The sequence below is a fragment of the Pseudomonas sp. SWRI111 genome, assembly GCF_014268555.1.
Lineage (GTDB): Bacteria > Pseudomonadota > Gammaproteobacteria > Pseudomonadales > Pseudomonadaceae > Aquipseudomonas > Aquipseudomonas hamedanensis.
Genome location: NZ_JABWQQ010000003.1, coordinates 230687 through 288357, shown reverse-complemented (window position 1 = coordinate 288357; position 57671 = coordinate 230687). Strand labels below are relative to the sequence as shown.

General features: G+C 57.7%; 47 protein-coding genes, 3 tRNA genes and 1 other RNA gene (2 of these 51 running past the window's edge). 33 read left to right on the top strand and 18 right to left on the bottom strand.

All coding sequences use genetic code 11. From position 1 onward, the window contains the following. The 12 genes from HU755_RS06805 to HU755_RS06750 all read right to left on the bottom strand — a co-directional run. A protein-coding gene (locus tag HU755_RS06805; protein WP_186547372.1) for a hypothetical protein crosses the window boundary here: on the bottom strand, window positions 1-42 show its start. 807 nt of this gene lie to the left of the window's left edge; 42 of the gene's 849 nt are visible here — the first part of the coding sequence; it begins with the start codon at window positions 40-42; its stop codon lies beyond the left edge, outside the window. Between the two features lie 465 nt (window positions 43-507). After that, the gene (locus HU755_RS06800) at window positions 508-3555 is read right to left on the bottom strand and encodes a type III restriction-modification system endonuclease (RefSeq protein ID WP_186631004.1); all 3048 of its coding nucleotides are present in this window, start codon (window positions 3553-3555) and stop codon (window positions 508-510) included. Between the two features lie 10 nt (window positions 3556-3565). Next, window positions 3566-5509, bottom strand: coding sequence for a site-specific DNA-methyltransferase (locus HU755_RS06795; protein ID WP_186631003.1), 1944 nt, complete (start codon window positions 5507-5509; stop codon window positions 3566-3568). A 38-nt stretch (window positions 5510-5547) separates the two neighbouring features. Next, window positions 5548-6237, bottom strand: a complete 690-nt coding sequence (locus HU755_RS06790) for a DUF4391 domain-containing protein (RefSeq protein ID WP_186631002.1) — start codon at window positions 6235-6237, stop codon at window positions 5548-5550. Further along, window positions 6234-9533, bottom strand: a complete 3300-nt coding sequence (locus tag HU755_RS06785; RefSeq protein ID WP_186631001.1) for a helicase-related protein — start codon at window positions 9531-9533, stop codon at window positions 6234-6236. The genes HU755_RS06790 and HU755_RS06785 overlap by 4 nt, the downstream gene beginning before the upstream one ends. Before the next feature lie 490 nt (window positions 9534-10023). Beyond that, window positions 10024-10416: a transfer-messenger RNA gene (gene ssrA, locus HU755_RS06780) on the bottom strand. Window positions 10417-10511: 95 nt separating this feature from the next. Beyond that, entirely contained in the window at window positions 10512-10790 is a 279-nt protein-coding gene (locus HU755_RS06775) for a hypothetical protein (protein ID WP_093104826.1), read from the bottom strand. Between the two features lie 129 nt (window positions 10791-10919). Continuing rightward, on the bottom strand, window positions 10920-13730 hold the full coding sequence (locus HU755_RS06770) for an FAD-binding and (Fe-S)-binding domain-containing protein (protein ID WP_186631000.1): 2811 nt from the start codon (window positions 13728-13730) through the stop codon (window positions 10920-10922). Next, entirely contained in the window at window positions 13727-14398 is a 672-nt protein-coding gene (locus tag HU755_RS06765) for a lactate utilization protein (protein ID WP_186630999.1), read from the bottom strand. The genes HU755_RS06770 and HU755_RS06765 overlap by 4 nt, the downstream gene beginning before the upstream one ends. Next, a complete protein-coding gene (locus tag HU755_RS06760; RefSeq protein WP_186630998.1) occupies window positions 14398-15852 on the bottom strand; it encodes a LutB/LldF family L-lactate oxidation iron-sulfur protein in 1455 nt (484 codons plus the stop codon). Before HU755_RS06760 ends, HU755_RS06765 begins: the two co-directional genes overlap by 1 nt. Continuing rightward, window positions 15849-16673, bottom strand: a complete 825-nt coding sequence (locus HU755_RS06755) for a (Fe-S)-binding protein (protein WP_186630997.1) — start codon at window positions 16671-16673, stop codon at window positions 15849-15851. Before HU755_RS06755 ends, HU755_RS06760 begins: the two co-directional genes overlap by 4 nt. Before the next feature lie 149 nt (window positions 16674-16822). Then, window positions 16823-18517: a lactate permease LctP family transporter gene (locus tag HU755_RS06750; RefSeq protein WP_186630996.1), complete on the bottom strand. Its 1695-nt coding sequence runs from the start codon at window positions 18515-18517 to the stop codon at window positions 16823-16825. A gap of 263 nt (window positions 18518-18780) precedes the next feature. Between HU755_RS06750 and HU755_RS06745 the strand changes: the two genes are divergently transcribed. Next, entirely contained in the window at window positions 18781-19548 is a 768-nt protein-coding gene (locus HU755_RS06745) for an FCD domain-containing protein (protein ID WP_186630995.1), read from the top strand. A gap of 139 nt (window positions 19549-19687) precedes the next feature. Here HU755_RS06745 and smpB read toward each other — a convergent pair whose 3' ends face one another. Next, window positions 19688-20170 (bottom strand): SsrA-binding protein SmpB, encoded by a 483-nt coding sequence (gene smpB / locus HU755_RS06740; RefSeq protein ID WP_007915208.1) that lies wholly within the window; start codon window positions 20168-20170, stop codon window positions 19688-19690. A gap of 119 nt (window positions 20171-20289) precedes the next feature. Between smpB and HU755_RS06735 the strand changes: the two genes are divergently transcribed. Genes HU755_RS06735 through HU755_RS06725 form a run of 3 tightly spaced genes read left to right on the top strand, consistent with a single transcriptional unit; the run spans window position 20290 to window position 22442 of the window. After that, window positions 20290-21693 carry a sodium-dependent transporter gene (locus HU755_RS06735; protein ID WP_186547356.1) on the top strand — a complete coding sequence of 468 codons (1404 nt, stop codon included), beginning with the start codon at window positions 20290-20292 and terminating at the stop codon, window positions 21691-21693. A gap of 7 nt (window positions 21694-21700) precedes the next feature. Next, window positions 21701-22135 (top strand): type II toxin-antitoxin system RatA family toxin, encoded by a 435-nt coding sequence (locus HU755_RS06730; protein WP_186547355.1) that lies wholly within the window; start codon window positions 21701-21703, stop codon window positions 22133-22135. 4 nt (window positions 22136-22139) lie between these two features. After that, complete coding sequence (locus HU755_RS06725) at window positions 22140-22442, top strand: RnfH family protein (protein WP_186618634.1); 303 nt, start codon at window positions 22140-22142, stop codon at window positions 22440-22442. Window positions 22443-22503: 61 nt separating this feature from the next. Here HU755_RS06725 and HU755_RS06720 read toward each other — a convergent pair whose 3' ends face one another. After that, entirely contained in the window at window positions 22504-23031 is a 528-nt protein-coding gene (locus HU755_RS06720; protein ID WP_186547353.1) for an outer membrane protein assembly factor BamE, read from the bottom strand. Between the two features lie 97 nt (window positions 23032-23128). On the opposite strand from HU755_RS06720, the gene fur reads away from it, so the two are divergent. Beyond that, window positions 23129-23533 carry a ferric iron uptake transcriptional regulator gene (fur, locus tag HU755_RS06715; protein ID WP_016771770.1) on the top strand — a complete coding sequence of 135 codons (405 nt, stop codon included), beginning with the start codon at window positions 23129-23131 and terminating at the stop codon, window positions 23531-23533. 76 nt (window positions 23534-23609) lie between these two features. Here the strand turns inward: fur and recN are convergent, their stop codons facing one another. Then, a complete protein-coding gene (gene recN / locus HU755_RS06710) occupies window positions 23610-25283 on the bottom strand; it encodes a DNA repair protein RecN (RefSeq protein WP_186630994.1) in 1674 nt (557 codons plus the stop codon). A gap of 240 nt (window positions 25284-25523) precedes the next feature. Between recN and grpE the strand changes: the two genes are divergently transcribed. The 8 genes from grpE (at window position 25524) to HU755_RS06670 (ending at window position 35997) form a co-directional block, all read left to right on the top strand. Then, window positions 25524-26090, top strand: a complete 567-nt coding sequence (gene grpE / locus HU755_RS06705) for a nucleotide exchange factor GrpE (RefSeq protein WP_186547351.1) — start codon at window positions 25524-25526, stop codon at window positions 26088-26090. A 102-nt stretch (window positions 26091-26192) separates the two neighbouring features. Further along, window positions 26193-28109, top strand: coding sequence for a molecular chaperone DnaK (gene dnaK / locus HU755_RS06700; protein ID WP_039759567.1), 1917 nt, complete (start codon window positions 26193-26195; stop codon window positions 28107-28109). Window positions 28110-28407: 298 nt separating this feature from the next. Next, complete coding sequence (dnaJ, locus tag HU755_RS06695) at window positions 28408-29532, top strand: molecular chaperone DnaJ (protein WP_186547350.1); 1125 nt, start codon at window positions 28408-28410, stop codon at window positions 29530-29532. Between the two features lie 9 nt (window positions 29533-29541). Further along, window positions 29542-30345 (top strand): 4-hydroxy-tetrahydrodipicolinate reductase, encoded by an 804-nt coding sequence (dapB, locus tag HU755_RS06690; RefSeq protein ID WP_016771766.1) that lies wholly within the window; start codon window positions 29542-29544, stop codon window positions 30343-30345. A 257-nt stretch (window positions 30346-30602) separates the two neighbouring features. Next, window positions 30603-31739: a glutamine-hydrolyzing carbamoyl-phosphate synthase small subunit gene (gene carA, locus HU755_RS06685; protein WP_016771765.1), complete on the top strand. Its 1137-nt coding sequence runs from the start codon at window positions 30603-30605 to the stop codon at window positions 31737-31739. A gap of 124 nt (window positions 31740-31863) precedes the next feature. After that, on the top strand, window positions 31864-35085 hold the full coding sequence (carB, locus tag HU755_RS06680; protein ID WP_186630993.1) for a carbamoyl-phosphate synthase large subunit: 3222 nt from the start codon (window positions 31864-31866) through the stop codon (window positions 35083-35085). A 2-nt stretch (window positions 35086-35087) separates the two neighbouring features. After that, entirely contained in the window at window positions 35088-35564 is a 477-nt protein-coding gene (greA, locus tag HU755_RS06675) for a transcription elongation factor GreA (RefSeq protein ID WP_186547382.1), read from the top strand. Window positions 35565-35592: 28 nt separating this feature from the next. Further along, complete coding sequence (locus HU755_RS06670; protein WP_186630992.1) at window positions 35593-35997, top strand: MFS transporter; 405 nt, start codon at window positions 35593-35595, stop codon at window positions 35995-35997. 9 nt (window positions 35998-36006) lie between these two features. On the opposite strand, the gene HU755_RS06665 is transcribed toward HU755_RS06670, so the two are convergent. Further along, window positions 36007-36315: a YhbY family RNA-binding protein gene (locus HU755_RS06665; RefSeq protein WP_186547348.1), complete on the bottom strand. Its 309-nt coding sequence runs from the start codon at window positions 36313-36315 to the stop codon at window positions 36007-36009. A 101-nt stretch (window positions 36316-36416) separates the two neighbouring features. Between HU755_RS06665 and rlmE the strand changes: the two genes are divergently transcribed. The 16 genes from rlmE to HU755_RS06585 all read left to right on the top strand — a co-directional run bounded on the left by rlmE (window position 36417) and on the right by HU755_RS06585 (window position 52069). Further along, window positions 36417-37046 carry a 23S rRNA (uridine(2552)-2'-O)-methyltransferase RlmE gene (gene rlmE, locus HU755_RS06660; RefSeq protein ID WP_186547347.1) on the top strand — a complete coding sequence of 210 codons (630 nt, stop codon included), beginning with the start codon at window positions 36417-36419 and terminating at the stop codon, window positions 37044-37046. A gap of 202 nt (window positions 37047-37248) precedes the next feature. Then, entirely contained in the window at window positions 37249-39156 is a 1908-nt protein-coding gene (gene ftsH, locus HU755_RS06655) for an ATP-dependent zinc metalloprotease FtsH (protein WP_101158080.1), read from the top strand. 8 nt (window positions 39157-39164) lie between these two features. After that, a complete protein-coding gene (gene folP / locus HU755_RS06650; RefSeq protein WP_186630991.1) occupies window positions 39165-40016 on the top strand; it encodes a dihydropteroate synthase in 852 nt (283 codons plus the stop codon). Between the two features lie 16 nt (window positions 40017-40032). Continuing rightward, entirely contained in the window at window positions 40033-41370 is a 1338-nt protein-coding gene (gene glmM / locus HU755_RS06645; RefSeq protein WP_186547345.1) for a phosphoglucosamine mutase, read from the top strand. 65 nt (window positions 41371-41435) lie between these two features. Then, window positions 41436-42191, top strand: a complete 756-nt coding sequence (tpiA, locus tag HU755_RS06640; protein ID WP_186547344.1) for a triose-phosphate isomerase — start codon at window positions 41436-41438, stop codon at window positions 42189-42191. A 4-nt stretch (window positions 42192-42195) separates the two neighbouring features. Beyond that, a complete protein-coding gene (gene secG / locus HU755_RS06635; RefSeq protein ID WP_016771756.1) occupies window positions 42196-42579 on the top strand; it encodes a preprotein translocase subunit SecG in 384 nt (127 codons plus the stop codon). A 22-nt stretch (window positions 42580-42601) separates the two neighbouring features. Further along, window positions 42602-42687: transfer RNA gene (locus HU755_RS06630), tRNA-Leu, on the top strand. Between the two features lie 97 nt (window positions 42688-42784). Then, window positions 42785-42861, top strand: a tRNA-Met gene (locus HU755_RS06625). 138 nt (window positions 42862-42999) lie between these two features. Continuing rightward, window positions 43000-43458 (top strand): ribosome maturation factor RimP, encoded by a 459-nt coding sequence (gene rimP / locus HU755_RS06620; RefSeq protein ID WP_186630990.1) that lies wholly within the window; start codon window positions 43000-43002, stop codon window positions 43456-43458. Window positions 43459-43505: 47 nt separating this feature from the next. Then, complete coding sequence (gene nusA / locus HU755_RS06615) at window positions 43506-44987, top strand: transcription termination factor NusA (RefSeq protein ID WP_024011569.1); 1482 nt, start codon at window positions 43506-43508, stop codon at window positions 44985-44987. 27 nt (window positions 44988-45014) lie between these two features. Beyond that, window positions 45015-47546 (top strand): translation initiation factor IF-2, encoded by a 2532-nt coding sequence (gene infB / locus HU755_RS06610; protein ID WP_186618637.1) that lies wholly within the window; start codon window positions 45015-45017, stop codon window positions 47544-47546. Between the two features lie 159 nt (window positions 47547-47705). Then, the gene (gene rbfA, locus HU755_RS06605; RefSeq protein WP_016771753.1) at window positions 47706-48107 is read left to right on the top strand and encodes a 30S ribosome-binding factor RbfA; all 402 of its coding nucleotides are present in this window, start codon (window positions 47706-47708) and stop codon (window positions 48105-48107) included. Window positions 48108-48111: 4 nt separating this feature from the next. Then, entirely contained in the window at window positions 48112-49029 is a 918-nt protein-coding gene (truB, locus tag HU755_RS06600; RefSeq protein ID WP_024011571.1) for a tRNA pseudouridine(55) synthase TruB, read from the top strand. Window positions 49030-49171: 142 nt separating this feature from the next. Next, complete coding sequence (gene rpsO, locus HU755_RS06595) at window positions 49172-49441, top strand: 30S ribosomal protein S15 (RefSeq protein ID WP_016771751.1); 270 nt, start codon at window positions 49172-49174, stop codon at window positions 49439-49441. A gap of 204 nt (window positions 49442-49645) precedes the next feature. Next, a complete protein-coding gene (gene pnp / locus HU755_RS06590; protein ID WP_186618638.1) occupies window positions 49646-51751 on the top strand; it encodes a polyribonucleotide nucleotidyltransferase in 2106 nt (701 codons plus the stop codon). Window positions 51752-51993: 242 nt separating this feature from the next. Continuing rightward, window positions 51994-52069: transfer RNA gene (locus HU755_RS06585), tRNA-Thr, on the top strand. 6 nt (window positions 52070-52075) lie between these two features. Here HU755_RS06585 and HU755_RS06580 read toward each other — a convergent pair. Next, window positions 52076-52570: a hypothetical protein gene (locus HU755_RS06580; RefSeq protein WP_186630989.1), complete on the bottom strand. Its 495-nt coding sequence runs from the start codon at window positions 52568-52570 to the stop codon at window positions 52076-52078. A gap of 275 nt (window positions 52571-52845) precedes the next feature. On the opposite strand from HU755_RS06580, the gene HU755_RS06575 reads away from it, so the two are divergent. After that, window positions 52846-53145, top strand: coding sequence for a DUF6388 family protein (locus HU755_RS06575; protein WP_186630988.1), 300 nt, complete (start codon window positions 52846-52848; stop codon window positions 53143-53145). A gap of 81 nt (window positions 53146-53226) precedes the next feature. On the opposite strand, the gene nadC is transcribed toward HU755_RS06575, so the two are convergent. After that, entirely contained in the window at window positions 53227-54075 is an 849-nt protein-coding gene (nadC, locus tag HU755_RS06570) for a carboxylating nicotinate-nucleotide diphosphorylase (RefSeq protein ID WP_186547320.1), read from the bottom strand. A gap of 285 nt (window positions 54076-54360) precedes the next feature. Between nadC and HU755_RS06565 the strand changes: the two genes are divergently transcribed. The 3 genes from HU755_RS06565 to ampE form a co-directional block, all read left to right on the top strand. Then, window positions 54361-56544: a DUF1631 domain-containing protein gene (locus tag HU755_RS06565; protein WP_186630987.1), complete on the top strand. Its 2184-nt coding sequence runs from the start codon at window positions 54361-54363 to the stop codon at window positions 56542-56544. A gap of 64 nt (window positions 56545-56608) precedes the next feature. Continuing rightward, window positions 56609-57169 (top strand): 1,6-anhydro-N-acetylmuramyl-L-alanine amidase AmpD, encoded by a 561-nt coding sequence (ampD, locus tag HU755_RS06560; protein WP_186618643.1) that lies wholly within the window; start codon window positions 56609-56611, stop codon window positions 57167-57169. Then, window positions 57166-57671 carry the 5' portion of a regulatory signaling modulator protein AmpE gene (ampE, locus tag HU755_RS06555; protein WP_186630986.1) on the top strand. 334 nt of this gene lie beyond the right edge of the window, so 506 of the gene's 840 nt are visible here — the first part of the coding sequence; it begins with the start codon at window positions 57166-57168; its stop codon lies off the right edge, out of view. Before ampD ends, ampE begins: the two co-directional genes overlap by 4 nt.

Here is a 57671-nt window from a genome sequence, read left to right as displayed (position 1 = left end):
GATATCGACTTCTTTGGATTGAATTGTTTCGATGAAGCTCATGTTTTGTCGCCTTCCTTGTGCAGGTTGAGTGTTCCACGTGCCAACCGGTTTTCTCTGCGAGGCATCCAGCCAGCCGCGGGATGGTAAAGGGATGGCTTTGGTTTGGCTATCTTCGGGGTTTTTTTCGGGGTTGTGTTGGCTGACCCTTGGGGGCGCGACGGTTGTGGATGGGTATGACCGCTCCAAGGAGTCAGGTGCTGCGGTTTTCCAAAAGGTTGATGCGACGAAGCCCGCACTTCGTGGCCCTTATGGGGCTGCTCTGATGTTCATAATGATGCGCTTACTACTACTGATGGTAGTGCTCGTGGTCTGTTAGGTTCTCAGCGTCCGAAAACGCATTGGATAAAAAAAGTCCTGTCTGAGCAAAGCTTTAGCGGCTCAATACAGGACTCTCTCTTTTGCCATGAATATTCAATAAGCAACAGATCGTTTTTTGAGCTAGATCTGTTTTGACGCTGATCCTGCTTACTTCACCAGCTCCATCAGCTTCCCGAAGCTGTTCACCACATCGTACTTGACGTTCTCGGGGGCATACTTCCTATTGATCTCGTCGAAGAATTTCCGTGCGCATTCAATTTTTGTAGCCTCAATCGGGCGCAAATCCATTGATGACATTGAGCCCTTGGTTTCAGCCACAAAGTACACATGCTTGATTGTTCCTTCCTTGAACGAAATCGCCCAGTCAGGGTTGTAATCGCCAACCGGCGTGGGGATCAGGAAGCCTCGCGGTAATTTGGCGTACACGACCACGTCGGTACAGGTGTCCAGCTCTTTGACAAAATCGCGTTCAGTGCCGGAGTCGGTGATTACGTAGTCGTAGATGTGACGGTTGAGCTTGTCACCGGCCTTACTGAAGTCCTGTTTGGTCTGGCCAGAGGTGAAGATGTCCAAATCAAACTTGTCTTCAACGGGGTCGTAGGCCAAGTGCTGAATGATCATCGTCGCCTTCTGCTCATTGATCAGTCGAATTGCTTCGGCGATGAAGCTTTCAGGATTGGTACGAAACTGCGCAAATATCGCAACACTTATGCCTTTAAGGATGTCCGCCGTCGTGCGTCGCGTCAGTTGCGTACCCTCGGCAACCTTACCAATGAGGTCGTACTTCACCGTTGAATGAATTGACTGCTTGTCGTACTCAACAGTCGTTTCAGAAACCTTAAAACCATCACCGCTCTTCAGCGCATCGGATGTCACCTGATCGATCTGCTCACCTTTCTGAATCGTGTACTGCAAGGGCGTCACTCGTAGGCTCTTGTCCAGCTCCTCGACCGCTTTCTTGACCAATTCCACCGAATCAAAGTCAACACTGTAAGCTGCCTTGCGATTGATCCGATTCCACAGCTCCTTGAACTCCTGTTTCTCGAAGTTGCTGTTGAGCGGATTTTTCTTCGGCCGACGGTCGTCGCTGATGTCGAACATCTGGCTGTCGCTGAAGACGCTGTCGATCAGCTGGTACACCTGCTCGGCATGAGGCTGCAGTTCCGGGGGCAGCGGAGCAAGGGTGCCTTCCTTCTTGGCGTCGTGGTACGAGCCTGTAATGCGGTCTGCATCGTCGCTGTAGTCGTTCTTGAGCAGGTATTTGTAGATCTGCTTGGCCAATTGCGGCGTGACTTCAATATCGCCAGTTGGGGTCTTGAGTACCTTACCAGTGAAATAGGCTTCGTCAGCGACCTTAGGACGCGCTGACAAAGACTCGCTGATGTCTTTCTGCAGCGCAGATACGAAGTCCTTATAGCTCTCGCTTGCCACCACGGTTAGCACGTTTACGTCATGGACGATGGCGGGGTGATCCATTCGGTCTCCGCTCTGGTTAACGGACAAGCGTAATCCACGACCTACCTCCTGCCGTCGCGAGATGGTGTTGTCGCTGTGCTTGAGCGCACAAATAACGAACACGTTAGGGTTATCCCACCCTTCACGCAAAGCTGAGTGCGAAAAGATAAAACGCACCGGCTCGTCGAGTGACAGCAAGCGCTCCTTGTCCTTTAGGATCAGGTCGTAGGCGTCCACATCATTGGACAGCCCTGCGTTTTCTCCGCGTTTCTCCACATTTGGATCGGCCAGCCGCTTGGTCTTTCTGTCGATGGAGAAGTAGCCGCTGTGCGTCCTGCCTGCATCAATACCCTTCAGGTACTTGATATACGGCGTTTCATCCAGATCCAGCACCTCATTCAGGTACTGGCGGTACTCCTCTTCAAAGATACGTGCGTAGTTGCCTTTCTCGTCCGCTGTCGAGTAATCGCGGTACTTGGCCACCTCATCGATGAAGAATAAGGTCAACACCTTGATACCTTGTTGGAATAGGGCCAGCTCTTTATCGAAGTGTGCCTTGATGGCTTCCCGAATCTGGATGCGGCGCAGCGCTTCTTCGTTGACATCCCCAATGGCCTCGCCAACAAAGAGCTCAACGCCGTTCGTAAAACTCAGGGTATCCGTGTTGGCATTGATGTCCGCGACCACATAGCCACGGTACTGATCCAGCTCGTTTGAAAAACCTTCAGAGAATAGGTTGTCGCCCTTGGAGAGCTTGCGCACTAAACGCTTGATCTCGCCGCTTTTCAGCTTCTGCTCGAACTCAACACGGGCCACAGGTGCCTTGCTCGAAATATCGATGGATTGCAGGTACAGATAGGCATTGGAGCCCGCCAGCCCCTTCACTGAGATGCCGCGTACTGAGATTTTCTTCACCAGCTTCTGATTGTAGGCATCCAACGCGTCCAGCCGATGGATCCTGTTGTTTGTGGTCTTGTGAGTGGCCGAATAGCGCAGCACCATCAGCGCCTTGAATTCCTCCAAGGACTTCAGGGTTGCCGCACCCTCCATTTTTTGTGGCTCGTCCAGAATCAAAATCGGTCGATTGGCGCTGATCACATCAATCGGGCGGCGCGACTGGAAATCATCGAGCTCGTCATAGATGCGCCGATTGTCAGCGCCACGGGCAGCAAACGCCTGCACGTTAATCACCATCACGTTGATCCCCGCATCCGACGAAAAGCTCTCCAGATGGTGTAACTGCTTGGAGTTATAGATGAAGAAACGCGCCTTCTTGTGGTACGTCTCCAAGAAATGCTCTGCGGTGATCTCGAGTGACTTGGCCACGCCTTCACGGATCGCAATGCTGGGCACCACGATGATGAATTTGCTCCAGCCAAACTGTTTATTAAGCTCGAATATGGTCTTGATGTAGCAGTAGGTCTTGCCGGTGCCGGTTTCCATCTCGATGTCGAGGTTGATCTTGCTGACCCTGGTCTTCACCAACTCGGTGGACTGCGGCAGGTTTTGCTGATGCTGCACCCGGGTGATGTTTTCCAGCACGGCAAGGTCAGTCAGCTTCAGATCGGCGTTCTTGAATCCGCCCTCTGCAAACAGGTCCTCAATTCCTTTCTTGGCCTTGCCCGGGTCGATGCGATAGCTGATAGCCTCCGCTGATACAAGTGGTTGCCCCTTGAAGCAGTCAACCACAGCTTGCACCGCTGCCGTCTGATAGGCCTGTGTCTTGAATTTGAGTTTCATTGCTCGTCCCTCAAATGCATTTGACTTCAGTGGCGGGCGACAAGAGCTTAAAAATCTGCTCGACGTTGATCTTGACCGAGCTGTCCCTATAGCCTGCATCGCGGAACACCACACGAAGGGGCTGCTGCTTGGCCAGTTCCTTTACAAAGGCTTCGTCGATGCTGCCGCTAGCGTCGAAGCAGGCGGCAAGCACATTGCCATCGACAAAAAACACGTCTTTACCTTGAATGGACTGATTAGTAATGGGTAGGGCCAGATCGACGCCCCAGTCCAGCATAACTTGAAACAGCAGATCTTCTGGAGTGCGGTCGGGCTTAATGTTGTCAACAAACAAGTCGAAATTGGCTTTGTCCAGTAAATCGGGCACGTAGTAGATGTCGGCCATGTTGGACGTGTCGATCTTGAGAGTTCTGAACCCGATGTCTTGGTCCCATGCGTCATTTACTTCGCGTTCAAGGATCTTCTTCCCAGCACGGCGTATGCGCTCTTTTCCTATATCTGCTATCGAAAGCAAACCCGCGTTTGAAGCAGAAGAATCAGCGCTTACTTGCTCCGGTAGCTGAATCATGATGAATCTTCTATTTCCTCCATCGTCGGCATTGACCGCCATAACCGCTTCAGCGGTAGATGCCGATCCAGAGAAGAAGTCCATGACTATTGAGTTTGAATGACTTCCAATGCGAACAAGCTTCGCCATGAGTTCGGGGGATTTCGGGAAATCCATGACAGATGCGCCGAAAAGATCCTTAATTGCTTTTCTGCCGTAGTCGTTTGTTATTTCCTTGTCTGTCCAGAGCGACTTCACCAGGGTCTTTGCGACATCGCCGCCCTCGCTGTGCAAGTAGTCTTTTCGGTAAATGCGCCATTCGTCACCAGTCCGTTCTGCGCAAAGAAGAGCCCCCTCTTTTTTGACCTTATCTTTACCCCATGTCCAGCATGTCTTTACTCCGTTAGGCGCGTCAGGCCAGACTTCAGCTTGATGGGCGTCATTCCTAACGAGGGAAACTGCGCCTGTTGTGTTATCGACGTACAGCGGATAATAGAGTTTTGGACGCGTTGTTGGGTTGAACGCTTGATTTCGGTTTCGCAACCCAAGTAGTCGATAAGGGCCTTTGTCATCTTTCTTGTTGTATTCCTCAACCATTCGCCCTTCTTTTTCGAGGCCTTGAATCGATGCGACGTTCAGACCATCTTTGACAAATACGAGAATTGCTTCATGCGTTTTTGCAACGAAGCGATCAAGATGCCTTCCTCTTGGATTCAACTGCACAGCGAGTTGCGCCACAAAATTTTCAGACCCAAAGATTTCTGAGCAGATCGAAATAAGGTTGTGAGTTTCGTTGTCGTCAATACTCACAAAAAGGACACCATCGTCAGTAAGCAACCGGTTCGCAAGTCGAATTCGGGAGTACATCATGGTTAACCAATCGGAATGGAATCGGCCATTGGCTGCCGTGTTGGCTACCAGCCTATTGCCTTCTTCATCCTTTTGATTTGAACGGCGCAAGTAATCGTAAGCGTCTTCAGAAAAGTCATCCTCGTAGATGAAATCGTTCCCTGTGTTGTACGGCGGGTCGATGTAGATCATCTTGACCTTGCCGAGGTAGTTCTCCTGCAACAGCCTCAAGGCATCAAGGTTGTCACCTTCAATAAAGATGTTCTTGGTGGCATCGAACTCCACGCTTTCCTCGCGGCAAGGCCGCAGCGTTTTGGCAATCGGCGCATTTGCGGCCAACAGCGCCTCACGCTTTCCTGGCCAGTTCAAGTGATAACGTTCTTGAGGTCCCTCGACAATCGTCTCAGTAAGCTCCTGGCGGAGTTGGTCAAAGTCCACCGCCAGTCTCACATTGCCGTCCTCACCCTTGGCTTCGGTAACACAATTCGGGAACAACTCGCGGATACGGGCGACGTTTTCCTGCGTAAGATTGGGTGAGTGCATTTTCAATTTTTCCATGATTTTTCCTCTAGCTGCCGTGCTTCCGTGAAAGAAGCTCAGTGGCTCAATTGTTCAAGTTCGTTTTTAAGCTGCCGCAAGAGCGCGTTGATCTCCACCTTGCGGTTGAATTGTTTTTCTTTGGCAAGCTTGCTGGCGACCTTCTCGATCTCACGCTGCTTCGCCGAAACCAGTTCGACACGAGCGACCAAGTCACCAAGGCCTTCTTTCTGGCGTGCAGGTGTTGGAATCAAGCGGTGAAGTAACTGTTCATACAAGCCACCCAAATCGAGCGCCAATGGCATGACGGTGCGGTCCACATCGCTCGGCACCCAAGCCGTCGCAAAGTAATCGCTCAACACCCAACGGCTCGCGTCTGATTCGTTCGGGCGCTTGAATGCGGCGACTACCTGCGTTCGTCCGTCAAAGCTCAGCTCGAAGATGATGGGGAACTGCACCGCATCATCTATGCAGCGCAACACATCCAAATTTAGCTCCGACGTCTTGAGCAGGATGGCGAAGATCTGAAGCTCCGGCACATTGGGTCTAGCGGGCAGGTTGATCGTTTCCGGTGCCAGCTTGTATTGCCAGACGATTTGTTCCACTTGCTCGACGAACAAGTCTTTCAGCCGTGTGTTGGCTCCGCTGTGTTCGTAGATCTTGTTCTTTGGTAGGTTGCGGCCAAAAGCGGCCTGCTTCGGGTAGCTGATGAACGCGGAGTTCGACTCCATTGGCGACATATGACTCATCCGGCTTCCTGAATTACCAAGAAGGTGATGAGTTCGAAGTCGTCCAGACCGGCAATGGTGTTGACCAGCGCAGTGGTTTTGCCGCCGCTGAACAGGCTGTCCAGATCCTTTTCCTCCTTCACCTCGATCATCGAGCGAATGGTCTTGCCAAGCAGGTCGGAATACACCTGCATCTGCCGCCCGTCAGCAGTTTCCTTGTTAAACAGACTGCAAGCCTCCGGAATGGGCTGCGCTTGGCCCTTGCAGCAACTGCGCACCAGATCGAGCAGGCGTTTGACCTCGGTGTGATCATGAATGACCTCACCCTCACGGCTGATGTAGACGAGGTAATACGGATGCAGACGGTTATGTTGGCTAACGCTGACGCTCGAGTTGCGGTTCCGCAGTGTAAAGATCACGCCTGGACGCAGGCCAAGCTCAGGTTTGGCTGATACAGCGGCGTGCATGCCGCTCGGTACGTTGCTCAAGTCGCCATTGGCTTTGACATAGTTGAGCAAGTCCATTCGGAAGTCATTGAGCCCGAGATCTGTGATCGAAACGCCCGTTTTTAGGTCTTCCAGTTCGATGACTTCGTCTTGTAAGCGGCGCAACTGCTCCTTGCGGTAGGACACGTCGTTGGCTTGGGCGCTGAGCACATTGTCGTCACCCGTGGCAGTGACGTCGGCAATCATCATCCGGCTCTCGACACGCTCCTTGAGGTTGATGTACTCGTCGAGCGAGATGTCGGGCCAGTAATTGACCAGTTGGATGCTGCTGTTAGGCGATCCAATCCGATCCACCCGGCCAAAGCGCTGGATGATGCGCACGGGGTTCCAGTGGATGTCGTAGTTGATGAGGTAATCGCAGTCCTGCAGGTTCTGGCCCTCTGAGATGCAGTCGGTGCCGATCAGCAAGTCAATCTCTGCCAGTTCGTTGGGCAGCACGATGGCTTTTTCTTTGGATCGTGGCGAGAAGAGGGTAAGCAGCTCTTGGAAGTCGTAGCTTTTCTTTTGAGCTGTGTTTTTTAGCGTCGACTGAGGCGCGCTACTACCAGTGACCTTCGCTGTATGCAGGTTCTGATTGGCGAGCAGCTCAGTAGCCAGATTGTCATAGAGGTAATTGGCCGTATCAGCGAAAGCCGTGAAAATCAGTACTTTTTTATTGCCCGGATTAATGGGATTGGCAATCTTGTCGAGCACTAGCGATTTCAGGTGCTGTAACTTGGCGTCTTCGGCTGGCGTGATTTTGCTCATCGAGGCCAGTAAAGCGGCGATGATTTCCAAGTCAACCTGGAGCTCATGCTCCCAAGAAGGCAGATCCATATCTGCCAGCTTTATCCGAATAGTGTTGCCGATTTCCAAGTCATGAAACGAAGGGATGCCGTCTTCTTCAGCGTCAATTGAGTCCATGGCTTCCGTAAGGCTGGCGACTTCTGTAACTCCGCCCCGACTCTCGAACTCCTTAATCAGGCCGAGAACGCGCTGGTGGTTTTCTTTCAAAGCGTTAAGTGTGCTGCGGAATGCATAAACAGAGCTTTCAAGGCGCTTCAGCAAATTCGTTGTCATCAGTGCAACCAGGCTTTTTTCCCGGTCTACCTGACGCAGCTTGCCTCGACCGCCTTCAACCTGCGTGTCGTACATCTCTTCATACTTCGCCAATCGGCTAGGCAAGATGTAGCTGATAGGGGCATATACGGCGAGCTTGAGCAGAGACAGCTGCTCGAAAATCTCGTTGAAGCTCATTACATCCGCTCGTTGCTCAGCATCTACAACCAGTGGGCTACGAAACGACAAAGGCTTGCGTCGCTCAGGGAATTGCCCGATATCCGTGGTGTCGTAGAAGGTCTGAATGTGTTTGCGCGAGCGTGCGATCGTGACGCTATCGAGCAACTCGAAGAAATCGAAGTCGAGCGAGTCCAAGATGGCACGCGCGGTGCGTTCCTCGGGCGGAAGTTTTGACCAAGCGTTAAAACTGGCCTGCGCACCACGGAAAATTTCCTCGACAGTTTTGCCAGTACGCAGTTTCTTGCTTAGGTTTTCGGAGTCGCCTTCGTAGGCTAGGGCGAGCTGGTTGCGCAAGTCATTGAAACGGTTGTTCACTGGGGTAGCTGAAAGCATCAGCACCTTGGTTTTCACTCCCTCCTTGATGACTTTGTTCATCAGCTTTTGGTACCGGGTCTCCTTATCCTTGAAGGCATCGTTGTTGCGGAAGTTGTGCGATTCATCGATGACGACAAGGTCGTAGTTACCCCAGTTGATGCGGTTGAGCGGAGTGCCAAACGACTCGCCACTGGTGCGAGTGAGATCGGTATGACACAACACGTCGTAGCTGAATCGGTCACGCGCAAAGATGTTGGTCTTGAGGTTACGGTTGTAGTTGAGCCAGTTGTCCGCCAGCTTTTTGGGGCAGAGCACTAGCACCGACTTGTTGCGCAGTTCGTAATACTTGACGACGGCTAGCGCTGTGAAGGTTTTCCCCAAGCCAACGCTGTCCGCCAGGATGCAGCCGCTATAGGTTTCTAGCTTGTTGATGATCCCGGTGGCCGCATCCTTCTGGTAGTTGAAAAGCTTCTTCCAGATGAGCGTGTCCTGGTAGCCTGTACGGTCGTTGGGTAAAACGTCCTCATCGATGTCGTCCAGAAACTCGTTGAAGATGTTGTAAAGCATCAGAAAATAGACGCTCTCGGGCGAGTTCTCCTGGTAGACAGCCGCAATGTGCCCGCAGATCTGCATGGTGACGTCTTCCAGTTTTTCCGGGTCGCTCCAGATCTGATTGAACAGGCTTAGGTAAGTTGCCGTGAAGGTTGGCTCATCCATTTTGTTGACGAGGTTGGAAACAGCATTGCCTTGCTGGTAACCGAGATCGACGGCCGTAAAGCCATATAATGGCATGTAAGAGATGTCCGCTTCAGCAGATTGCACGCAGGCGAACTGCTGCATCGGGGCCTTGCTGCGGTTGGACTTGAAGGTCGCCTTGCGCCGCATCCATTCTGCGCACTCTTTGGCCACCGCTCGCTGGGTTAGCTTGTTTCGCAACTGAATTTCGAATTCGCTACCGTAAAGGCTGCGCTCACGATCCAGCTTAGGAATGTGGAATTCCTTTCGCTCTTTGCGGACCTTGTCGGCAACCTCGCTGGCAACGAAGGTCGGTGAGGTGAAGATGAAGTTCAGCTCGTCGATCTTTTCCAACTCAGCTTTCAGCGCTTCGAATGCATACATCGAAAAACAAGACGCTGCGATACTCAGGCGGGAACCGGGTTTTAGCGTCGCTTTGAGATCGTCACCCAACAGCCTTGTGATATTGTCAATGAGCTCCATCGTTTCCCTTACCTTTTGTTCGTCTCTTCCACTGACAGCGCTTCTGTCTGCAGACCCTGCTCCTGAGCATATTTCAGGATTAATGCCTCTATCATCGAGGCAATCGAACGCCGCTCTCTTTCCGCTGCAATTCGCAGCAGCTGCTTGATGTCTCTAGAGGTACGGACAGGCTTTCGTCCTTGGGGCGCTTCAGACTCAGGCCTGCAGTTTTGGTGCTGCAAATGTACTGCGTGGTGCCATCAATAGCGACTCAAAAAATCCCAGCGTTAGCCTTAACACGAGTGGATGGCTTGACGTCTCAACTTTTAAAACACCTTATCAAAGTGGATGTCTGTCCAGCGCTTGGGTGAGGTCTGCGCTCGCCGGGTCATAAAATGAGCTTATTCGATGAACGCTATGGAGCTAGTGGTGCTAATTTGCTCGGAAATACCAATGTTCACCGAATCCCAGCCAAAAAAAAGACGCCCTAAGGCGTCTTCTTTCATCGAGTTGGTGGAGCCGGGGGGATTTGAACCCCCGTCCGCCAGTACTCCGCTGTCGGTACTACATGCGTAGCCGTGTCTATTAAGTTAACCCTCAGCGACCCGACGGGCAGGGTGCTTTGGGCGAGTTGTGTAAGTTTTAGCCGCTTCGTCCACAACGTACTGCACGGCGATTCTGTTCTATATGACAATCATTTTGGGTTTACAGACATCCCCTGATGATTGCTGGACCCGAAGGTACCAGAAGGGAAGGCTAAGGCTGCTTACGCAGCGAGAGCGTATTCCCCGTAGGTTTCGTCATTGGCAACTATAAGAAGTTGCAACAGTGGATTTACGAGTTCTGTTACCAACTCGGCATGCACCTAAAGTTTCGCAACCGGCGTCGAATCCTAAACGGCCCCGAACTCATTGCTCAGTACAGCTGTTTGAGCAACAAGCCTGCACAGTGTACGCCAATCAGCCCGCAAGGCCAACCCGCAGGTTGGCCCCGCGTTGATCAATTGTTGGTACCGGTGGCTTTGCGCATTTCCACGATGAGTTGCGAGGTTTCCGCAACGCAGTCGTCGATTTTGCCTTCGGCTTTGAGCGACTGGGCTCTGGCCACGCTGGTTTCAGCGCGCTGAACCAGCTCTGGTTTAGACGCCAACTGCGCCTTGGAATTGTTGATCGTCTGAATGTTGGCATCACACAAGTCAGCAGGCTTGTCAGCGGCGAACGAAGTGGAGGCCATCATCGAGGCAGTAACGAACAGACCTAACAGTACAGAACGCTTCATATGTATCTCCTTGAACTGAGGGATCCAGGCTTCGCTGACCGCAGGGCGAGCCACCGAATGGAGGAAAAGCCCCGATTTGTCGGGGCTTACTCTGTGGACTACCGCCTCGCTCAAGGGTTCTATTTTTCTTCAGGCGGTTCTCGCCTGTGTCACCCGATCCACCAGATAAACCAGCCCGTGATAGTCAATCCCGCCGTGTTGCGTCAGGCCGATTTCGCACGTGCGGCTGGTGGAAATGCCTTCGCTGCAATGCTGCACCGCGCCCTTGAGTGTACGCAACGAATGACCGTTGAGTTCCGGTGTGGTGAAGCCCTTGTCGCCGGCAAATCCGCAGCAGTGAATGCCCTCGGGAATCACCACGGTTTTGCTGCATTTGCGCGCCAGATCGATCAGCGCCTGGCTTTCGCCAAGATGCTGCGTGCTGCACGTTACGTGCACGGCAATCGGCGCGTCCTGCGGTGTGAAATCGAGGCGATGCATCAGATGCGTACGAATGAAACGCACCGGATCGTACAGATCCAGTCGCGTTTCGCCGATGTCCTGAACCAGCCGTAACGTACACGGGCTGGTGTCGCAATAGATCGGATCCAGGCCGCCGCGACTGGCGTGGAGCAGGGCGCTGATCAGTTCCTGGCGCTTGTGCTCGGCTTGTTCGGCGTAGCCTTTCGAGGCGAAGGGCTGACCGCAGCAGAGATTGTCTTGATTGTCGGGAAAGACTACTTGGTAGCCGCCCTTTTCCAGCAGGCCACGGGTTTTGTCGTACAGCGACATTTGCTCTTTGTCGCCCGCCGCCGGGCCCATGACGCGCGACACACAAGCGGCCAGATAAACTACTCGCGGACGCTCGTCCGCCACGCTCGGGCTGAAGCGAATGGCTTTTTCCGGTTGCGGCGTGGCGTTGGTCCACAACGGCACCTGGCCTTTGGACAAGCGCGTAAGCGTTGCCGACAGCTTTGCCAGACGCGGCGCACCGAGCATCATTCGTGCGCCGTTGGCGACGTGCAGAGTGAAGCGCGCGCCTTGCAGGGTTTTGGCGAAATTTCCTTCAATCCAGTCAGCGGTTTTCTGATGCGTGGCGTGTCGGCCACGGAGCTTTTTCACCAGTTCGCCGGTGTTGATGCCTACAGGGCAGCGTTGCGCACAGAGACCGGTCGCGGCGCAGGTGTCGATGCCTTGGTAGTCGTAGGCTTTTTCCAGGTCGGTGGTGTCGACGCCTGCGCGTTTTTTCGCCTGGATATCGCGCCAGATCACGATGCGCTGGCGCGGGCTCAGGGTCAGGCCTTTCGACGGGCAGACCGGCTCGCAGAAACCGCACTCGATGCACTTATCCACAATCTCGTCGGCCGCCGGCAGCGGTTTCAGGTGCTTGAGGTGGATCTGCGGATCTTCACTGAGTACCACGTCCGGATTGAGGATGCCGTTCGGGTCGAGCAGGCGTTTGAGCTGCCACATCAACTGATAGGCATCGCTGCCCCATTCCAGTTCGACGAACGGCGCCATGTTGCGTCCGGTGCCGTGTTCGGCTTTCAGCGAACCGCCGAATTCAACTGCGACGAGTTGTGCGACGTCGTCCATGAACGCTTGATAGCGTGCGACTTCTTCCGGGTTGTTGAAGCCTTGGGTGAAGACGAAGTGCAGATTGCCTTCCAGTGCGTGACCGAAAAGGATCGCTTCGTCGTAGGCGTGTTTTTCGAACAGCTCTATCAGGCGGTTGACGCCGATGGCCAGTTGCTCGACCGGGAAGGTCACGTCTTCGATGATGACTGTTGTGCCGGTTTTGCGCACGGCGCCGACGGCAGGGAAGGTGTCTTTGCGGATGGCCCAGAGGCGGGCGTTTTCCACCGGATCTTCGGTGAAATCGACTTGTTTCTCTACGGGGAAATTGCGCAGGGACGCCATGATCTGCGCCAATTGTTCCTGCAGCAAAGTAGACGAAGCCGCGCGGGATTCAATCAGCAGTGCGCAGGCATTTTCCGACAGCAGTTGTACGAAAGCGGGCATGCCTTTTTTGTGCTGTACCGAACGCAGGCTGCGTCGGTCCAGCAACTCGACCGCGGACACCGGTTGGCTTTTCAGCACGGTAACCGCGTTGCAGCACGTTTCCACATCCGGAAACACGATCAGCGCCGAGGCCTTGTTCGGGTGGTCGATCACGGTGTCGTAGGTCACCGCGCTTATAAAACCGAGCGTGCCTTCGGAGCCGACCAGCAGGTGGCTCAAGATATCCACAGGCTCGTCGAAATCCACCAGGGCATTGAGCGACAGGCCGGTGGTATTTTTCAGACGGTATTTGTGGCGGATTCGCGCGGCCAGTTCGGCATTGGCGCGGGTCTCGCGGCCCAATGTCGCCAGGCGTTCGAGCAGATCGCCGTGGCTCGAACGAAACGCCGCAACGCTGGCAGCGTCTTCGGTATCCAGACGCGTGCCGTCAGCCAGCACCAGACGAATCCCGGCCAGCGTGTGATAGGTATTCTGTGCGGTGCCGCAGCACATGCCGCTGGCGTTGTTGGCGACAATGCCGCCGATCTTGCAGGCATTGATCGACGCCGGATCGGGACCGATCTTGCGCCCGAACGGCGCGAGCCAGGCGTTGGCTTGCGCGCCGATCACTCCGGGTTGCAGGCGGATCTGCGTGCCCTGGCCGCGAATCTCCCGCGCGTTCCAGTTATCCCCAAGCACAATCAACACAGAATCGCTGATCGCCTGCCCGGACAGGCTGGTGCCGGCGGCGCGGAAGGTCACCGGCACGTTGTCGCGCTGGGCCAGTTGCAGCAGCGCCACCACTTCGTCTTCGGATTCGACGCGGATCACCAGTTTCGGGATCAGCCGATAGAAACTCGCATCGGTGCCAAAGGCCAGAGTCGACAGCGGATCGTCAAAGCGGCGGTCCGCCGGAATCAGTTGCTCGGCGTCACGCAGGAAAGCGGCAGGAAGACTCATTGATCCTCCAGAATCAGCACCACAAGGTCTTTCGGGCCATGCGCGCCGTACGCGAGGACCTGCTCAATATCGGCGGTTTTCGACGGGCCGGAGACCAGCAGCGCGTTGGTCGGCATGCCTTGCGCCCATTCGAACTCTTGCTGCACCTGATAGAAGTTGTCGCGGATCTCGCTGGCCTTGAGCAGGGCGAAATGGATGGGTGGCACCAGGCTCATCAAGCGCGGTTCTTCGCGGGTGGGCCAGATGATGAGGCTGCCGGTGGCGGCGATCGCACCGAGGGTGCCGGTGAGGCTGGCCGGGGTGTCGTTGAACAGCTCGGCTTTCCACTCTTCCATCGGCCGGTCGTAGGATTTCAGTGCCGGGAGATCAGGATTATTCGCCCAGTGCTGTGTGATGCGTTGCCCATGCGGCGTGGTCGGTGCGATCAGCAGGCTCGGCAATTGGCGGTCACGCAGCAGTTGCGCAAGCAGCGCTGGCCACTCGGCACCTGAGGTCAGGTGGATTTCGGTGTGCACCGCTTCCATCAGTTTGCGCAGTTGCGGGATGCGTTGCTCGGGACTGTAGGTATAAGGCTGCGTCACCAGATCGACATCGAAGTCGTCAGCGATCGGTGTGGTGCCCGTCAGACTTTTTCGCAGTTTGCCGAGGATATTTTGCTTGGCGCTCATCAGCGATCTCCCTGTTTGGCCTGATGCTCGCGGGCCATGTCATGCAATGAACGCGCGGCGGGTTTTGGTGCGCTGTGGTTCTGCGTCCAGGGACCGACGTTTTTCGGCGTCAGTGCGCGCAGGCGGGTGGCGAAAAAAATGAACAGTCGGTACAGCGTCGGCGAGCTATTGAGCTTCGCCCAGGCGTTCCAGATAAAACGTTCCTTGCGCGAATACTTGCTGCCTTGACCGCGCATGACCTGGTGAGGCGAGTCCGGGGCTTTGACGTTTTCTTCGCGCAGACGCCGCAGGATGGCCGGGATCGGAATTTTTACCGGGCAGACTTCACCGCATGCACCGCACAGCGAGGATGCGCTCGGGTGATCTGGCACTTTCGCGAGGCCGACCATGTGCGGGGTGATGATTTTGCCGATCGGACCTGGATAGACCTCGCCGTAGGTGTGACCACCGACGCGGGTGTAGACCGGGCAATGATTCATGCAGGCGCCGCAGCGGATGCAATTGAGGGTCTGGCGCAATTCGCTGTCGGCGAAGGCCTGGCTGCGACCGTTGTCGAGCAGCACCAGATGCACTTCTCGCGGGCCGTCGAGTTCATGCTCCTTGCGCGGTCCGGAGATCATGTTGACGTAAGTGGTGATCGGAATGCCCAGCGCCGAGCGCGTCAGCAGTGACAGCAGCGGCACGACATCGCGAAGGTTTTCCACGACTTTTTCGATGCCGGTGACGGCGATGTGCACGGGGGGCACGGTGGTGGTCATGCGCCCGTTGCCTTCGTTTTCCACCAGCAGCAGGGTGCCGGTTTCGGCCACGGCGAAGTTGACGCCGGAGACGCCAATGTCCGCTTCGAAGAATTTCTGCCGCAGGACCCTGCGACCGATCTGAATGAGTTGGTCAACGTCCTTGGTGTATTCCACGCCAAGTTTGTCGTGGAACAAGGACGCGACCTGACCGGCATTCTTGTGGATCGCCGGCATAATGATGTGTGAAGGCTTCTCGTGGTCGAGCTGGACGATGTACTCCCCCATGTCGGACTCCAGACATTCAATGTCCCGAGCCTCGAGGAAATGGTTCATCTCCATCTCTTCGCTGACCATCGATTTGCCCTTGATCACTTGCCGCGCCTCGTGAGCGCGGATGATCGATAAGACGATGCCATTGGCCTCGTCCACCGTTTCCGCCCAGTGCACTGTCACACCGTTGCGGGTCAGGTTCTGTTCCAGTTGCTCAAGTAAGTCGGGCAACCTGGACAGCGCGCGGGCCTTGATCGAATTGCCCAGTGCGCGCAAGTGTTCTCTTTCGTGGGCATCGCTGAAAGCCGCTGCCCGCTTGGTCATCAGTGAATCCATGGCCGTGCGGAAGTTGTTCCGCAACTGCGCATCGCCCAGGGCATTGTGTGCCCGGGTGCGAAAATCTTCTTCTACGGCGACCGTAGGAATTATCGCTGAGGTGCTCATTGCGCACCTCCGGTTCGCTGCCAGAGGAAGCTCGCCAGGTGTTGGCCGCGCAACGCTTCCTGCTGTTTCTCCAGTGCGCCGTTGATGTTCATCAAACAGCCGCAGTCGGCGCTTAGTACCTTGTGCGCGCCGGATTCCTTCAACGCTCGGGTCTTGTCAGCCACCATCGCGCCGGAAATGTCTGGCATACGGACACTGAATGTCCCACCGAAGCCACAGCATTCGCTTTCGTGATCGTGGTTGACCCGCTCCACGTTGCTTAACTGCGCCAACAACTCGCGGCCGTGCAGGTGGGTGTTCATTTCGCGGCGCGCCGAACACGAGGTGTGCAGCGCGACTTTCACCGGTTCGCCGCTGTCCTTGAGCTGCACCTTGCAGACGAACAGCAGAAATTCGGCCAGTTCATAAGTGCGCGCTGCGAGAGCCTGCACCTGTTTCAACGTTTGCGGCTCGTCCTTGAACAAGTCGGCGTAATGTTCGCGCAGCATGCCGGCGCAGGAACCCGAAGGCACCACCACCGGATAATCCCCGGCGAACAGCGCCAGTTGCGAGCGCGCCACCGTCCGCGCCTGCTCGGTGTAACCCGAGGTGTAGGCCGGTTGCCCGCAGCAACTCTGCCCTTGCGGGTACTCGACCCGAATCCCTTCACGCTCCAGCAGACGGATCGCGTCCATCCCGGCTTCGGGGTAGAACAGGTCGACCACACACGTGCCGAACAGATAGACCCGCGACGGTTTCTCGCTGGGGTATTGCCGAGGTTCGGGCAGTGGCGGTGCCACGCGAGTCGCGTTCGGCACAGCGTTGTAAAAAAGCTCGCTCATCAGGCGTGTCTCCGGGTGGGCCCGGTTATCCGTCTGCTGCGGCTGCTGAATATAAAGCGCGTTGCTTTCAGCAGCCTTACAGACCCGGTGGTGAATGGCTGACGCTGGATCACGGGCCGGCGTCGGTTTTTTCCGTGTTGTATGTAGTCTTAATGCACCAGCATGCCGGTGAACCAGTAGGCCTGAGCCAAGGTGATCAAACCGACAATCGTTGCAAAGAATAGGCTGTGCTTGAGGGTGAAGCGGAACAGATCCGATTCCTTGCCGACCAGACCGGTCGCGGCGCAGGCCACGGCGATCGATTGCGGCGAAATCATTTTGCCGGTCACGCCGCCGCTGGTGTTTGCCGCCACCAACAGGGTGTCGTTGACGCCGATCTGGTGAGCGGTGGTCGCTTGCAGCGAACTGAACAGCGCGTTGGACGAAGTATCGGAGCCGGTCAGGAACACGCCCAGCCAGCCGAGGAACGGCGAGAAGAACGGGAACGCAGCGCCGGTTCCGGCCAATACCAACGCCATGGTCGAGGACATGCCGGAGTAGTTGGTGACGAAGGCGAACGCCAGCACCATGCCGATCGACAGGATCGGCCAGCGCAGCTCGTAGAAGGTCTCTTTCAAAGTGGTCAGACCAGTTTTGAAATTGATCTTCAACACCAGCATCGAAATCAGTGCGGAGAAGAAAATCGCCGTGCCGGTCGCGGAAATCGGATCAAGTTTGAATACCGCCGGGATGGCCGTCGGGTTGGCTACGATTGGCGCGGTTTTGATCACCAGTTGATCAAGATGTGGAATCGCGAAATTGAAGACCCAGCTGTACATCGAGCCGCCGGCAGCGAACATCGCCTTGAAAGGCTTCAGCGTCCAGATGGTCACCAGCACGGTGAGGATCAGGAATGGCGACCAGGCCTTGATAATTTCACCTAGGCTGTAGGGCGAAGCCACGGTCGTGCGCTTCTGGCCGAAACCGCCGACGCTGGCGCTGACCACCGAGGCGGACACGGCGCCGACGATGTGCTGGCCGGCCGCGCGTCGGGGTTGCCACACTTTCAGAAACAGGGTCAGGGAAATCAGGCTGGCCAAGGCCGAGGTGATGTCCGGGAGTTCCGGGCCGATGAAGTTGGACGTGAAGTACTGAGTGATGGCGAAGCTCAAGCCTGCCACCAGCGCGGCCGGCCAGGTTTCCCGCACGCCGCGCAAGCCATCCATCATGAACACTAGCCAGAACGGCACGAACAACGACAGCAGTGGCAGTTGGCGGCCGGTCATGGCGCCGATCTTGAACGCGTCGATGCCGGTGACCTGGCCTGCGACGATGATCGGAATCCCCAGAGCACCAAAGGCCACGGGCGCAGTGTTGGCAATCAGGCACAGACCGGCGGCGTACAGCGGATTGAAGCCCAGTCCTACAAGGAGTGCGGCAGTAATCGCCACCGGCGCGCCAAAACCGGCAGCACCTTCAAGAAATGCGCCGAAGCAGAAACCGATCAGCAACACCTGCAAACGCTGGTCGTCCGTTATCGACAGGACCGAGCTGCGGATGACTTCGAACTGACCGCTTTTCACCGTCAGTTTGTACAGGAACACCGCCGCGACAATGATCCAGGCAATCGGCCACAGACCGTAAGCGAAGCCATAGCCGGCAGCGGCGAACGCCATGTCCACCGGCATTTGGAAGGCAAAAATTGCCACGGCAATCGATAGGGCGAGAGTGATGCTGCCGGCCACGTGGCCTTTGAGGCGGAACACCGCCAGCGCAAGGAAGAAAAACACGATGGGGATGACGGCCGCGAGAGCGGAGACGCCGAGACTGCCGAGCGGGCTGTAGAGCTGTTGCCAGGTTTGCATAGTGGGGTGGCCCCTAATTGTTGTTGGTCAGGCACTGTCAGCGTTCTTGGATAATTGGTAAGACCAATTTACAATCGCTGTTGGCTAGGGTAAAAGCCTTGATGGCGGTGTGTCAATTTGCCGCTCTGAAACTTTCGTCGAAGATGCGGTGCAGAAGACAACTGATCCGGTTTGGCGAGGTGGCGTCTGGCAGGTGTCGGCGGCGCGCGGATAGGCCAGAATAGACAGCCCGGCGAGCGGTCGGGATCGTGGAGAAATGAGTTATGGGCTTTGATCAGATTCGGCAGCGCCGTTTGTCTGACGATATTGTCGAGCGCCTTGAGGGGATGATCCTCGAGGGCACGCTGAAGTCGGGCGAGCGGCTTCCGGCGGAGCGCACGCTGGCCGAACAATTTGGCGTATCACGCCCGTCGTTGCGTGAGGCGATCCAGAAACTGGCGGCCAAAGGCTTGCTGGTCAGTCGTCAGGGCGGAGGCAACTATGTGGTGGAATCCCTCGGCTCGACGTTCAGTGATCCGCTGTTGAAATTGCTCGAAAGCAATCCCGAGGCGCAACGGGATTTACTGGAATTTAGGCATACTCTGGAGGCATCGTGCGCCTATTACGCCGCATTGCGCGCCACCGATGTTGATCGCGAGCGGCTGACCGCCGCGTTCGAAGAGCTGCAGGATTGCTATTCGCGTCATGACGAAGTGAGCCGGGCGGAGGAAGGCGCGGCGGATGCGAAATTTCATTTGGCGATTGCCGAGGCCAGTCATAACGCCGTGTTGCTGCACACCATTCGCGGGCTGTTCGATCTGCTCAAGCGCAACGTCGTGACCAACATTGGCGGCATGTACAAGCAGCGCACGGAAACCCGCGACATGCTGATTACCCAGCACCGCGAATTGTATCTGGCGATTATCGAAGGACGGGCGGAGCAGGCGCGGGAAGTGTCCAGTCGACATATTTTGTATGTCCAGGAAGTGCTGGAAGAGGTGAGACAGGAGGTTCAGCGCATGGCTCGGGCGGAGCGGCGCAAGGGGATGTGAGGTGGCAGATTAATTGTGGCGAGGGAGCTTGCTCCCGCTGAGGCGCGCAGCGGCTCTCGCTTTTATCGATAATCGCGAGAACCAAATGCGCCTGCTGCGCAGTCGAGCGGGAGCAAGCTCCCTCGCCACAGGCCGGGAATCAGTCTTCCTTGCCCTTGTTGCGCACCGCACGTTGCAGTTCACGACCGGCATCGCGCTCGCGCTCGGTGTCACGCTTGTCGTATTCCTTCTTGCCCTTGCCCAGAGCGATCTCGCACTTGACCATGTGCTTGCTCCAGTACCAGGACAGGCAGACGCAGGCGTAACCCTTTTGCTGCACGGCGGCGGCGAGCTTTTCCAGCTCGCGGCGGTTGAGCAGCAGCTTGCGCGTGCGCACCGGGTCGGCGATGACGTGGGTACTCGCGGTCATCAACGGCGTGATGTGGCTGCCGAGCAACCATGCTTCGCCGTCCTTGAGCAGCACATAGCTGTCGACCAGCTGTAGCTTGCTCGCCCGCAGACTTTTTACTTCCCAGCCGGCCAGGACCAGACCAGCCTCGAACTTGTGCTCGATGAAGTAATCGTGTCGCGCCTTTTTGTTCTGCGCGATGGTCCCTGTTGGGTGTTTCTTCTGTTTAGCCATAGGGGCGGCATTATATGGAGTTGTTCGGCTGTCGGCTACGGTGTTGCTGCGTGCTTGAGCAGGTTGAGTGAATCCCGGACAATGCGGCCTCTTTTTCTAACGCTTGGGCGTGATAAACGATGTCGACAGACAAGGTTTCTGTCCACGGCAGTTGGGCTAGCCGCTGGGTATTCATACTCGCCGCGACCGGTTCGGCCGTGGGACTGGGTAGTATCTGGAAGTTCCCGTACATGGTCGGGGTCTACGGCGGCGGTGCGTTTGTACTGATGTTCCTGGCGTGCATCGCGCTGATCGGCGTCCCTGTCATGCTCGCCGAAACCCTGATCGGCCGGCGTGCGCGGCAAAGTCCGGCGAATGCCCTGAAGGTCCTGGCGCTGGAAGCCGGGCACTCGGCCAAATGGTCGTGGGGCGCGTTTGCCGGGATGATCACGGCGTTGCTGATTCTGTCTTTCTATAGCGTGGTTGGCGGCTGGTCGCTGGATTACATCGTCGATATGGGGCGCGGAGATTTTCAGGGCGCGACGGCTGATCAGGTCGGCGCGTACTTCGGCAATGTCATCTCCAATCCGTGGCGCCTGACACTTTGGCATACGATTTTTATGCTGCTGTCGGCCTATGTGATCGCCAAAGGCGTCGTCGCCGGGCTTGAGCGGAGCCTGCGGATCATGATGCCGTTGCTGTTTGTGATGATTCTGGTGCTGCTGGGCTACAGCATGACCACCGGGCATTTCATGGAAGGCGTGCATTTCATGTTCGACTTCCACCCGGAAAAAGTCCTCGACGGCCTGCTGCCGGCGATGGGGCACGCGTTCTTCTCGCTAAGCGTCGGGGTCGGCTCGATCATGATCTATGGCGCCTACATGCCGAAGAACACCTCGCTGTCGGGCACGGTTGTTGGCGTGGCGTTGCTGGATACCTTCGTTTCGCTGGTGGCCGGTCTGGCGCTGTTTCCTATTGTGTTCGCCGCTGGCCTGAACCCAAGTGAAGGCCCGGGCCTGATGTTCGTCAGCCTGCCATTTGCTTTTGGTAATGTATTTTTCGGCCAACTGATGGGCGTGGTGTTCTTTGTGCTGGTCGCGGTGGCAGCCTGGAGTTCGGCGATTTCCTTGCTCGAACCGATGGTGGCTTATCTGGTTGAACGCACGAAAATCAGCCGCACCTGGGTGACTTTCTGGCTGGCGTTCACCTGCTGGTTCGTTGGTCTGGGCACCGTGTTCTCCTTTAATATCTGGAAGGAGGCCAAGTTTTTCGTGAACGAAGGCGGGGTATTCAGCCTCTACCAATGGGGTGCGCAGAGCGGCCTGGACTTCTTCGGCGTGATCGATTTCTTCACCTCGCGGATCATGTTGCCGTTGGGCGGCCTGTGCTTCGTACTGTTCGCCGGGTGGGTGATGGGGCGCGAAGCGGTACGTGACGAATTGTCGATCCGCAATCCGTTGCTGTTTGCCCTGTCTTTGTTCTTGATGCGCTACGTGGCGCCTATCGGCATTCTTGTAGTATTTGCCGCTCAGCTCTGGAAGTAACGCTTACATGACGACACATATTCAACGATCGGCGCTGCTGCCTTACCCGGCGCAATTTCTCTACGACTTGGTCAACGACGTGGCGCGTTATCCGGAATTTCTGCCGTGGTGCTCGGAGGCCGAAGTGCTGGAAAGCTCGCCGGAGCACATGCGCGCCAGTGTCGGCGTGGCGAAGGGCGGCCTCAGTCAGCATTTCGTCACGCGCAATACGCTGGTGCCGGGGCAGTCGATCGAAATGAACCTTGAAGAAGGTCCTTTCAATCAATTGCACGGCGTCTGGGTATTCAAGGCGCTGAACGAAAAGGCCTGCAAGATCAGTCTGGATTTGTCCTTCGATTACGCCGGGCCGCTGGTGCGCGCTACGTTGGGCCCGCTGTTCAATCAGGCCGCCAATCAGTTGGTGGATGCTTTCTGCCAGCGCGCCAAGCAGATGCACGGTTGAGCCGATGATCGACATAGAAGTTGTCTACGCGGCGGTTGATCGGCAGGTTTTACGCGCGGTCAGCGTGGCTGAGGGCGTGACCGTTCGCGCGGCGGCGCAGGCATCAGGAATCGCGGCAGAGTTTCCTGAGCTGAATCTGGCGGAGTGTCCGCTGGGTATTTTTGGCAAAGTGGTTGCCGATGCCGATTCACGCGTGGTTCAAGCGGGTGATCGCATCGAAATCTACCGACCGTTGCTGGCCGATCCTAAAGAAGTGCGACGCTTGCGCGCGGCGAAAGCGGCCGAGGCCAAATCTCGGAATACTTGATCAGCACGAACGGCAGGCAATAAAAAACCCGGAATCTCCGGGTTTTTTATTGCCTCGCGAATTACTGCGGCGAGGTGTCCAGCGGCTCTGGCGTTGGAACCGGTACGGTTTCCACACCATCGACTTCTTTCTGGATCTGATCCAGCATCGAACCGGGCTTGGCCGGTTTTTCCGCTGCTGGCTTCTCGGCGTTTTCAGCAGGCGCGGTCACAGTTGTGCCACTGTCCTTGCCGAGAATGGCTTCGTCACGGCTGACGCCCGGCATGAAGTCACCGGACAGGCTGACAAGCTGGTCGTTGGAATTGAAGATAACGCTGATGCGTTCCTGTTGGCGTTCACCGCCACCCGGTTGCAGGCTGTACAGATAATCCCAGCGATCGGCATGGAACGTGTCGGCAAGCAGAGGGTTGCCCATGATAAACCGTACTTGCGGCCGGGTCATTCCCGGGCGTAACTGGTCTATCATGTCCTGCGTGACGACATTGCCCTGCTGGATGTCGATTTTGTAAACCCCGGGGAATGAACAACCGGCGAGTGCGAGCAGTCCCACAAAGGTGAAACTGGTTAGCAAGAGCTTGGTGTTTTGCATCGGTGGGCGACTTCCACTATCTTGGCTGGGACAACGTAAACGCCGATCATACCCGCATTAAGAGAAGCTGCGAAGCAGCATCGCGAGAAAGCTGACCATGGTTGAAAATAGCGAACTACGCAAAGCCGGCCTCAAAGTGACCCTGCCACGGGTCAAGATCCTGCAAATGCTCGACTCCACCGAGCAGCGCCACATGAGTGCCGAAGACGTCTACAAGGCGTTGATGGAAGCTGGTGAGGACGTCGGTCTGGCCACGGTTTACCGTGTTCTGACTCAGTTCGAAGCGGCTGGCCTCGTGGTCCGCCACAACTTCGACGGCGGCCACGCGGTCTTCGAACTGGCTGATGGCGGCCACCACGACCATATGGTCAACGTGGAATCGGGTGAAGTGATCGAATTCTTCGACGAAGAAATCGAGAAACTTCAGAAATCGATTGTCGAGAAGCATGGCTTCGAGATGGTTGATCACAACCTGGTGCTGTACGTACGCAAGAAAAAGTAAGCATGTCGCGCGAATTTCACATTCGCGAAACGAACGAAGGCGACCCAAGGGTCGCCTTCGTGCTTTTTATTGCTTGTTAAGCCTTCGCGGTCACTACCATTTTTTTAGCGTGGGCCAGGGACTCCTTGGTCAGATCGATACCACCGAGCATCCGCGCGACTTCTTCGATGCGCTCATTCTTGCTCAGCTTCGCGACGGCCGTGTGAGTCGCTTTTTCATCGCGAACCTTGTGCACGAACAGATGCTGATGTCCCTGCGCCGCCACTTGGGGCAAGTGGGTCACGGTCAGCACTTGGCCACGATCACCGAGGCGCCGCAGTAACTGGCCGACAATCTCGGCAGTCGGGCCGCCAATACCTACGTCGACTTCGTCGAATACCAGCGTGGGAACGCGAGACGTCTGTGCGGTGATCACCTGAATCGCCAAGCTGATCCGCGACAGCTCACCCCCGGATGCCACTTTTGCCAAGGCTTTGAGCGGTTGACCAGGGTTGGCGCTGACCAGCAGTTCGACCTGCTCCAGTCCGTTCGGCAGCAGTTCGTCGCTGTTATTGGCTTTCAATTCGATGGTGAACCGACCGCCAGGCATGCCCAGTCGCTGAATTTCCTGTTCCACCGCACTGGCGAGACCGCCCGCCGCCTGATGGCGAAGGTCGCTGAGTTCGCGTGCTTTCTGTTGATAGTGGCGGGCATAGGACGCCAGCTCTTCTCCCAGGCGCTCGATGGATTCGTCATTGGCGTTGAGGGTTTCAATTTCATCCAGCAGCTTCTGTTGCATCTCGGCGACTTCGGTGGGCTGGATCCGGTGTTTACGCGCCAGGGTATAGATCGCGTCGAGGCGTTCCTCCAGGTATTGCAGGCGCGCCGGGTCGGCGTCGAAATTGTCGAGGAAGCGGTTGAGCTCGCCGACCGCTTCTTCAACCTGAATCTGCGCGCTGGTCAGCAGACTGCTGGCTTCGCCGAGTGCACCGACCGAGTTGTTCACGCTGGACAAGCGGTTGAGGCTCGCGGTGAGTGCATTGAGCACGTTGCCGGAATCGCTCTCGCTGCATTGCTCGACCACTTGTCGGCAAATGCCGAGCAGGGCTTCGGCGTTGGTCAGGTTCTTGTGTTCCTGCTCCAGTTGTTCCAGTTCGTTTTCGCCGAGGCCGAGGTTTTCCAGTTCTTCGAGCTGATAGCTGAGCAATTGATGGCGGGCGCGTTGCTCATCGCCGGAATTGGAAAGGCGCTCCAGCTCTTGCCGGGTCTGGCGCCAACGCTGGGCGGCGAGTTGCACCTGGCGGGCCAGGTCGGTGGCGCCAGCGTATTCGTCGAGCAGGCGGCGATGGGTGTCGGTTTTCAGCAGCGACTGATGTTCATGCTGGCTGTGGATGTCGATCAGCAATTCGCCAAGGGCTTTGAGATCGCCAAGCGGGCAGGGCGTGCCATTGATATAGCCGCGCGACCGGCCCTCCGAGGTAATGACCCGACGCAGGATGCACGGCCCGCCGATGTCCAGATCGCGCTCGGCCAGCCAGGCGCTGGCTTCGGGGATGTCCGCCAGGTCGAAGGTCGCCAGAATATCGGCCTTGTCGGCGCCCGGCCGCACCACGCCGCTGTCGGCACGATCGCCCAGGGTCAGGCCCAGCGCATCGAGCATGATCGACTTGCCGGCGCCGGTTTCCCCTGTGATCACGCTCATCCCGCGATCGAGTTCGAGATCGAGATGTTCAACGATGGCGTAGTTATGTACAGACAGGTGCACCAGCATGACGGCCGCTCCCAGGCTTGAGGTCTGGTTATTTATACAGTGTTTTGTTTCGCCCTGACAATCACCTCCTTTAGCTCGATTTGCTTGAATTGGAGATCTTCTTAGCGCGTTCGGGAATGAGAAAGCGGCACTTTTTTGTAGGGTTAATTTTTCAAAGCCCTTGAAGCCTGATTTTGCGGCCCCATATACCGGGGCAGAAGCGCGAGTCAGGCTCGCGGACGAAATTGAAAGGAGAATTCCATGGCTGACGAACAGACAGTAGATACGCAAAACCCAGAAGCCAATCAGGCGCCGGAAGGTTCGGGGGATGACCTGGCGACCCGTGTGCAAGTGCTCGAAGAGCAATTGGCCGCCGCGCAGGATCAGTCTCTGCGTGTAGCTGCCGATCTGCAGAACGTCCGCCGCCGTGCCGAACAGGATGTCGAGAAGGCCCACAAGTTTGCGCTGGAAAAATTTGCCGGCGACCTGCTGCCGATCGTCGACAGCCTGGAGCGCGGTCTCGAACTGTCGAACCCGGACGATGAAAGCATCCGTCCGATGCGCGAAGGCATCGAGCTGACCCTGAAAATGTTCAACGACACCCTCAAGCGTTATCAGCTTGAAGCGATCGATCCGCATGGCGAACCGTTCAACGCCGTTCTCCATCAGGCAATGGCCATGCAGGAAAGCGCTGACGTCGAACCGAACAGCGTCCTGAAAGTGTTCCAGAAGGGCTATCAGCTCAATGGTCGCCTGCTGCGCCCGGCCATGGTCGTGGTCAGCAAGGCCCCTGCGCCAGTTTCGCCTTCGATTGACGAACAGGCTTGAAATTAGCCGCAAGGCCCCCATTTAGAAGTCAAGCGTTTAAGTGCTACCGCAGTTAGCCACCACTGCTGCGGCAACAAAATCCAAAGTTTCGGGAGAGTGAACATGGGCAAAATTATCGGTATCGACCTGGGGACTACCAACTCCTGCGTCTCCGTGCTGGAAAACGGCAAGGCCAAAGTTATTGAAAACGCTGAAGGCGCGCGTACCACGCCGTCGATCATCGCTTACGCCAACGACGGCGAAATTCTGGTAGGTCAGTCGGCCAAGCGTCAGGCTGTGACCAACCCGCACAACACCCTGTACGCAGTAAAGCGTCTGATCGGTCGTCGTTTCGACGAAGAAGTTGTGCAGAAAGACATCCAGATGGTCCCTTACAAGATCGTCAAGGCTGACAACAATGATGCCTGGGTTGAAGTGAACGGCCAGAAAATGGCACCGCCACAAATCTCGGCTGAAATTCTGAAGAAGATGAAGAAGACCGCCGAAGACTACCTCGGCGAGGCAGTGACCGAAGCGGTGATTACCGTTCCGGCCTACTTCAACGACAGCCAGCGCCAGGCGACCAAAGACGCCGGCCGCATCGCCGGTCTGGACGTAAAACGTATCATCAACGAACCGACCGCAGCCGCGCTGGCTTACGGTATGGACAAGGCCAAGGGCGATCACACCGTGATCGTTTATGACCTGGGTGGCGGTACGTTCGACGTTTCCGTGATCGAGATCGCTGAAGTTGACGGCGAGCATCAGTTCGAAGTGTTGGCCACCAACGGTGACACTTTCCTGGGCGGTGAAGACTTTGACATTCGTCTGATCGACTACCTCGTTGACGAATTCAAGAAAGAAAGCGGCATGAACCTCAAGGGTGACCCGCTGGCCATGCAGCGCCTGAAAGAAGCCGCTGAGAAAGCCAAGATCGAGCTGTCGTCCGCTCAGTCGACCGACGTCAACCTGCCGTACATCACTGCAGATGCCACCGGTCCCAAGCACCTGAACGTGAAGATCTCGCGCGCCAAGCTCGAAGCGCTGGTTGAAGACCTGGTTCAGCGCACCATCGAACCTTGCCGCATCGCCATGAAAGACGCCGGTATCGACGTTGGCGCGATCAACGACGTGATTCTGGTCGGTGGTCAGACCCGTATGCCACTGGTGCAGAAGCTGGTGACCGATTTCTTCGGTAAAGAAGCACGTAAAGACGTCAACCCTGACGAAGCCGTTGCCATGGGTGCCGCGATTCAGGGCGCTGTTCTGGCCGGTGATGTGAAAGACGTTCTGCTGCTCGACGTCAGCCCGCTGACCCTGGGTATCGAAACCATGGGTGGCGTGATGACCGCGCTGATCGAGAAAAACACCACGATTCCTACCAAGAAATCGCAAGTGTTCTCGACTGCCGACGACAACCAGGGCGCTGTGACCATTCACGTTCTGCAGGGCGAGCGCAAGCAAGCCGCACAGAACAAATCGCTGGGCAAGTTCGACCTGGCCGACATTCCACCTGCTCCACGTGGTGTGCCGCAGATCGAAGTTACCTTCGACATCGACGCCAACGGCATTCTGCATGTCGGCGCGAAAGACAAGGCGACCGGCAAGACTCAGTCGATCGTGATCAAGGCCAACTCCGGTCTGTCCGACGAGGAAATCGAGCGCATGGTGCGTGACGCCGAAGCTAACGCTGAGGAAGACCGCAAGTTCGAAGAGCTGGCCGCTGCCCGCAATCAGGGCGACGCACTGGTTCACTCGACTCGCAAGATGGTCGCTGACGCCGGTGACAAGGTCACTGCCGAAGAGAAGACTGCAATCGAAGCTGCAGTGGTTGCCCTGGAAGCCGCCGTCAAAGGCGACGACAAGGCTGCCATCGAAGCCAAGGTTGAAGAGCTGTCGAAAGTCTCCGCTCCGGTTGCTCAGAAGATGTACGCCGAACAGGCTCAGCCAGCTGATGGCGCGGCCCCGCAAGGCGAATCGGCTGAGAAGGCTGACGACGTTGTCGATGCCGAGTTCGAAGAAGTCAAAGACCACAAGTAAGTTGTTGGTCGCCCGGTTGACTGCCTTGCGGCGGTGACTGGTAGGATGTCGCCGCGCGGGAGCTTGCCTCCCGCGTTGGCGTATCTGGAATACGCGAATTTTTACAGCGTGCGACAACGCTCGCTTGCTGGCGGTATGGCTGAAAATGCTCCTGCTTTTCTCGCCGCAGATACCGCATCAATCAAGACCAGGATCGTTGAATTGACGTGAGTTGGGTCCGGGCCTTAATGGGGGCTCAACGAGTTTGGCGAGGCTCAGGAGAGGTTTGCCGAACGTCCTTAAGGGTGCAAAGAAACTTATGGCAAAGCGTGACTATTACGAAGTATTGGGTGTCGAGCGGGGCACGAGCGAAGCGGACCTGAAGAAGGCCTATCGCCGCCTGGCAATGAAGCACCACCCCGACCGTAATCCGGGCGACAAAGCTTCGGAAGAGGCGTTCAAAGAGGCCAACGAGGCCTATGAAGTGTTGTCCGATGCCAGCAAGCGCGCGGCCTACGACCAATATGGCCATGCCGGCGTCGACCCGAGCATGGGCGGCGGCGGTGCCGGTTTTGGCGGGCAGAACTTCTCCGACATTTTTGGCGACGTCTTCAGTGACTTCTTCGGCGGCGGTCGCGGCGGTTCCCGTGGCGGCGCCCAGCGTGGCAGCGATTTGCGCTACACCCTGGAGCTGAATCTGGAAGAAGCGGTGCGCGGCACCACCGTGAACATCCGTGTGCCGACGCTGGTCAATTGCAAACCGTGCGATGGTTCGGGCGCCAAGAAAGGTTCGTCGCCTTCGACCTGCCCGACCTGCGGCGGTATCGGCCAGGTGCGCATGCAGCAGGGCTTCTTCTCGGTGCAGCAGACCTGCCCGCGCTGCCATGGCCAGGGCAAGATCATTTCTGATCCGTGCGACTCCTGCCACGGCGACGGTCGCGTCGAAGAATACAAAACCCTTTCGGTCAAAGTGCCGGCTGGCGTCGACACCGGCGACCGCATTCGTCTGTCCGGCGAAGGCGAAGCGGGTACCCAGGGCGGGCCGACTGGCGACCTGTACGTTGTCATCAATGTACGCGAGCACGACATCTTCCAGCGTGACGGCAAGCATCTGTTCTGTGAAGTGCCGATCAGCTTCGTCGATGCGGCGCTGGGCGGCGAGCTGGAAATTCCGACCCTCGACGGTCGCGTCAAACTGAAAATCCCTGAAGGCACCCAGACCGGCAAGCAGTTCCGCGTGCGCGGTAAGGGCGTTGCGCCAGTGCGTGGCGGTGGTGCCGGCGATCTGATGTGCCGTGTGGCTGTCGAAACGCCGGTCAATCTGAACCGTCGTCAGCGCGAACTGCTGGAAGAATTCCGCAGCTCCCTGGCCGATGACAACAGTCACTCGCCGAAAACCACCGGTTGGTTTGATGGTGTGAAACGCTTCTTCGGCGATTTGTAAGGAGTCGGCATGCGACGTATTGCAGTGATGGGCGCCGCCGGGCGCATGGGCAAGACCCTGATCGAAGCGGTGCAGCAAACGCCGGGCGCCGGCCTGACCGCAGCGGTGGATCGTCCTGACAGCACGCTGGTCGGTGCGGATGCCGGTGAGCTGGCAGCGCTGGGGCGTATTGGTGTGCCGCTGTCCGGTGATCTGGATCGTGTGGTTGAAGAATTCGACGTACTGATCGACTTCACCCATCCGACCGTGACCCTGAAAAATCTCGCGTTCTGCCGCAAGCACGGCAAGGCGATGATCATCGGTACGACCGGTTTCAGTGTCGAAGAGAAGCAATTGCTGGCGGAAGCGGGCAAGGACATTCCGATCGTCTTTGCCGCCAACTTCAGCGTTGGCGTCAACCTGTGCCTGAAGTTGCTCGACACCGCTGCGCGGGTGCTGGGTGATGATGTCGATATCGAAATCATGGAGGCTCATCACCGCCACAAGGTTGATGCGCCGTCGGGCACGGCAGTACGTATGGGAGAGGTGATTGCCGATGCGCTGGGTCGCGATCTGAAAAAGGTCGCGGTCTACGGTCGCGAAGGACAAACCGGTGCGCGTGAGCGTGAAACCATTGGTTTTGCCACTGTGCGTGCCGGCGACATCGTTGGTGACCACACCGTGCTGTTTGCTGCTGATGGCGAGCGCGTCGAGATCACCCACAAGGCTTCTAGCCGCATGACCTTCGCCAAGGGCGCGGTGCGTGCGGCGCTGTGGCTGGATGGTCGCGAGCCAGGCCTGTATGACATGCAGGACGTGCTCGACCTGCGTTGAGCTGTTGCTGAACCCGGCGCAAACGCCCTGTTTGCGCCGGTTTTTACCGCTTGGCGACGGCCTGTCGCATTCTCCGGCCTTTAAGGCTCTTTAGCGGTGGACCAAAAACGCCCTTTTCTGTAAGCTACAGCTTTAGTGTGTCCACTAAAAGCGCGCAGAATAATTTCAGTGAAGAAGCGGGGTGACGTGTCCATACGTCACTCCGCTTTTTTACAACCTGCGATTGCCCTTTCATGCGTTATTTACGGGAGGTCTTCTTGACTAAGCCAGCCATACTCGCCCTTGCTGATGGCAGCATTTTTCGCGGCGAAGCCATTGGAGCCGACGGTCAGACCGTTGGTGAGGTGGTGTTCAACACCGCAATGACCGGCTATCAGGAAATCCTTACCGATCCTTCCTACGCCCAGCAGATCGTTACCCTGACTTACCCGCACATCGGCAACACCGGCACCACGCCTGAAGACGCCGAGTCTGACCGCGTCTGGTCCGCTGGCCTGGTCATCCGTGACCTGCCGCTGGTCGCGAGCAACTGGCGTAACACGATGTCCCTGTCCGATTACCTGAAAGCCAACAATGTCGTGGCGATCGCCGGTATCGACACCCGTCGCCTGACCCGCATCCTGCGTGAAAAAGGCGCACAGAACGGCTGCATCATGGCCGGTGACAACATCTCCGAAGAAGCGGCCATCGCCGCTGCGCAAGGCTTCCCGGGCCTGAAGGGCATGGACCTGGCGAAAGTCGTCAGCACCAAGACTCAATACGAATGGCGCTCGACTGTCTGGGATCTGAAAACCGACAGCCACGCGACCATCGAAGCTTCCGAGCTGCCTTACCACGTGGTCGCTTACGACTACGGCGTCAAGGTCAACATCCTGCGCATGCTGGTCGAGCGCGGTTGCCGCGTCACCGTGGTACCGGCGCAAACCCCGGCCGCCGACGTGCTGGCGCTCAAGCCAGACGGCGTGTTCCTGTCCAACGGTCCGGGCGACCCTGAGCCATGCGACTACGCGATCCAGGCAATCAAGGAAGTGCTGGAAACCGAAACTCCGGTATTCGGCATCTGCCTCGGCCACCAGTTGCTGGCCCTGGCTTCCGGCGCCAAGACCCTGAAAATGGGCCACGGCCACCACGGTGCCAACCACCCGGTGCAGGATCTGGACACAGGCGTGGTGATGATCACCAGCCAGAACCACGGTTTTGCAGTAGACGAAGCGACCCTGCCAGCCAACGTGCGCGCGATCCACAAATCGCTGTTCGACGGCACCCTGCAAGGTATCGAGCGCACCGACAAGAGCGCGTTCAGCTTCCAGGGCCACCCTGAGGCGAGCCCGGGCCCGAACGATGTTGCGCCACTGTTCGACCGCTTCATCAACGAGATGGCCAAGCGACGCTAAGCGTTCGCCTTGAGACTGTAGAGAGAAGCGCTCGAGGGTGGCCCCGTTAACGGCGGCCCCTTCGGGGCTTCAGAAATCGATCAAGACGGCTTGCCGACTGACCTGCGGATTTGAGTGACAACCCATGCCAAAACGTACAGACATTAAAAGTATCCTGATTCTTGGCGCTGGCCCGATCGTGATCGGCCAGGCCTGCGAATTCGACTACTCCGGCGCCCAGGCCTGCAAAGCCCTGCGCGAAGAGGGTTACCGCGTCATCCTGGTGAACTCCAACCCGGCCACCATCATGACCGACCCGGACATGGCCGACGCCACCTACATCGAGCCGATCAAGTGGCAGACCGTGGCCAAGATCATCGAAAAAGAGCGTCCGGACGCCGTGCTGCCAACCATGGGTGGCCAGACTGCGCTGAACTGCGCGCTGGACCTGGAGCGCGAAGGCGTTCTGGAGAAGTTCGGCGTAGAGATGATCGGTGCCAACGCCGACACCATCGACAAGGCTGAAGACCGTTCGCGTTTCGACAAGGCGATGAAGTCCATCGGCCTGGCGTGCCCGCGTTCCGGTATTGCCCACAGCATGGAAGAAGCCAACGCGGTCCTCGAGACTCTGGGCTTCCCGTGCATCATTCGTCCGTCCTTCACCATGGGCGGCACCGGTGGCGGTATTGCGTACAACCGTGAAGAGTTCGAAGAAATCTGCGCCCGTGGTCTGGATCTGTCGCCGACCAAAGAGCTGCTGATCGACGAATCGCTGATCGGCTGGAAAGAATATGAAATGGAAGTTGTCCGCGACAAAAAGGACAACTGCATCATCGTCTGCTCGATCGAAAACTTCGACCCGATGGGCGTGCACACCGGTGACTCGATCACCGTTGCGCCGGCGCAGACCCTGACCGACAAGGAATATCAGATCCTGCGTAACGCCTCCCTGGCGGTACTGCGCGAGATCGGCGTCGAAACCGGCGGTTCCAACGTGCAGTTCGGTATCTGCCCGAACACTGGCCGTATGGTCGTGATCGAAATGAACCCGCGCGTTTCGCGTTCGTCGGCACTGGCCTCGAAAGCCACCGGTTTCCCGATCGCCAAGGTCGCGGCCAAACTGGCTGTGGGTTACACCCTCGACGAGCTGTCGAACGACATCACCGGCGGCAAGACCCCGGCGTCCTTCGAGCCGTCCATCGACTACGTCGTCACCAAGCTGCCACGCTTTGCCTTCGAGAAATTCGCCAAGGCTGACGCGCGTCTGACCACGCAAATGAAATCGGTGGGCGAAGTCATGGCCATCGGCCGGACCTTCCAGGAATCCCTGCAGAAAGCCCTGCGTGGTCTGGAAGTCGGCGTTTGCGGTCTCGACGAGAAGCTCGATCTGAGCAATCCGGAAAGCATGAGCGTGCTCAAGCGCGAGCTGACCGTACCGGGCGCCGAGCGTATCTGGTACGTGGCGGACGCCTTCCGCGCCGGCCTGTCGGTCGAAGACATCTTCGGCATGAACATGATCGACCCGTGGTTCCTGGTGCAGATCGAAGATCTGATCAAGGAAGAAGAGAGGGTCAAGACCCTCGGTCTGTCCTCGATCGACCGCGACCTGATGTTCAAGCTCAAGCGTAAAGGCTTCTCCGATCAGCGTCTGGCCAAGCTGCTGGGTGTGACCGAGAAGAATCTGCGCACGCACCGTCAGAAACTCGAAGTGTTCCCGGTCTACAAGCGCGTTGACACCTGCGCCGCCGAGTTCGCCACCGACACTGCTTACCTCTACTCGACCTACGAGGAAGAGTGCGAAGCCGCGCCGTCGGGTCGCGACAAGATCATGATTCTGGGTGGCGGTCCGAACCGTATCGGCCAGGGCATCGAGTTCGACTACTGCTGCGTTCACGCTGCCCTCGCTCTGCGCGAAGACGGCTACGAAACCATCATGGTCAACTGCAACCCGGAAACCGTTTCCACCGACTACGACACTTCCGATCGTCTGTACTTCGAGCCGGTAACCCTGGAAGACGTGCTGGAAATCTGCCGCGTCGAGAAGCCGAAAGGCGTGATCGTCCAGTACGGCGGTCAGACTCCGCTGAAACTGGCTCGCGCCCTGGAAGCGGCCGGCGTACCGATCATCGGCACCAGCCCGGACGCCATCGACCGCGCTGAAGACCGTGAGCGTTTCCAGCAAATGGTCGAGCGCCTGAATCTGCGTCAGCCGCCAAACGCCACCGTGCGCAGCGAAGACGAAGCGGTTCGCGCTGCAGCGAAAATCGGTTATCCGCTGGTGGTGCGTCCGTCCTACGTGCTGGGCGGCCGCGCGATGGAAATCGTGTACAAGGAAGACGAGCTCAAGCGTTACCTGCGTGACGCGGTGCAAGTGTCCAACGACAGCCCGGTGCTGCTCGACCACTTCCTCAACTGCGCCATCGAAATGGACGTGGATGCGGTGTGCGACGGCAAAGACGTGGTAATCGGCGCGATCATGCAGCACATCGAACAGGCCGGTGTTCACTCCGGCGACTCCGCCTGCTCGCTGCCGCCGTACTCGCTGCCAGCGCACATCCAGGACGAGATGCGCGAACAGGTCAAGAAAATGGCCCTGGAACTGGGCGTTGTCGGCCTGATGAACGTGCAGCTGGCTTTGCAGGGTGAAGACATCTACGTCATCGAAGTCAATCCGCGCGCTTCGCGTACCGTGCCGTTCGTGTCCAAGTGCATCGGTGTGTCCCTGGCCATGATCGCTGCTCGCGTGATGGCCGGTAAGACCCTGAAAGAAATCGGCTTCACCAAAGAAATCATCCCGAACTTCTACAGCGTGAAAGAGGCGGTGTTCCCGTTCGCCAAATTCCCTGGCGTTGACCCGATCCTCGGCCCAGAGATGAAGTCGACCGGTGAAGTGATGGGCGTCGGCGACACCTTCGGTGAGGCGTTCGCCAAAGCCCAGATGGGCGCCAGCGAAGTGCTGCCGACCGGCGGTACCGCGTTCATCAGCGTGCGCGACGACGACAAGCCACTGGTTGCAGGCGTGGCCCGTGATCTGATCAACTTGGGCTTCGAAGTGGTCGCCACTGCCGGCACTGCCAAGCTGATCGAAGCGGCAGGCCTGAAAGTGCGCCGCGTCAACAAGGTGACCGAGGGGCGTCCGCACGTGGTCGACATGATCAAGAATGACGAAGTCACGCTGATCATCAACACCACCGAAGGTCGTCAGTCGATCGCCGATTCGTATTCCATTCGTCGTAACGCCCTGCAGCACAAGATTTACTGCACCACGACCATTGCTGCGGGCGAAGCGATCTGCGAAGCGCTGAAGTTCGGTCCGGAAAAGACCGTGCGCCGCTTGCAGGATCTACACGCAGGATTGAAGGCATGAGCATAACCAAGTACCCGATGACTGTTCAGGGCGCCAAAGCCCTGGAAGAAGAACATGCTCACCTGACCAAGGTCGTTCGTCCGAAGCTCAGCCAGGACATTGGTACGGCCCGCGAGTTGGGTGACTTGAAAGAAAACGCTGAATACCATGCTGCGCGTGAACAGCAAGGCATGGTCGAGGCGCGGATTCGTGACATCGAAGGCCGTATGCAGAACGCTGTGATCATCGACGTCACCACCATTCCGCACACCGGCAAAGTAATTTTCGGCACAACCGTTGAAATCGCCAATGTCGAGACGGATGAAAGCGTCACTTACCACATCGTGGGTGAGGATGAGGCTGACTTCAAACTCGGCAAGATTTCTGTCGGTTCGCCGCTGGCCCGCGCCTTGATCGGCAAGGAAGAGGGCGACGTGGTCGCCGTCAAAACGCCAAGCGGCGTGATCGAGTACGAGATTGTCGAAGTTCGTCACATCTGAAAGAAGGCGCCCGCTGCATGCGGGCGCCATGCTTTGGCAACTGACCCAGATGCTTTGGGTCGGTGGTCTATGGTTGATTCACATCGGTTTGCAGCCGGCGTTGGGCCAGATCGGTCTGGCGCCGCTGTTGATCGACGAAGTAGCCAGTGCATTTGAAGTGCTGGTGGTGGGATTCGCCGCTCTCTGCGTGGTCTTTCAGGCTTTGGTGCTGGTACAGGCCGAGGGCCCTGGCAGTCTATGGCGGGATTTTCGCGGGCAGGTGCTGTTAATCGCGTTGTACGCGTGCGCGATGTATATCGCAGTGCGTGTCGGCTGGCCGGATGCGCAGCGCTGGCAGGTGTTCAGTTATCTGGTGCTGGGCTTTTCCGGGCTGGTACTGGTGATGCAGCCAGTGCCGGGATGGAGTGGCAGGGTGCGCGAAGCACACCCCTGACCCCGGTCATCACTTGAAGCGATGAACGTTCGACAGCTGCTTGTTGACGCTGAAGTTCTTGCGGTAAATCAGTGCCATCTTGCCGATGACCTGAACCAGGTCCGCTTTGCCGACCTTGCACAGTTCGGCGATGTGCGCCAGGCGCGACTCGCGGTCGAGGATATTGAGCTTGACCTTGATCAGCTCGTGATCCGCCAAGGCGCGTTCAAGTTCGGCTAACACACCTTCAGTCAAACCGTTGTCCGCCACCGTCAACACTGGCTTGAGGTGGTGGCCGATGGATTTGTACTGTTTCTTCTGCTCTGGAGTGAGCGGCATAATCTGACCCTTTCGTCTGGATTCTGTAAAATGGCGGCCATTTTACCCGAGGGTTCGTGGATCCGCCCAATTAATCACGACCCTTATCATCGAGGTGCCCAATGGCGCGTTCCAAGACAAGCCTTGGTTGGCTGAAAAGACATGTCAACGATCCTTATGTGAAGCAGGCGCAGAAGGATGGCTACCGCTCGCGTGCGAGTTACAAGCTTCTGGAGATCCAGGAAAAATACAAACTGATCCGTCCGGGCATGAGCGTGGTCGACCTCGGCGCCGCGCCGGGTGGCTGGTCGCAGGTCACCAGTCGGCTGATCGGCGGGCAGGGACGTTTGATCGCCTCGGACATTCTGGAGATGGACAGCATCCCTGACGTGCATTTCATTCAGGGCGACTTCACTGAGGATGCCGTGCTTGCCGAGATTCTCGAGGCCGTGGGTAATTCACAGGTGGACCTTGTGATTTCCGATATGGCCCCCAATATGAGTGGTACGCCCGAAGTGGACATGCCCAAAGCCATGTTTCTCTGCGAGCTGGCCCTTGATCTGGCGGAGCGGATACTCAAGCCCGGTGGCAATTTCGTCATCAAGATTTTCCAGGGCGAAGGGTTCGATGTTTATCTGAAGGATGCTCGCAAGAAATTCGACAAGATCCAGATGATCAAGCCAGACTCCTCCCGTGGCAGCTCCCGTGAGCAATATATGTTGGCTTGGGGCTACCGCGGCGGTAATGAATAAAACGGGTTTTTTCGGTGGGGCGATAGGTTTTTCATATTTCGCTCTGCCTGCATAAGCGAATATTGTGTAGAAAGTGTTTCACAAAGGGTTACAGACGGCGCCTGCCAGAGTTGTAGGTAATGTAGTAAGTTAGGCCGGTGAATATCATGCGAAGCGCGCGCCAGTAGCGGAGCTTGCTTCAGAGGGTAGTTAATTGAACGATATGGCAAAGAATCTGATCCTGTGGTTGATCATCGCGGCTGTCCTGGTGACGGTGATGAACAACTTCTCCAGCCCTAACGAGCCGCAGACCCTCAACTATTCCGACTTCATCCAGCAGGTCAAGGATGGCAAGGTCGAGCGCGTAGCCGTTGATGGCTATGTGATTACCGGCAAGCGCACCGATGGCGACAGCTTCAAGACCATTCGTCCGGCCATTCAGGACAACGGCTTGATCGGCGACCTGGTCGACAATCATGTAGTGGTTGAAGGCAAGCAGCCTGAGCAGCAAAGCATCTGGACCCAGCTTCTGGTCGCCAGCTTCCCGATCCTGGTGATCATCGCGGTGTTCATGTTCTTCATGCGCCAGATGCAGGGCGGTGCCGGTGGCAAGGGCGGGCCGATGAGTTTCGGCAAGAGCAAGGCGCGCCTGCTTTCCGAAGATCAGGTGAAAACCACCCTGGCTGACGTTGCCGGTTGCGACGAAGCCAAGGAAGAAGTTGGCGAACTGGTTGAATTCCTGCGTGATCCGGGCAAGTTCCAGCGCCTGGGCGGTCGCATTCCGCGCGGCGTGCTGATGGTTGGCCCACCGGGTACCGGTAAAACCTTGCTGGCCAAGGCGATTGCCGGCGAAGCGAAAGTGCCGTTCTTCACCATTTCCGGTTCTGACTTCGTCGAGATGTTCGTCGGTGTCGGTGCCAGCCGTGTCCGTGACATGTTCGAACAGGCCAAGAAGCACGCGCCTTGCATCATCTTCATCGATGAGATCGACGCCGTAGGTCGCCATCGTGGCGCCGGTATGGGCGGCGGTCATGACGAGCGTGAGCAGACTCTCAACCAGTTGCTGGTAGAGATGGACGGCTTCGAAATGAATGACGGCATTATCGTGATTGCTGCGACCAACCGTCCAGACGTACTCGACCCTGCGCTGCTGCGTCCGGGCCGCTTCGACCGTCAGGTGGTGGTGGGCTTGCCGGACATTCGTGGTCGCGAGCAGATTCTCAAAGTGCACATGCGCAAAGTGCCTATGGGTGACGACGTCGCTCCGGCCGTGATCGCACGTGGTACCCCGGGCTTCTCCGGTGCCGACCTGGCCAACCTGGTCAACGAGGCCTCGCTGTTCGCTGCGCGCAGCGGCAAGCGTATTGTCGAGATGAAAGAGTTCGAACTGGCCAAGGACAAGATCATGATGGGCGCCGAGCGCAAATCCATGGTCATGTCCGAGAAAGAGAAGCAGAACACTGCTTATCACGAAGCCGGTCACGCCATTGTTGGTCGTGTCGTGCCTGAACATGACCCGGTGTACAAGGTCTCGATCATCCCGCGCGGTCGAGCGCTGGGTGTGACGATGTTCCTGCCGGAAGAGGATCGCTACAGCCTGTCCAAGCGTGCGCTGATCAGTCAGATCTGCTCGCTGTATGGCGGCCGTATCGCTGAGGAAATGACCCTGGGCTTCGACGGGGTTACGACCGGTGCCTCGAACGACATCATGCGTGCCAGTCAGATTGCGCGGAACATGGTCACCAAGTGGGGCCTGTCGGAAAAGCTCGGTCCGCTGATGTACGCCGAAGAAGAGGGTGAAGTGTTCCTCGGCCGCGGCGGTGGTGGTCAGGCTGCCAGCTTCTCCGGTGAGACAGCCAAATTGATCGACTCTGAAGTGCGCAGCATCATTGATCACTGCTATGGCACCGCCAAGCAGATCCTCACGGACAACCGTGACAAGCTCGATGCAATGGCTGATGCGTTGATGAAGTACGAAACCATTGATGCCGAACAGATTGATGACATCATGGCAGGTCGTACGCCTCGCGAGCCGCGCGACTGGTCAGGTGGTACCGGTACGCCTCCGCCGCCCGTCGTGCAGGACGAGCGTCCGGAAAAACCTATTGGCGGTCCGGCTGCTGACGTTTAAGGCTTGAAATGACTTCTGTACAGTCCCTGACCCGGTTGCCTTGCGGCAACCGGGTTCTTGATTTGGCCCAGACGCATGTCATGGGCATTCTCAATGTCACTCCTGATTCCTTCTCAGATGGTGGCCGCTACAGCCAGCTCGATGCGGCGTTGCGTCATGCTGAAGCGATGGTGCTGGCCGGTGCGACACTGATCGATGTCGGTGGCGAATCGACCCGACCGGGTGCGCGAGCAGTTTCGCCGCTGGAGGAGCTTGAGCGCGTAGCGCCGGTCGTCGAGCTGATCAGTCGCGAGCTGGATGTCATTATCTCGGTCGATACGTCGACCCCTGCCGTCATGCGTGAAAGCGCGCGGCTTGGCGCCGGATTGATCAATGATGTGCGCTCGCTCAGGCGCGATGGCGCACTGGACGCGGCGGCGGCAACCGGGCTGCCGGTCTGTCTTATGCACATGCTGGGTGAGCCTGGCGATATGCAGGACAATCCGCAGTATCAGGATGTCACCCGCGAGGTTGGCGAGTTTCTTGTTGAGCGAATGGCACAATGTGCGCTAGCGGGTATTCCTGCCGAACGTATCATCCTCGACCCCGGTTTCGGTTTCGCCAAAACCCTGCAGCACAATCTAAGCTTGTTCAAGCATATTGAAGACCTGCATGCGCTGGGGCGACCGCTGTTGGTCGGCGTGTCGCGCAAGAGCATGATCGGGCACGCCTTGAATCGTCCCGTGGGCGAGCGACTGTACGGCGGTCTGGCGCTGGCGGTACTGGCATCGGCCAAGGGTGCGCGTATATTGCGCGTCCATGATGTGGCGGAAACGGTAGACGTGGTGCGGATGATCGCGGCCGTGGAATCAGCCGAATAAGAATGATGGAGTACTTATGAGCAAGAAATATTTTGGCACCGACGGCATTCGTGGTCGTGTCGGTGTTTACCCGATTACACCTGACTTCATGCTCAAGCTCGGCTGGGCGGCGGGCATGGCGTTCCGCAAGATGGGCGCCTGCAAGGTACTGGTTGGCAAGGACACGCGAATTTCCGGCTACATGTTCGAATCTGCACTCGAGGCAGGTCTGACATCGGCAGGTGCTGACGTGATGCTGCTGGGCCCGATGCCGACACCGGCCATTGCTTATCTGTCGCGTACGTTCCAGGCCGAGGCCGGCATTGTCATCAGTGCCTCGCACAACCCTCATGACGATAACGGCATCAAGTTTTTCTCTGGCAAGGGCACCAAGCTGCCGGATGAGGTCGAGTTGATGATCGAGGAATTGCTCGATGCACCGATGACCGTGGTCGAGTCGAGCAAGATCGGTAAGGTGTCGCGAATCAACGACGCGTCCGGGCGCTATATCGAATTCTGCAAGAGCAGCGTGCCGACCGGTACCAGCTTTTCCGGCCTCAAGATTGTCCTCGACTGCGCCCATGGTGCGACCTATAAGGTGGCGCCCAGTGTTTTCCGCGAGCTGGGTGCGGAAGTTGTCGTGTTGTCGGCACAGCCAAACGGGCTGAATATAAACGACAACTGCGGCTCGACCCATATGGATCAGTTGCAGGCTGCAGTGCTGGCCGAACACGCCGACCTGGGTATCGCGTTCGATGGCGACGGTGATCGGGTCTTGATGGTCGATCACACAGGCGCCATTGTTGATGGTGACGAACTGCTGTTCATTATCGCCCGCGATCTGCATGAGCGCGGAAAGCTGCACGGCGGTGTAGTAGGGACCCTCATGAGTAACCTGGGGCTCGAACTGGCCTTGGCGGATCTTTCGATTCCGTTCATTCGCGCCAACGTCGGCGACCGCTATGTGATTGCCGAATTGCTGGAGCGCGACTGGCTGGTCGGCGGTGAGAATTCGGGCCATATCGTTTGCTTCAATCACACGACCACCGGCGATGCGATCATCGCGGCGCTGCAGGTGTTGATGGCACTGAAGACTCGCAATGAAGGCTTGGCGCAGTCTCGTCAGGCATTGCGCAAATGCCCTCAGGTGCTGATCAATGTGCGTTTCGGTGGTGGCGAAAGCCCGCTGGAGCATCCCGCTGTCAAGGAAGCCAGTGCGCGTGTTACCCAGGCCATGGCGGGGCGCGGTCGAGTGCTCCTGCGCAAGTCCGGGACAGAGCCGCTCGTGCGTGTGATGGTCGAAGGCGAGGACGAAACACAGGTTCGCGGCTACGCCGAGGAACTGGCAAAACTGGTAACTGAAGTTTCTGCCTGATACGGCTTGCCAGCCATGATTGTGTTGGGTAACATCTGCGCCCACTTTGACCGACGAGGTACAGCATGCGTCGCCCTATGGTAGCTGGTAACTGGAAGATGCACGGTACCCGCGCCAGCGTCGCTGAGCTGATCAACGGCCTTCGTCATCTGGCCTTGCCAAGCGGTGTTGATGTCGCGGTATTCCCGCCTTGCTTGCATATCAATCAAGTGATTGATGGCTTGAAAGGCAAGTCGATTTCGGTCGGCGCGCAGAATTCTGCGGTGGAAGCCATGCAAGGCGCATTGACCGGTGAAATTGCGCCGAGTCAGTTGGTGGATGCAGGTTGTTCCCTCGTGCTTGTCGGGCACTCCGAACGCCGCCAGATTCTGGGCGAGCGAGACGGGATGCTGAATCGCAAGTTCGCAGCGGCGCAGGCATGTGGCTTGATCCCGGTGTTGTGTGTAGGGGAAACCCTCGAGCAGCGCGAAGCCGGGAAAACTCTTGAGGTTGTCGGGCGTCAGCTGGGCAGCATCATCGAGGAGCTGGGTGTCGGTGCCTTTGCCAAGGCAGTCATTGCTTACGAGCCGGTCTGGGCCATTGGTACCGGACTGACTGCAACGCCGCAACAGGCTCAGGATGTGCATAAAGCCATTCGCGAGCAGTTGGCGGCAGAGAATTCTGAAGTCGCACGAGGTGTGCGGCTTCTATACGGCGGCAGCGTGAAGGCGGCCAATGCGGTCGAACTGTTCGGCATGCCGGATATCGATGGGGGGCTCATTGGTGGAGCTTCCCTGAATGCAGATGAGTTCGGTGCGATCTGTCGCGCCGCGGGAAACTGAAAAAATGCTGGAAACAGTCGTAGTCGTTTTTCATCTGCTGGGTGCATTGGGCGTAGTTGCTCTGGTTTTGCTGCAGCAGGGTAAGGGTGCGGACGCTGGCGCGTCTTTCGGAGCAGGTGCTTCAAATACTGTGTTCGGAAGCCAAGGTTCCTCTACCTTTCTTAGTAAGTTTACTGCTATACTTGCCGCCGGTTTCTTCATAACCAGCTTGGGGTTAGGTTACTTTGCTAAAGAGAAAGCTCATCAGCTGACTCAAGCAGGATTGCCAGATCCAGCAGTGTTGGAAGTACCTAAGCAACAACCGGCTTCTGATGATGTCCCGGTGCTTCAAGAGCAAAAGTCGGCTACTCCAGCGACTGACGTACCTCCAGCTCAAGAGCAGAAGTAAGAAGGGTTTCAAACGTAGTTTTGCCGAGGTGGTGGAATTGGTAGACACGCAACCTTGAGGTGGTTGTGCCCATAGGGTGTAGGGGTTCGAGTCCCCTTCTCGGTACCAATTAGTCAGGAGAGCCCGCTGTTGCGGGCTTTCTTGCAGGTGGAAGGTTACATTGACCCTAAAAGGGATCGGTCGTATACTTCCGCCCCAGCTTTGTCGCGGGGTGGAGCAGTCTGGTAGCTCGTCGGGCTCATAACCCGAAGGTCGTCGGTTCAAATCCGGCCCCCGCAACCAGTTTCAGGAGCCCCTTTTAAGGGGCTTTTTGTTAGCTGGACACTTCAACGCCGCTGTTCGACGGCGTTTCAAGGATGGGCGTTATGCCCATTTTTTTATTTTGCAAAGCATGCACATATCATGCACTAGGGGGTTCAGGTGTCGAGCAAGCTAGAAGAGTTGCAGGCCTTGCTGGCCCCGGTGGTCGTGGCCCTGGGCTATGAATGCTGGGGTATCGAGTTTTCGTCTCAGGGTAAACACTCGATGTTGCGCGTTTATATCGATAAAGAGGGTGGCGTGCTGGTGGACGATTGCGCCATTGTCAGCCGCCAGATCAGCGGTGTTCTGGATGTTGAAGACCCGATCACCAGCGAATACACCCTTGAAGTTTCCTCGCCAGGCATGGAGCGCCCACTGTTCACTCTTGAGCAGTTCGCCCAGTTCGTTGGTGAACAAGTGAAGATCAAGCTGCGCTCGCCTTTTGAAGGTCGACGCAACTTTCAGGGCCTTCTGCGCGGTGTAGAAGAGCAGGACGTCGTGGTGCAGGTAGAAGACCACGAGTTCCTGTTGCCGATCGATATGATCGACAAGGCCAACATTATTCCCAGTTTTGACTGAGACGCGGATCCCGCGGATCCAATGGCTTGCGAAAGGCGAGGCGTACGATGAGCAAAGAAGTACTGCTGGTTGTTGAGTCGGTATCCAATGAAAAGGGTGTACCGGCAAGCGTAATTTTTGAAGCGCTGGAGCTGGCCCTGGCCACTGCTACCAAAAAGCGTTTTGAAGACGAAGTTGACCTGCGTGTGGAAATCAACCGCCACACCGGTTCTTACGAAACTTTCCGTCGCTGGACGGTCGTCGAAGAGAATGATCTCGATGATCCGGCCATCGAAACCTGGCCAAGCAAGGTTGCTGAAACGCATCCTGGTGCCAAGGTTGGCGACGTCGTCGAAGAAAAAATCGAATCGATCGAGTTCGGCCGCATTGCTGCACAGACTGCCAAGCAGGTCATTGTGCAAAAAGTGCGTGAAGCCGAGCGCGCACAGGTGGTTGACGCCTATCGCGAGCGCCTGGGGGAAATCATCTCCGGCACCGTGAAGAAAGTCACCCGCGACAACGTGATCGTCGATCTGGGTAACAACGCTGAAGCGTTGCTGGCCCGTGAAGACATCATTTCTCGCGAAACCTTCCGTGTCGGCGTGCGTCTGCGTGCGCTGCTCAAGGAAATCCGCACCGAGAACCGCGGCCCGCAGTTGATCCTGTCGCGTACCGCGCCGGAAATGCTGATCGAGCTGTTCCGTATCGAAGTGCCGGAAATTGCTGAAGGCCTCATCGAGGTCATGGCTGCGTCCCGTGATCCGGGTTCGCGCGCCAAGATCGCCGTTCGCTCCAAGGACAAGCGCATCGATCCACAAGGTGCCTGCATCGGTATGCGCGGTTCGCGCGTCCAGGCAGTATCGGGTGAATTGGGCGGTGAACGTGTTGATATCGTGCTGTGGGACGACAACCCGGCGCAGTTCGTGATCAACGCCATGTCCCCGGCCGAGGTTGCGGCAATTATTGTTGACGAAGATGCCCATGCCATGGACATCGCCGTTGGCGCAGACAATCTGGCTCAGGCCATCGGTCGCGGTGGTCAGAACGTACGTCTGGCCAGCCAATTGACTGGCTGGACCCTGAACGTGATGACCGAATCGGACATCCAGGCTAAGCAGCAAGCGGAAACCGGCGACATCCTGCGCAACTTCATCGACGAGCTGGAAGTCGACGAAGAACTGGCTCAGGTGCTGGTTGACGAAGGCTTCACCAGCCTGGAAGAGATTGCCTACGTACCGGTGGAAGAAATGCTCAACATCGACGGCTTTGACGAGGACATCGTCAACGAGCTTCGCGCTCGCGCCAAGGATCGTTTGTTGACCAAAGCCATCGCTACTGAGGAAAAGCTGGCAGACGCCCATCCGGCCGAAGACCTGCTCTCGCTTGAGGGTATGGACAAGGATTTGGCGATGGAACTGGCGGTGCGCGGCGTAATTACCCGCGAAGACCTGGCCGAGCAGTCTATTGACGACCTGCTCGACATCGACGGCATTGACGATGATCGTGCCGGCAAGTTGATCATGGCCGCCCGAGCCCACTGGTTCGAGTAATTAGGCGCGGCCTGAGGAGAGAAGTGCATGACGCAAGTCACGGTGAAACAACTGGCCGATGAGGTCAAAACACCGGTAGAGCGCCTGTTGCAGCAGATGCGTGAGGCAGGTCTGCCGCACACCGCCGCCGACGAAAATGTGACTGACAGTGAGAAGCAATCCCTGCTGACTCACTTGAAGAGCAGTCACAAGGCGAAAGTGGAAGAACCACGCAAGATCACGCTGCAGCGTAAAACCACCAGCACCCTGCGTGTGGCTGGTAGCAAGAGCATCAGCGTTGAAGTTCGCAAGAAGAAAGTTTTCGTACAGCGCAGCCCGGAAGAAATCGAGGCCGAGCGCAAGCGTGAACTGGATGAGCGTCGCGCAGTAGAAAATGCTGCCCGTCAGAAGGCTGAAGAAGAAGCCAAGCAACGCGCCGAAGAAGAAGCGCGTCGCCAGCCTGCTGCCGCGCAGAACGCTGCCAGCAACGCCGTTTCGGCGCCGGCTGCCGCAGCCGAGCCTGTTCGCGAAAGCGCACCGGTGGTTGCCGCTGCTCCAGCGCCATCGGCTGACGTTCGCAACAAGCAGAACGAACAGCGCCGTCCGGACAAGCCACGTGCAGACGACAACAATCGTCGCAGCGGTGGCGGCGATGGCGAGCGCAAAAACGCTCCGCATCGTGCTTCGGTCAAAGAAAAAGCCCCGGCGCCACGTGTGGCACCTCGGACCACCGACGAAGAAAGCGATGGCTTCCGTCGTGGTGGTCGCGGCAAGGCCAAGCTGAAGAAGCGCAACGCCCACGGTTTCCAGAGCCCGACCGGCCCTGTCGTGCGTGACGTGCAGATCGGTGAGACCATCACTGTTGGCGATCTCGCCAATCAGATGTCGGTCAAGGCTGCTGAAATCATCAAGTTCATGTTCAAACTGGGTACCCCAGCGACCATCAACCAGGTGCTTGATCAGGAAACTGCTCAACTGGTAGCCGAAGAACTGGGCCACAAAGTGACCCTGGTCAGCGACACCGCCCTGGAAGATTCCCTGGCCGAGTCCCTGAAGTTTGAAGGTGAGTCGTTCTCCCGTGCTCCAGTCGTGACCGTAATGGGCCACGTTGACCACGGTAAAACTTCCCTGCTCGACTACATCCGTCGTGCCAAGGTAGCGGCTGGCGAAGCCGGCGGTATCACCCAGCACATCGGTGCCTACCACGTTGAGACTGATCGCGGCATGGTCACTTTCCTCGACACCCCGGGTCACGCTGCGTTTACCGCAATGCGTGCCCGTGGTGCCAAGGCGACCGACATCGTGATCCTCGTGGTTGCAGCGGACGACGGCGTGATGCCGCAAACCATCGAAGCGGTTCAGCATGCTCAGGCTGCTGGCGTGCCTCTGGTGGTTGCGGTGAACAAGATCGACAAGCCGGGCGCCGATCTCGATCGCATCCGCAGCGAACTGTCGGTTCACGGCGTGACTTCCGAAGAGTGGGGTGGCGACACACCATTCGTTCCGGTTTCGGCGAAGATGGGTACTGGCGTGGACGAGCTGCTTGAAGCCGTTCTGCTGCAAGCCGAAGTTCTCGAACTGAAGGCAACCCCGTCGGCTCCTGGCCGTGGTGTTGTGGTTGAATCGCGTCTCGACAAGGGCCGTGGCCCGGTTGCGACCGTGCTGGTTCAAGACGGTACCCTGCGCCAAGGCGACATGGTTCTGGTCGGTTCGAACTATGGCCGCGTGCGTGCCATGCTCGACGAGAACGGCAAGCCAATCAAGGAAGCCGGTCCTTCCATCCCAGTCGAGATTCTCGGCCTGGACGGTACCCCGGACGCTGGCGACGAGATGAGCGTGGTTGCCGACGAGAAGAAAGCCCGTGAAGTGGCTCTGTTCCGTCAAGGCAAGTTCCGCGAAGTCAAACTGGCTCGGGCTCACGCCGGCAAGCTGGAAAACATCTTCGAAAACATGGGTCAGGCTGAGAAGAAGACGCTTAACATCGTCCTCAAATCCGACGTCCGTGGTTCGCTGGAAGCGTTGAACGGTGCCTTGAATGGCCTGGGCAACGACGAAGTACAAGTGCGCGTAGTGGGTGGCGGTGTCGGTGGTATCACCGAGTCCGACGCCAACCTGGCACTGGCTTCCAACGCTGTACTGTTCGGCTTCAACGTCCGTGCCGATGCTGGCGCTCGCAAGATCGTCGAGCAGGAAGGTCTGGATATGCGTTACTACAACGTGATCTACGACATCATCGAAGACGTCAAGAAAGCCCTGACCGGCATGCTCGGCAGCGATGTTCGCGAGAACATCCTGGGTGTGGCCGAAGTGCGTGACGTTTTCCGTTCGCCGAAGTTTGGCGCGATCGCCGGTTGCATGGTGATCGAAGGTGTTGTGCACCGTAACCGTCCGATCCGCGTACTGCGTGAAGACATCGTTATCTTCGAAGGCGAGCTGGAATCCCTGCGCCGCTTCAAGGATGACGCTTCCGAAGTCCGTGCCGGCATGGAATGCGGTATCGGCGTGAAGAGCTACAACGACGTCAAAGTCGGCGACAAGATCGAAGTCTTCGAGAAGGTTCAGGTTGCTCGCAGCCTCTGACTCGCGCACTTCAAGGGCCACGATGGGCCGTAGCATGCAAATGCACGGCACAGCGTCCGGACTCTAAACGCAACGCCCGGTCTGGCTTTTGTCAGGCCGGGCGTTTGCCGCTTTCAGACCTTGCGGATCTCACCGCTGGGCAGTAACAGGTAACAAATCATGGCAAAAGAATACAGCCGTACCCAACGTATCGGCGATCAGATGCAGCGCGAGCTGGCTCAACTGATCCGTCGCGAAGTCAAGGATCCGCGCGTCGGTCTCGTCACCATTACCGCTGTGGAAGTGTCCCGTGATGTCGGTCACGCGAAAATTTTCATCACCGTGATGGGCCAGGACAACGCTGAAGACATCGCGCAAAGCATCAAGGTGCTGAATGCCGCCGCAGGTTTCCTGCGCATGCAACTGGCCCGTGAAATGAAGCTGCGCAGCGTGCCGCAATTGCACTTCCACTACGACGAGTCCGTCGTGCGTGGCGCGCACCTGTCGGCATTGATCGAGCGTGCCGTGGCTGAAGACAATCAGCACGTTGCCGCTCCTGCACCTGAAGACACCAAGGAGTAATTCGGTGGCTCAGGTCAAACGTATCCGTCGTAACGTCAGCGGCATCATCCTGCTGGACAAGCCGTTGGGGTTCACCTCCAACGCCGCCTTGCAGAAGGTGCGCTGGCTGCTCAATGCCGAGAAGGCCGGGCACACCGGCAGCCTCGACCCGCTGGCCACCGGCGTGCTGCCGTTGTGCTTTGGCGAGGCGACCAAGTTCTCGCAATACCTGCTCGATTCCGACAAGGGCTACGAGACTCTGGCGCAATTGGGCAAGACCACCACCACGGCCGATGCTGAAGGTGAAGTTTTGCAGGAGCGTCCGGTGACCGTTGGTCGCGCCGATGTCGAAGCGGTGCTGCCAAAATTTCGCGGGCAAATCAGTCAGATACCGCCGATGTACTCGGCGCTCAAGCGTGATGGCCAGCCGTTGTACAAACTGGCACGTGCAGGCGAAGTAGTGGAGCGCGAACCGCGTTCTGTTACTATTGCGCGCTTGGAATTGCTGGCCTTCGAAGGCGATACTGCGCGGCTTGCGGTGGACTGCAGCAAGGGCACCTATATTCGCACCCTGGTGGAGGATATCGGTGAGCAACTCGGTTGTGGTGCGTACGTCGCAGAACTGCGTCGGACCCAGGCCGGGCCTTTTACCCTGGCGCAAACCGTGACCCTCGAAGAGCTGGAAGCGGTACATGCCGAAGGCGGCAACGAAGCGGTCGATCGCTTCCTGATGCCATCGGACAGCGGCCTGCAGGATTGGCCGTTACTGCACTTCTCCGAAGCGAGCGCGTTCTACTGGCTCAACGGCCAGCCGGTGCGTGCCCCGGATGCGCCGAAGTTCGGCATGGTGCGGGTACAGGATCACAATGGTCGCTTCATCGGTATCGGTGAAGTGAGCGAAGACGGGCGCATCGCGCCGCGTCGCTTGATTCGGTCAGAATGACCGGAACCGGTCTGCGAAAGCGGGCCGGCGAGTGTGGCTGTTAACAGGCATGGTCACTACTCATTTATAGATACAGGGATTTGTCCCTGGCCTGTTGAAGCTGTTTCCCTGAAACAGTTTCCTGATAAGGAAGGATTGCCTCATGGCTCTCGACGTTCAAGAAAAAGCTCAAATCGTTGCTGACTACCAGCAAGCTGTTGGTGACACTGGTTCGCCAGAAGTGCAGGTTGCACTGCTGACCGCCAACATCAACAAACTGCAAGGTCACTTCAAGGCCAACGGTAAAGATCACCACTCCCGTCGTGGTCTGATCCGCATGGTAAACCAGCGTCGCAAGCTGCTGGACTACCTGAAAGGCAAGGACGTGAGCCGTTACGCTGCTCTGATCGCTCGCCTGGGTCTGCGTCGCTAATCAGCGATTGCGCTATGAGGTTGGTTGTCTGCCAGACGTCAGCGGTTTTCCGCTGGCGCCTTGCAGGCTCCCAGCCTCAAGTTTTATCTGCAATATGGCTTTACCTGTAACACCCGGACAATTGCCCTCGGGCCGATTCCCGAGATTGCCCAAGAATTCGCAAGAAACCGTTTCCCCCAAGAGCCACAAAGAAGGTAGGACACCGTGAACCCGGTAATCAAAAAATTCCAGTTCGGTCAATCGACCGTTACCCTCGAGACAGGCCGTATCGCCCGTCAGGCCTCCGGCGCAGTATTGGTCACCGTTGACGACGACGTCAGCGTGTTGGTGACTGTCGTCGGTGCAAAACAAGCCGATCCGGGCAAGGGTTTCTTCCCTCTGTCCGTTCACTACCAGGAAAAGACTTACGCTGCCGGTAAGATCCCTGGCGGTTTCTTCAAGCGCGAAGGCCGTCCTTCCGAGAAAGAAACCCTGACTTCCCGACTGATCGACCGTCCGATCCGTCCGCTGTTCCCAGAAGGCTTCATGAACGAAGTGCAGGTTGTCTGCACCGTCGTTTCCACCAGCAAGAAGACCGATCCGGACATCGCTGCGATGATCGGTACCTCGGCTGCCCTGGCCATTTCCGGCATTCCATTCGACGGCCCGATCGGCGCCGCTCGCGTGGCTTTCCACGAAAGCACCGGCTACCTGCTGAACCCGACTTACGAACAGCAAGCCGCTTCGAGCCTGGACATGGTCGTGGCCGGTACTGCCGACGCTGTGCTGATGGTTGAATCGGAAGCCAAAGAGCTGACCGAAGACCAGATGCTGGGCGCGGTACTGTTCGCTCACGACGAATTTCAGGTTGTGATCAACGCTGTCAAAGAACTGGCTGCCGAAGCCGCCAAGCCAACCTGGAACTGGGCGCCTGCGCCTGAAGCCACCGAACTGCTGGGCGCTATCCGTGCCGAGTTCGGCGAAGCGATCTCCCAGGCTTACACCATCACCATCAAGGCCGACCGTTACGCTCGCCTGGGTGAGTTGAAGGATCAGGTGGTTGCCAAGCTGTCCGGTGAAGAAGGCCAGCCTTCCGCTGCTGAAGTCAAAGCTGCCTTTGGCGAAATCGAATACCGCACCGTTCGCGAAAACATCGTTAACGGCAAGCCACGTATCGACGGTCGCGACACCAAAACCGTACGTCCGCTGAACATCGAAGTCGGCGTTCTGCCGAAGACTCACGGTTCGGCGCTGTTCACCCGTGGCGAAACCCAGGCTCTGGTAGTCGCGACTCTGGGCACCGCCCGTGACGCACAACTGCTGGACACTCTGGAAGGCGAAAAGAAAGACCCGTTCATGCTGCACTATAACTTCCCGCCGTTCTCGGTGGGCGAGTGTGGTCGCATGGGTGGCGCCGGTCGTCGCGAAATCGGCCACGGCCGTCTGGCCCGTCGTTCGGTGTCGGCGATGCTGCCAGCCGCTGACGTGTTCCCGTACACCATCCGCGTGGTTTCGGAGATCACCGAATCCAACGGTTCGAGCTCGATGGCTTCCGTATGCGGCGCTTCCCTCGCGCTGATGGACGCCGGTGTACCGATGAAGGCACCCGTTGCCGGTATCGCCATGGGTCTGGTTAAAGAAGGCGAGAAATTCGCCGTCCTGACCGACATCCTCGGCGACGAAGATCACCTGGGCGACATGGACTTCAAGGTAGCCGGTACCGCCAAAGGTGTGACCGCGCTGCAGATGGACATCAAGATCAAGGGCATCACCGAAGAGATCATGGAAATCGCTCTGGGCCAGGCCCTGGAAGCGCGCCTGAACATCCTCGGCCAGATGAACCAGATCATTGGCCAGTCGCGTACCGAACTGTCGGCCAACGCACCGACCATGATCGCGATGAAGATCGACACCGACAAGATCCGTGACGTTATCGGTAAAGGTGGCGCGACCATCCGTGCGATCTGCGAAGAAACCAAGGCTTCGATCGACATCGAAGACGACGGCTCGATCAAGATCTTCGGCGAAACCAAGGATGCCGCAGAAGCAGCGCGTCAGCGCGTTCTGAGCATCACTGCCGAAGCCGAGATCGGCAAGATCTACGTCGGCAAGGTTGAGCGCATCGTCGACTTCGGCGCATTCGTCAACATCCTGCCGGGCAAGGACGGTCTGGTGCACATCTCGATGCTGAGCGACGCTCGTGTAGAGAAAGTGACCGACATCCTCAAAGAAGGCCAGGAAGTGGAAGTGCTGGTACTGGACGTGGACAACCGCGGCCGTATCAAGCTGTCCATCAAAGACGTGGCAGCGGCCAAGGCTTCGGGCGTTTAATCACCCCGACGCTTTAGCCCAATGAAAATGCCCCCGCCGTGCAAACGGCGGGGGCATTTTTTTGCCCCTCATAAAACCCCTGTGGCGAGGGAGCTTGCTCCCGCTCGGCTGCGCAGCAGTCGTAAAAACGCCAGCCAAAAAACATGGGGTCGCTTCGCAACCCAGCGGGAGCAAGCTCCCTCGCCACAAAGGCAAGCCACAAAGTTGCCGGAGCCCGAGACCGGTGCTAGTTTTAGCCCACTGCCCGTGTAGCTCAGCCGGTAGAGCAGCGCACTCGTAACGCGAAGGTCGCAGGTTCGATTCCTGTCTCGGGCACCATCCCCTTTATTTCACCTTGCGGCTCAGATCCTCGACGGTACGTTTGAGCTGATCCATCGCCCGATCCTGCTCGTTGAGCTTCTGTTTCAAATTCGAGATTTCACTGCTGCTCGAACTGGAGCTGGAGCCACTGTTGCGCTTGAGGTCTTCAACCTGACGGGCGAAGCTTTCCAGCTCACGGTCCTGTTCCTTGACCTTGTTTTTCAGCTCATCGATGTCCTTGCCGCTGGCGCTTGAGTTCGAACCGCTGTTGCGTTTGAGCGCTTCGATCTGACTCGATTGTTCTTTTACGGTGTCGCGCATCTTTTGCAATTCATCGATGCTGATATCGCTCCTGATCACCACGTTTTTGCCATAATCGTCATGAATCAACGAAACCTTGTCGTTATACGAGGGGCTGCTGGAGCTCAGCTCAATCGCCATGGCGCTTGCCGGAAGCGCTAGCGCGGCGATCAAAATGGTAGCGGAGGCAAAGGAGAACATCTTCAAGAAGCTGCGCATCACTGGTTTTCCTTGTGAACAGCATGGTGGGTGCCAAAGTGGCACATGGCTATGACTCGAGTCCGGCGTTTATGTTCCGCAGGTCAGCTTTTTGTGGGATAGATGTAAAGAGCCGTGTAATTCGTCATGCAAACGTCCTATATTCGGTGCCTGCATGAGCATCGCTTAGCAGTTTTCAGATGATCCCGAATGGTTCCGAAGGCCGGCCAGTCCGCGTCAGAGAGATCCTTGATGATCCAGATCCATCCTCCATTCTTAAGATCAGCGAGAACCCCATGACTGAATTGACCCAAGAGCAACGCCACGAACAAGCGCTGGAAAAATACCTTCAGGATGTGCCGGATCTGAAGGAAGAGATCAAGGACCTGAGTCCTGATGATCAGAAAGACCAGATCCAGTGGGCCTTCGAAGACGAAGCCGAAGCGCAGGGCTTGCAGCCGTGGGAGCTGACCCTCAAGTACACCAGCACGCCTGAAGAGTTCGAGGCGCAACGCCTCGTGCTGCACAAGGAAGCGGCTGAAGTGTTGGGTGTCGAGTGGGACGAGTACTGCGAGATGAATAACCTCGTCGTATAAAAGCAGCTGCGAGTTTCAAACTACAAGCTGCAAGTCAAAGCAAAAGCGCTCTGGCTTGTAGCTTGTAGCTTCCCGCTGCGTTTAAAGGCTGAGGCGCATCGACAGGTCCACCGCTTTGACGTCCTTGGTCATCGCGCCGATGGAGATGTAATCCACGCCCGTCTCGGCGATCGGCAGCAGTGTGCTTTCGTTGATGCCACCGCTGGCTTCCAGTTTCGCCTTGCCGCCATTCAGGCGTACGGCTTCGCGCATGTCATCCAGGCTCAACTCGTCGAGCATGATGATGTCGGCGCCGGCTTCCAGCGCCTCCTTCAGTTCTCCAAGACTTTCCACTTCGATCTCGACCGGTTTGCCCGGGGCGATCTTGTGCGCGGCAGCCACCGCTTCGGCGATGCCACCGCTGGCGGCGATGTGGTTTTCCTTGATCAGGAAGGCGTCGTAGAGACCGATGCGGTGGTTGTGGCAGCCACCGCAGGTCACCGCATATTTCTGCGCCAGACGCAGGCCGGGCAGGGTCTTGCGGGTGTCGAGCAGTTTGACCTGCGTTTGCGCGACGAAGTCCGCCAGGTACTGCGCACGCGTCGCCACACCCGAAAGCAACTGCAAAAAGTTCAGCGCGCTGCGTTCGCCGGTCAGCAGTGAACGGGCCGGACCTTCCAGATGAAACAACGGCTGATTGGCCTTGACCCGCTCGCCATCGACCACTTGCCAATGCACCGCCACGCGCGGATCGAGCTGGCGAAACACCGCATCGACCCACGCAGTGCCGCAGATGACCGCGTCGTCACGGGTAATGATGGTGGCTTTGGCCAGGCGTTCGGCCGGGATCAGTTGCGCGGTGATGTCGCCGCTGCCGACGTCTTCGAGCAACGCACGGCGCACGTTGGCTTCGATTTCGGCGGTCAGATCGGCGAGACGTAGATTCGGCATAACGGACTCCACAAACAAAGTGATTCGATTATAGGGGCAGGGCGCGAGCCAACCCAAGGCGAGAACGCGCGCGGCTGACTGCATCTGGTCGATTTTTCCGTAAGCCGAGTGCGCGGCGCCGTCGTCACAGAGGGGCGCAGGTATAGGGGAAACCCTGACGCCTATAGCATCGCGGACATCTTTTGCAAGATAATCCGCCTTGTATTTGACGTCATGGCTTTGACGAACCACTCCACCGGGGCAGTGTCAAAACGACGAACCGAATCACCGCTCCAGGAGGCTTGGATGCACAACGACGGGAAAGTAGTGCCTTTGCACAGGGCCGCTGGCGATCAGGCTGATCGCGCGCCGCTTGCCCGCCTGCCGGTGATTCTGCTTCAGGTTCGCGACAAGGCTGCCCAGCAGTTGCGCCACGGCTTGCAGGAGCTGTACGATAACGCTGACGACACGCTGTTTGAAATGGCCGATCGGGCGCGTAATGACGTTGATCAGAATATCTTTTTCGAAGCCATGCGCGATTTGCGCCTCAAGCGCAAAAACATCGAGCGCGGCTTTCTCGAACAATTCTTCGAAGCCTTTGCCAGCCTTACCCAATACGATCCCGCTGCCGATCGCCTGCCACGCACGCGGGTGATTGAAGAGTCGGCGCCGCGCACCGATGACAGGGAGCGTACCGTTGCCGTGCAAACCATGGTCAGCCGCGTGCTCAAGCGTGATGGCTTCGCGCTTGATCAACTGACGGCACGGTTCAGTGCGCTGCTTGGCAACCGTCTGGAAAATCCGCACAACCCGCTCGGCCCGGCGATGCTCTGCGAGTACTTCTTGCAGGCCGGACGTAACCTCGGCGTCGAAATCAAGGTCAAGCTGATCCTGCTCAAGCTGTTCGAACGCTATGTGCTGGCCGACACCGAACAGCTGTATGCCGAAGCCAACCAACTGCTGCTCGCTACCGGCGTCTTGCCGCATTTGAAACCGGCGACGACGCGGCGCAAGAGCGAGCATGCGTCGGCCGACATTTCCTTCGAAGTACACGACGATCCGCCCCCAGCGGATGACGGCGTGGAGGAAGCGTTCGCGGCGTTGCAGCAACTACTCGTGCATGTGCGTGGCCGTGTCGCGCCCACACTGGAGCCCGGCGCCCCGGCGCAACCGATCAATACGCGCGATCTGCTGCGCTTGCTCTCGCATTTACAACAATACGTGCCGGCGCTTGAGGCGCACGAAGACTTCGACCTGCGCAACCAGCTCGAACAATTGCTGACCCGGGTCAGCGTCAGGAGCGGCAAATCCCGTGTGGTCGGCACCGCCGACGAAGATGTCATCAACCTGATTGCCATGGTCTTCGAGTGCATTCTCGAGGATCGCAATGTCCCCGACTCGCTCAAGGCGCTGATTGCCCGCTTGCAGATTCCAATGCTCAAGGTTGCCGTGCTCGACAAGAGTTTCTTCAGCCGCAGCACGCATCCGGCGCGGCGCCTGCTCAATGAAATCGCCGATGCCGCCATGGGCTGGAGCGATTGTGACGGTGATGCTCGGGACAGCCTCTACGTGCGCATCGAGCAAGTGGTGCAGCGACTGCTGACGGAGTTTGTCGATGACCCGGCGATATTTTCCGAACTGCTCGCCGATTTCCTCGCCTTCACCCAGGACGAACGCCGGCGCACCGAGCTGCTCGAACAGCGCTTGCGTGACGCCGAAGAAGGCCGGGCGAAAGCCGACCTGGCCCGACGTCGCGTCGAACAAGCGTTGCAGCAGGCGCTGTTGGGTGAAGTGTTGCCGGCGTCGGTGCTTGCGTTTGTACAGCAGGCCTGGAGCAAAGTGCTGCTGTTGACCTGCCTCAAACATGGCGATCAGTCTGCCGAGTGGCAGGCCGACGTGCAGACCATGGAACAATTGATCTGGAGCGTGCAGCGTCATGACGACGCCGAGTCCAGTCTGCGTCTGCTGGCGCTGCTGCCGGGGTTGCTCAAGTCGCTGCGTGATGGCTTGAGCAGCACGGCGTTCGATCCGTTTGCTACCAGTGAATTCTTCAGTGCGCTGGAAGCGCTGCATGTACGCGTGCTGGAGCGTTCCGACGATACTGATCGCCACGCAACGGGCATGATTGAAGTGTCGCCAGAGGTTTTGCAGCAGGGCGCCGACCCTGTGGCCGCCGCGACACCGTCGGCGGGTGTGCCACAAGACGACGCCGGCCTGCGCCAGGTTGAGCAACTGCGCTTGGGCCACTGGGTGACGTTTGACGACGAGGACGGGCAGGCGTTGCGCTGCAAGCTTGCCGCGATCATTGACGCGACGGGCCGATACGTGTTCGTCGACCGCACCGGCATGAAAGTGCTGGAGCGCAGTCGCACAGACCTGGCCCTGGCGTTTTGCCGTGGCACGGTGCGCGTACTGGACGACACCTTGCTCTTCGACCGTGCGCTGGAGTCGGTGCTGGGTCATCTGCGGCGACTCAATCGCGGCAAGTGATCGCGCGGTGGGGGCGGATCGCGGCATACTGGGCGCCAACACAGTCGGCGTTGAAGGAATCGGTATGCAGTTGGATCCCGCTAGCGGGTGGTGTCACGGGGTGCAGATTTGCCCATCGCCCAACTTCAATGAGCGCCCGGCGGGCGAAATCTCCCTGTTGGTCATCCACAACATCAGCCTGCCGCCGGCACAATTTGCCACGGGCAAAGTGCAGGAATTTTTTCAGAATCGTCTGGATGTCACCGAACACCCTTACTTTGCAGGCATCGCTGACTTGCGCGTATCGGCGCACTTTCTGATTGAACGTGACGGCAAGGTCACGCAGTTTGTCTCCTGTCTGGAGCGCGCGTGGCATGCGGGCGTATCGGTGTTCGAAGGCCGCGAAACCTGTAACGATTTTTCCGTGGGCATCGAGCTGGAAGGCACCGATGATCTGCCGTTCACCGATGCGCAGTATCAGGCGTTGACTGCGCTGACCCGGCAGTTGCAGGCACGTTTTCCGGCTATCACCGATCAGCGTATCTGCGGACACAGCGATATCGCTCCGGGCCGCAAGACCGACCCGGGACCGGCATTCGACTGGGCACGCTACCGCGCCGCCCTGGCAAAAGAGGAAGGACAATGAGTTTTCTGGTGTTACTGCTGGCGGTGTGGATCGAGAAGTTTTCGGCCCTGCGCCATCGGCTTCAACGCGACGGCGGATGGATCCGCGAACTGCACAAACTCGAAGCCGGCGAGCGGCTGGCGAAACAGCCCTGGCTGGTGCTGACGATTCTGGTGCTGCTGCCGGTCGCCTTGCTCGGTTTGCTGCTGGTGGTACTGGAACCGGTGGCGTACGGTTTGCTCGCACTGCCGGTGCATTTGCTGGTGGTGATTTATAGCCTGGGCCGTGGCGATTTGCTCGGCGGCCTCGGGCCGTTCCGCGATGCCTGGCGCCGTGAGGATCTGCAAGCGGCGGCGCATGTTGCCAAGCGCGATCTGAATATCTGCGCCGACAGCGGTGAGCAGTTGCTCGAACGTGTGCAGGGGCACCTGTTGTGGCAGGCCTATCAAAGCTTTTTCGCGGTGATCTTCTGGTATTTCCTGCTCGGTCCGGTGGTTGCACTGGCTTATCGCTTGTTGGCGCT

Coding starts and splice junctions, on each gene's coding strand:
- HU755_RS06575 (WP_186630988.1), top strand. CDS start 52,846: ATGACTGAATTGACCCAAGAGCAACGCCACGAACAAGCGCTGGAAAAA.
- nadC (WP_186547320.1), bottom strand. CDS start 54,075: ATGCCGAATCTACGTCTCGCCGATCTGACCGCCGAAATCGAAGCCAAC.
- dnaK (WP_039759567.1), top strand. CDS start 26,193: ATGGGCAAAATTATCGGTATCGACCTGGGGACTACCAACTCCTGCGTC.
- smpB (WP_007915208.1), bottom strand. CDS start 20,170: ATGGCTAAACAGAAGAAACACCCAACAGGGACCATCGCGCAGAACAAA.
- HU755_RS06735 (WP_186547356.1), top strand. CDS start 20,290: ATGTCGACAGACAAGGTTTCTGTCCACGGCAGTTGGGCTAGCCGCTGG.
- folP (WP_186630991.1), top strand. CDS start 39,165: ATGACTTCTGTACAGTCCCTGACCCGGTTGCCTTGCGGCAACCGGGTT.
- ampD (WP_186618643.1), top strand. CDS start 56,609: ATGCAGTTGGATCCCGCTAGCGGGTGGTGTCACGGGGTGCAGATTTGC.
- dapB (WP_016771766.1), top strand. CDS start 29,542: ATGCGACGTATTGCAGTGATGGGCGCCGCCGGGCGCATGGGCAAGACC.
- infB (WP_186618637.1), top strand. CDS start 45,015: ATGACGCAAGTCACGGTGAAACAACTGGCCGATGAGGTCAAAACACCG.
- glmM (WP_186547345.1), top strand. CDS start 40,033: ATGAGCAAGAAATATTTTGGCACCGACGGCATTCGTGGTCGTGTCGGT.
- tpiA (WP_186547344.1), top strand. CDS start 41,436: ATGCGTCGCCCTATGGTAGCTGGTAACTGGAAGATGCACGGTACCCGC.
- HU755_RS06725 (WP_186618634.1), top strand. CDS start 22,140: ATGATCGACATAGAAGTTGTCTACGCGGCGGTTGATCGGCAGGTTTTA.
- ftsH (WP_101158080.1), top strand. CDS start 37,249: ATGGCAAAGAATCTGATCCTGTGGTTGATCATCGCGGCTGTCCTGGTG.
- HU755_RS06730 (WP_186547355.1), top strand. CDS start 21,701: ATGACGACACATATTCAACGATCGGCGCTGCTGCCTTACCCGGCGCAA.
- HU755_RS06745 (WP_186630995.1), top strand. CDS start 18,781: ATGGGCTTTGATCAGATTCGGCAGCGCCGTTTGTCTGACGATATTGTC.
- recN (WP_186630994.1), bottom strand. CDS start 25,283: ATGCTGGTGCACCTGTCTGTACATAACTACGCCATCGTTGAACATCTC.
- HU755_RS06580 (WP_186630989.1), bottom strand. CDS start 52,570: ATGCGCAGCTTCTTGAAGATGTTCTCCTTTGCCTCCGCTACCATTTTG.
- rbfA (WP_016771753.1), top strand. CDS start 47,706: ATGGCAAAAGAATACAGCCGTACCCAACGTATCGGCGATCAGATGCAG.
- dnaJ (WP_186547350.1), top strand. CDS start 28,408: ATGGCAAAGCGTGACTATTACGAAGTATTGGGTGTCGAGCGGGGCACG.
- HU755_RS06750 (WP_186630996.1), bottom strand. CDS start 18,517: ATGCAAACCTGGCAACAGCTCTACAGCCCGCTCGGCAGTCTCGGCGTC.
- HU755_RS06755 (WP_186630997.1), bottom strand. CDS start 16,673: ATGAGCGAGCTTTTTTACAACGCTGTGCCGAACGCGACTCGCGTGGCA.
- nusA (WP_024011569.1), top strand. CDS start 43,506: ATGAGCAAAGAAGTACTGCTGGTTGTTGAGTCGGTATCCAATGAAAAG.
- carB (WP_186630993.1), top strand. CDS start 31,864: ATGCCAAAACGTACAGACATTAAAAGTATCCTGATTCTTGGCGCTGGC.
- HU755_RS06760 (WP_186630998.1), bottom strand. CDS start 15,852: ATGAGCACCTCAGCGATAATTCCTACGGTCGCCGTAGAAGAAGATTTT.
- HU755_RS06785 (WP_186631001.1), bottom strand. CDS start 9,533: ATGGAGCTCATTGACAATATCACAAGGCTGTTGGGTGACGATCTCAAA.
- HU755_RS06720 (WP_186547353.1), bottom strand. CDS start 23,031: ATGCAAAACACCAAGCTCTTGCTAACCAGTTTCACCTTTGTGGGACTG.
- grpE (WP_186547351.1), top strand. CDS start 25,524: ATGGCTGACGAACAGACAGTAGATACGCAAAACCCAGAAGCCAATCAG.
- HU755_RS06800 (WP_186631004.1), bottom strand. CDS start 3,555: ATGAAACTCAAATTCAAGACACAGGCCTATCAGACGGCAGCGGTGCAA.
- rlmE (WP_186547347.1), top strand. CDS start 36,417: ATGGCGCGTTCCAAGACAAGCCTTGGTTGGCTGAAAAGACATGTCAAC.
- rpsO (WP_016771751.1), top strand. CDS start 49,172: ATGGCTCTCGACGTTCAAGAAAAAGCTCAAATCGTTGCTGACTACCAG.
- HU755_RS06775 (WP_093104826.1), bottom strand. CDS start 10,790: ATGAAGCGTTCTGTACTGTTAGGTCTGTTCGTTACTGCCTCGATGATG.
- HU755_RS06565 (WP_186630987.1), top strand. CDS start 54,361: ATGCACAACGACGGGAAAGTAGTGCCTTTGCACAGGGCCGCTGGCGAT.
- HU755_RS06790 (WP_186631002.1), bottom strand. CDS start 6,237: ATGAGTCATATGTCGCCAATGGAGTCGAACTCCGCGTTCATCAGCTAC.
- HU755_RS06770 (WP_186631000.1), bottom strand. CDS start 13,730: ATGAGTCTTCCTGCCGCTTTCCTGCGTGACGCCGAGCAACTGATTCCG.
- secG (WP_016771756.1), top strand. CDS start 42,196: ATGCTGGAAACAGTCGTAGTCGTTTTTCATCTGCTGGGTGCATTGGGC.
- HU755_RS06665 (WP_186547348.1), bottom strand. CDS start 36,315: ATGCCGCTCACTCCAGAGCAGAAGAAACAGTACAAATCCATCGGCCAC.
- HU755_RS06765 (WP_186630999.1), bottom strand. CDS start 14,398: ATGAGCGCCAAGCAAAATATCCTCGGCAAACTGCGAAAAAGTCTGACG.
- HU755_RS06670 (WP_186630992.1), top strand. CDS start 35,593: ATGCTTTGGCAACTGACCCAGATGCTTTGGGTCGGTGGTCTATGGTTG.
- HU755_RS06795 (WP_186631003.1), bottom strand. CDS start 5,509: ATGGAAAAATTGAAAATGCACTCACCCAATCTTACGCAGGAAAACGTC.
- fur (WP_016771770.1), top strand. CDS start 23,129: ATGGTTGAAAATAGCGAACTACGCAAAGCCGGCCTCAAAGTGACCCTG.